53 protein-coding genes (2 of these 53 only partly in view) are annotated in these 57,043 nt (G+C 63.3%); 17 read left to right on the top strand and 36 right to left on the bottom strand.

All coding sequences use genetic code 11. From position 1 onward, the window contains the following. Both GV161_RS13870 and cueR read left to right on the top strand, forming a co-directional pair. Window positions 1-2,346, top strand: the 3' portion of a protein-coding gene (locus GV161_RS13870) for a heavy metal translocating P-type ATPase (RefSeq protein ID WP_152013991.1). The gene continues 195 nt to the left of window position 1, outside the view; only the last 2,346 of its 2,541 coding nucleotides appear in the window; the start codon falls outside the window, past its left edge; the stop codon is at window positions 2,344-2,346. A gap of 28 nt (window positions 2,347-2,374) precedes the next feature. Beyond that, on the top strand, window positions 2,375-2,791 hold the full coding sequence (gene cueR, locus GV161_RS13865) for a Cu(I)-responsive transcriptional regulator (protein ID WP_152013992.1): 417 nt from the start codon (window positions 2,375-2,377) through the stop codon (window positions 2,789-2,791). A 103-nt stretch (window positions 2,792-2,894) separates the two neighbouring features. Here the strand turns inward: cueR and GV161_RS13860 are convergent, their stop codons facing one another. From GV161_RS13860 to GV161_RS13805, 12 genes are all read right to left on the bottom strand, one after another. Next, on the bottom strand, window positions 2,895-3,272 hold the full coding sequence (locus GV161_RS13860) for a YkvA family protein (protein WP_152013993.1): 378 nt from the start codon (window positions 3,270-3,272) through the stop codon (window positions 2,895-2,897). Between the two features lie 45 nt (window positions 3,273-3,317). Further along, window positions 3,318-6,440 (bottom strand): CusA/CzcA family heavy metal efflux RND transporter, encoded by a 3,123-nt coding sequence (locus tag GV161_RS13855; protein WP_152013994.1) that lies wholly within the window; start codon window positions 6,438-6,440, stop codon window positions 3,318-3,320. Next, the gene (locus GV161_RS13850) at window positions 6,437-7,921 is read right to left on the bottom strand and encodes an efflux RND transporter periplasmic adaptor subunit (RefSeq protein WP_152013995.1); all 1,485 of its coding nucleotides are present in this window, start codon (window positions 7,919-7,921) and stop codon (window positions 6,437-6,439) included. The genes GV161_RS13855 and GV161_RS13850 overlap by 4 nt, the downstream gene beginning before the upstream one ends. Beyond that, complete coding sequence (locus GV161_RS13845) at window positions 7,918-8,316, bottom strand: FixH family protein (RefSeq protein ID WP_152013996.1); 399 nt, start codon at window positions 8,314-8,316, stop codon at window positions 7,918-7,920. Before GV161_RS13845 ends, GV161_RS13850 begins: the two co-directional genes overlap by 4 nt. 129 nt (window positions 8,317-8,445) lie before the next feature. Further along, complete coding sequence (locus GV161_RS13840; RefSeq protein ID WP_152013997.1) at window positions 8,446-8,796, bottom strand: hypothetical protein; 351 nt, start codon at window positions 8,794-8,796, stop codon at window positions 8,446-8,448. 273 nt (window positions 8,797-9,069) lie between these two features. Next, the gene (locus GV161_RS13835; RefSeq protein WP_152013998.1) at window positions 9,070-10,077 is read right to left on the bottom strand and encodes an NAD(P)/FAD-dependent oxidoreductase; all 1,008 of its coding nucleotides are present in this window, start codon (window positions 10,075-10,077) and stop codon (window positions 9,070-9,072) included. Window positions 10,078-10,166: 89 nt separating this feature from the next. Continuing rightward, the gene (locus tag GV161_RS13830) at window positions 10,167-11,471 is read right to left on the bottom strand and encodes a multidrug ABC transporter ATPase (protein WP_244624018.1); all 1,305 of its coding nucleotides are present in this window, start codon (window positions 11,469-11,471) and stop codon (window positions 10,167-10,169) included. Between the two features lie 77 nt (window positions 11,472-11,548). Continuing rightward, window positions 11,549-11,932, bottom strand: coding sequence for a hypothetical protein (locus GV161_RS13825; protein ID WP_244624019.1), 384 nt, complete (start codon window positions 11,930-11,932; stop codon window positions 11,549-11,551). An 848-nt stretch (window positions 11,933-12,780) separates the two neighbouring features. Next, window positions 12,781-13,059, bottom strand: a complete 279-nt coding sequence (locus GV161_RS13820) for a copper-binding protein (RefSeq protein WP_152013999.1) — start codon at window positions 13,057-13,059, stop codon at window positions 12,781-12,783. 29 nt (window positions 13,060-13,088) lie between these two features. Further along, a complete protein-coding gene (locus GV161_RS13815) occupies window positions 13,089-13,571 on the bottom strand; it encodes a cupredoxin family protein (protein WP_100962067.1) in 483 nt (160 codons plus the stop codon). Window positions 13,572-13,598: 27 nt separating this feature from the next. After that, window positions 13,599-15,041, bottom strand: a complete 1,443-nt coding sequence (locus GV161_RS13810; RefSeq protein ID WP_152014000.1) for a copper oxidase — start codon at window positions 15,039-15,041, stop codon at window positions 13,599-13,601. A 21-nt stretch (window positions 15,042-15,062) separates the two neighbouring features. Further along, the gene (locus tag GV161_RS13805) at window positions 15,063-16,547 is read right to left on the bottom strand and encodes a TolC family protein (protein WP_152014001.1); all 1,485 of its coding nucleotides are present in this window, start codon (window positions 16,545-16,547) and stop codon (window positions 15,063-15,065) included. 398 nt (window positions 16,548-16,945) lie between these two features. Between GV161_RS13805 and GV161_RS13800 the strand changes: the two genes are divergently transcribed. Genes GV161_RS13800 through GV161_RS13790 form a run of 3 tightly spaced genes read left to right on the top strand, consistent with a single transcriptional unit; the run spans window position 16,946 to window position 19,616 of the window. Then, window positions 16,946-17,707 carry a response regulator transcription factor gene (locus GV161_RS13800; protein WP_244624020.1) on the top strand — a complete coding sequence of 254 codons (762 nt, stop codon included), beginning with the start codon at window positions 16,946-16,948 and terminating at the stop codon, window positions 17,705-17,707. Continuing rightward, complete coding sequence (locus tag GV161_RS13795) at window positions 17,704-19,158, top strand: ATP-binding protein (RefSeq protein WP_152014003.1); 1,455 nt, start codon at window positions 17,704-17,706, stop codon at window positions 19,156-19,158. The genes GV161_RS13800 and GV161_RS13795 overlap by 4 nt, the downstream gene beginning before the upstream one ends. 26 nt (window positions 19,159-19,184) lie before the next feature. Further along, on the top strand, window positions 19,185-19,616 hold the full coding sequence (locus GV161_RS13790; RefSeq protein WP_152014004.1) for a DUF411 domain-containing protein: 432 nt from the start codon (window positions 19,185-19,187) through the stop codon (window positions 19,614-19,616). 187 nt (window positions 19,617-19,803) lie between these two features. On the opposite strand, the gene GV161_RS13785 is transcribed toward GV161_RS13790, so the two are convergent. The 20 genes from GV161_RS13785 to GV161_RS13690 form a co-directional block, all read right to left on the bottom strand. Beyond that, window positions 19,804-20,013 carry a hypothetical protein gene (locus GV161_RS13785; RefSeq protein ID WP_152014005.1) on the bottom strand — a complete coding sequence of 70 codons (210 nt, stop codon included), beginning with the start codon at window positions 20,011-20,013 and terminating at the stop codon, window positions 19,804-19,806. Window positions 20,014-20,081: 68 nt separating this feature from the next. Continuing rightward, a complete protein-coding gene (locus GV161_RS13780) occupies window positions 20,082-21,086 on the bottom strand; it encodes a cytochrome d ubiquinol oxidase subunit II (protein WP_152014006.1) in 1,005 nt (334 codons plus the stop codon). Window positions 21,087-21,097: 11 nt separating this feature from the next. After that, the gene (locus GV161_RS13775) at window positions 21,098-22,519 is read right to left on the bottom strand and encodes a cytochrome ubiquinol oxidase subunit I (protein WP_152014007.1); all 1,422 of its coding nucleotides are present in this window, start codon (window positions 22,517-22,519) and stop codon (window positions 21,098-21,100) included. A gap of 5 nt (window positions 22,520-22,524) precedes the next feature. Further along, a complete protein-coding gene (locus tag GV161_RS13770) occupies window positions 22,525-23,115 on the bottom strand; it encodes a GbsR/MarR family transcriptional regulator (RefSeq protein ID WP_152014008.1) in 591 nt (196 codons plus the stop codon). A gap of 185 nt (window positions 23,116-23,300) precedes the next feature. Further along, window positions 23,301-24,419 (bottom strand): LPD7 domain-containing protein, encoded by a 1,119-nt coding sequence (locus GV161_RS13765; protein WP_152014009.1) that lies wholly within the window; start codon window positions 24,417-24,419, stop codon window positions 23,301-23,303. Beyond that, window positions 24,409-26,346 carry a type IV secretory system conjugative DNA transfer family protein gene (locus GV161_RS13760; protein ID WP_152014010.1) on the bottom strand — a complete coding sequence of 646 codons (1,938 nt, stop codon included), beginning with the start codon at window positions 26,344-26,346 and terminating at the stop codon, window positions 24,409-24,411. The genes GV161_RS13765 and GV161_RS13760 overlap by 11 nt, the downstream gene beginning before the upstream one ends. After that, window positions 26,312-27,406, bottom strand: coding sequence for a P-type DNA transfer ATPase VirB11 (gene virB11 / locus GV161_RS13755; RefSeq protein WP_152014011.1), 1,095 nt, complete (start codon window positions 27,404-27,406; stop codon window positions 26,312-26,314). The genes GV161_RS13760 and virB11 overlap by 35 nt, the downstream gene beginning before the upstream one ends. Further along, window positions 27,403-28,566, bottom strand: a complete 1,164-nt coding sequence (virB10, locus tag GV161_RS13750; protein ID WP_152014012.1) for a type IV secretion system protein VirB10 — start codon at window positions 28,564-28,566, stop codon at window positions 27,403-27,405. Before virB10 ends, virB11 begins: the two co-directional genes overlap by 4 nt. A 10-nt stretch (window positions 28,567-28,576) precedes the next feature. Beyond that, window positions 28,577-29,434 carry a P-type conjugative transfer protein VirB9 gene (gene virB9, locus GV161_RS13745; RefSeq protein ID WP_244624034.1) on the bottom strand — a complete coding sequence of 286 codons (858 nt, stop codon included), beginning with the start codon at window positions 29,432-29,434 and terminating at the stop codon, window positions 28,577-28,579. After that, window positions 29,434-30,105, bottom strand: a complete 672-nt coding sequence (locus GV161_RS13740; RefSeq protein ID WP_152014013.1) for a virB8 family protein — start codon at window positions 30,103-30,105, stop codon at window positions 29,434-29,436. The genes virB9 and GV161_RS13740 overlap by 1 nt, the downstream gene beginning before the upstream one ends. Then, window positions 30,098-30,397: a type IV secretion pathway protein gene (locus GV161_RS30910; RefSeq protein WP_193219530.1), complete on the bottom strand. Its 300-nt coding sequence runs from the start codon at window positions 30,395-30,397 to the stop codon at window positions 30,098-30,100. Before GV161_RS30910 ends, GV161_RS13740 begins: the two co-directional genes overlap by 8 nt. Window positions 30,398-30,460: 63 nt before the next feature. Further along, window positions 30,461-31,423 (bottom strand): type IV secretion system protein, encoded by a 963-nt coding sequence (locus tag GV161_RS13730; RefSeq protein WP_152014014.1) that lies wholly within the window; start codon window positions 31,421-31,423, stop codon window positions 30,461-30,463. Window position 31,424: 1 nt separating this feature from the next. Further along, window positions 31,425-31,688: an EexN family lipoprotein gene (locus tag GV161_RS13725; RefSeq protein ID WP_152014015.1), complete on the bottom strand. Its 264-nt coding sequence runs from the start codon at window positions 31,686-31,688 to the stop codon at window positions 31,425-31,427. After that, window positions 31,685-32,377, bottom strand: a complete 693-nt coding sequence (gene virB5 / locus GV161_RS13720) for a P-type DNA transfer protein VirB5 (RefSeq protein WP_152014016.1) — start codon at window positions 32,375-32,377, stop codon at window positions 31,685-31,687. The genes GV161_RS13725 and virB5 overlap by 4 nt, the downstream gene beginning before the upstream one ends. Beyond that, window positions 32,374-34,743: a VirB4 family type IV secretion/conjugal transfer ATPase gene (locus GV161_RS13715; RefSeq protein WP_152014017.1), complete on the bottom strand. Its 2,370-nt coding sequence runs from the start codon at window positions 34,741-34,743 to the stop codon at window positions 32,374-32,376. Before GV161_RS13715 ends, virB5 begins: the two co-directional genes overlap by 4 nt. Further along, window positions 34,736-35,077 (bottom strand): type IV secretion system protein VirB3, encoded by a 342-nt coding sequence (locus GV161_RS13710; RefSeq protein WP_152014018.1) that lies wholly within the window; start codon window positions 35,075-35,077, stop codon window positions 34,736-34,738. The genes GV161_RS13715 and GV161_RS13710 overlap by 8 nt, the downstream gene beginning before the upstream one ends. 12 nt (window positions 35,078-35,089) lie before the next feature. Next, window positions 35,090-35,386: a TrbC/VirB2 family protein gene (locus tag GV161_RS13705; protein ID WP_152014019.1), complete on the bottom strand. Its 297-nt coding sequence runs from the start codon at window positions 35,384-35,386 to the stop codon at window positions 35,090-35,092. A 75-nt stretch (window positions 35,387-35,461) separates the two neighbouring features. After that, complete coding sequence (locus GV161_RS13700; protein ID WP_152014020.1) at window positions 35,462-36,025, bottom strand: type IV secretion protein; 564 nt, start codon at window positions 36,023-36,025, stop codon at window positions 35,462-35,464. Continuing rightward, on the bottom strand, window positions 36,025-36,471 hold the full coding sequence (locus tag GV161_RS13695) for a hypothetical protein (RefSeq protein ID WP_152014021.1): 447 nt from the start codon (window positions 36,469-36,471) through the stop codon (window positions 36,025-36,027). Before GV161_RS13695 ends, GV161_RS13700 begins: the two co-directional genes overlap by 1 nt. A gap of 11 nt (window positions 36,472-36,482) precedes the next feature. Then, the gene (locus tag GV161_RS13690; RefSeq protein ID WP_152014022.1) at window positions 36,483-37,118 is read right to left on the bottom strand and encodes an acyl-homoserine-lactone synthase; all 636 of its coding nucleotides are present in this window, start codon (window positions 37,116-37,118) and stop codon (window positions 36,483-36,485) included. Between the two features lie 92 nt (window positions 37,119-37,210). Here GV161_RS13690 and GV161_RS13685 point away from each other — a divergent pair, with 92 nt between their 5' ends. The 4 genes from GV161_RS13685 to repC all read left to right on the top strand — a co-directional run bounded on the left by GV161_RS13685 (window position 37,211) and on the right by repC (window position 42,008). Then, on the top strand, window positions 37,211-38,041 hold the full coding sequence (locus GV161_RS13685) for a LuxR family transcriptional regulator (protein WP_152014023.1): 831 nt from the start codon (window positions 37,211-37,213) through the stop codon (window positions 38,039-38,041). A gap of 324 nt (window positions 38,042-38,365) precedes the next feature. Further along, a complete protein-coding gene (gene repA / locus GV161_RS13680) occupies window positions 38,366-39,553 on the top strand; it encodes a plasmid partitioning protein RepA (RefSeq protein ID WP_152014024.1) in 1,188 nt (395 codons plus the stop codon). Between the two features lie 72 nt (window positions 39,554-39,625). Continuing rightward, complete coding sequence (repB, locus tag GV161_RS13675; protein ID WP_152014025.1) at window positions 39,626-40,615, top strand: plasmid partitioning protein RepB; 990 nt, start codon at window positions 39,626-39,628, stop codon at window positions 40,613-40,615. A 163-nt stretch (window positions 40,616-40,778) separates the two neighbouring features. Continuing rightward, window positions 40,779-42,008 (top strand): plasmid replication protein RepC, encoded by a 1,230-nt coding sequence (gene repC / locus GV161_RS13670; RefSeq protein WP_152014026.1) that lies wholly within the window; start codon window positions 40,779-40,781, stop codon window positions 42,006-42,008. Between the two features lie 91 nt (window positions 42,009-42,099). Here repC and GV161_RS13665 read toward each other — a convergent pair whose 3' ends face one another. Further along, window positions 42,100-42,333 (bottom strand): hypothetical protein, encoded by a 234-nt coding sequence (locus tag GV161_RS13665; RefSeq protein WP_152014027.1) that lies wholly within the window; start codon window positions 42,331-42,333, stop codon window positions 42,100-42,102. A 307-nt stretch (window positions 42,334-42,640) separates the two neighbouring features. Here GV161_RS13665 and GV161_RS13660 point away from each other — a divergent pair, with 307 nt between their 5' ends. The 3 genes from GV161_RS13660 to GV161_RS13650 all read left to right on the top strand — a co-directional run bounded on the left by GV161_RS13660 (window position 42,641) and on the right by GV161_RS13650 (window position 43,939). Next, complete coding sequence (locus tag GV161_RS13660) at window positions 42,641-42,904, top strand: WGR domain-containing protein (protein ID WP_152014028.1); 264 nt, start codon at window positions 42,641-42,643, stop codon at window positions 42,902-42,904. A gap of 125 nt (window positions 42,905-43,029) precedes the next feature. Then, a complete protein-coding gene (locus GV161_RS13655; protein ID WP_152014029.1) occupies window positions 43,030-43,302 on the top strand; it encodes an HU family DNA-binding protein in 273 nt (90 codons plus the stop codon). A 169-nt stretch (window positions 43,303-43,471) separates the two neighbouring features. After that, window positions 43,472-43,939, top strand: coding sequence for a MucR family transcriptional regulator (locus tag GV161_RS13650; RefSeq protein ID WP_152014030.1), 468 nt, complete (start codon window positions 43,472-43,474; stop codon window positions 43,937-43,939). An 86-nt stretch (window positions 43,940-44,025) separates the two neighbouring features. Here the strand turns inward: GV161_RS13650 and GV161_RS13645 are convergent, their stop codons facing one another. Further along, the gene (locus GV161_RS13645) at window positions 44,026-45,192 is read right to left on the bottom strand and encodes a site-specific integrase (protein WP_244624021.1); all 1,167 of its coding nucleotides are present in this window, start codon (window positions 45,190-45,192) and stop codon (window positions 44,026-44,028) included. Window positions 45,193-45,361: 169 nt separating this feature from the next. Between GV161_RS13645 and GV161_RS13640 the strand changes: the two genes are divergently transcribed. From GV161_RS13640 to GV161_RS13625, 4 genes are all read left to right on the top strand, one after another. Next, window positions 45,362-46,543: an RHE_PE00001 family protein gene (locus tag GV161_RS13640; protein ID WP_193219531.1), complete on the top strand. Its 1,182-nt coding sequence runs from the start codon at window positions 45,362-45,364 to the stop codon at window positions 46,541-46,543. 22 nt (window positions 46,544-46,565) lie between these two features. Beyond that, window positions 46,566-47,441, top strand: a complete 876-nt coding sequence (locus tag GV161_RS13635) for a hypothetical protein (protein WP_152014032.1) — start codon at window positions 46,566-46,568, stop codon at window positions 47,439-47,441. Between the two features lie 164 nt (window positions 47,442-47,605). Further along, complete coding sequence (locus GV161_RS13630; protein ID WP_152014033.1) at window positions 47,606-50,218, top strand: PD-(D/E)XK nuclease family protein; 2,613 nt, start codon at window positions 47,606-47,608, stop codon at window positions 50,216-50,218. A 2-nt stretch (window positions 50,219-50,220) separates the two neighbouring features. Beyond that, window positions 50,221-53,502, top strand: a complete 3,282-nt coding sequence (locus tag GV161_RS13625) for a UvrD-helicase domain-containing protein (RefSeq protein ID WP_244624035.1) — start codon at window positions 50,221-50,223, stop codon at window positions 53,500-53,502. A 2-nt stretch (window positions 53,503-53,504) separates the two neighbouring features. Here GV161_RS13625 and GV161_RS13620 read toward each other — a convergent pair whose 3' ends face one another. Continuing rightward, window positions 53,505-54,923 carry a UvrD-helicase domain-containing protein gene (locus GV161_RS13620; protein ID WP_152014034.1) on the bottom strand — a complete coding sequence of 473 codons (1,419 nt, stop codon included), beginning with the start codon at window positions 54,921-54,923 and terminating at the stop codon, window positions 53,505-53,507. Then, window positions 54,910-56,628 (bottom strand): ATP-binding protein, encoded by a 1,719-nt coding sequence (locus GV161_RS13615; protein ID WP_152014035.1) that lies wholly within the window; start codon window positions 56,626-56,628, stop codon window positions 54,910-54,912. Before GV161_RS13615 ends, GV161_RS13620 begins: the two co-directional genes overlap by 14 nt. Window positions 56,629-56,789: 161 nt before the next feature. Here GV161_RS13615 and GV161_RS13610 point away from each other — a divergent pair, with 161 nt between their 5' ends. Beyond that, window positions 56,790-57,043, top strand: partial view of a type II toxin-antitoxin system PrlF family antitoxin gene (locus tag GV161_RS13610; RefSeq protein ID WP_152014036.1) — the 5' portion only. 82 nt of this gene lie beyond the right edge of the window; only the first 254 of its 336 coding nucleotides appear in the window; it begins with the start codon at window positions 56,790-56,792; its stop codon lies off the right edge, out of view.

Genomic DNA, 57,043 nt, shown 5'->3' with positions numbered 1-57,043 from the left:
ACCGCGGCTATCGATTTGGCCATCCGCAAGGCAGGCTACGAACCGAGGGAGACCATCGTCGTTCTGAGTATTTCGGGCATGACCTGCGCCTCTTGCGTCGGACGTGTCGAGCGCGCGCTTGCGGCGGTACCGGGCGCCCTCGAAGCCACGGTCAATCTGGCGACTGGGCGGGCCTCTGTGCGCGTGCTGGGCGGCTCGGAAATGACATCACAGCTCGTCAAGGCGGTTGCCGCCGCCGGCTACGACGCCGAACAGGCCGGAGACGCGGTTGACACCTCCGACCGCGAGCGTCGGGCGCGCGACGCAGAGCTGTCGGAACTGCGCCGTGACGTCACGATCGCGGCCATCGCGACCCTGCCGCTGCTCGTCTTCGAGATGGGCATGCACATGTCCGAGACGCTGCATCATTTTCTTGCCGGCTTGGTCGGCGAGTTCAACATCAAGGTGCTTTCGTTCCTGCTCGCTGGCTTCGTGATCGCGGTGCCTGGCCAGCGCTTCATTCGGAAGGGGTGGCCCGCGCTGATGCGCGGCGCGCCAGACATGAACTCGCTCGTCGCGCTCGGCACGACCGCAGCCTTCGTCTACTCCAGCGTCGCGACGTTCATGCCCGGTCTGCTGCCGGATGGAACCGATTACACCTATTTCGAGGCCGGCGCCGTGATCGTCACGCTGATCCTGATGGGGCGTTGGCTCGAAGCGCGCGCCAAGGGCTCGACGAGCGAGGCCATCCGCCGCCTACTGTCGCTCCAAGCCAAGTCGGCCCGCGTGCTGCGAGACGGCAACGAGATCGATGTCGCCATCGAGACCGTGGTCGCGGGAGACGTCGTGATCGTGCGTCCAGGCGAACGCATCCCCGTCGATGGCGATGTCGTATCGGGATCATCCTATGTCGACGAGGCCATGATCACCGGCGAGCCGATCCCGGCCCGCAAGCAACCCGGGTCTGCAGTCACGGGCGGGACAATAAACGGCGCGGGCGCCTTCCGCTTCACCGCCGAGAGAGTTGGGGCCGATACGCTGCTGGCGCAGATCGTACGCACGGTCGAGGCTGCGCAGGGCTCAAAACTGCCGATCCAGGCGCTCGTCGACAAGGTGACGATGTGGTTCGTCCCAGCCGTGATCGGACTCGCTCTTCTGACCTTCACGGCCTGGTTATCGTTCGGTCCAAGCCCCGCGCTGTCATATGCGCTTGTTAACGCCGTCGCCGTGCTGATCATCGCCTGCCCCTGCGCGATGGGGCTGGCGACGCCAACCTCGATCATGGTCGGCACCGGCAAGGGCGCCGAACTCGGCATCCTGTTCCGGCAGGGCGTGGCGCTGCAGAGCCTCAAGGATTCGACGGTCATCGCCCTCGATAAGACAGGCACGCTGACCAAGGGTCGGCCAGAATTGACCGACATCGCCGTCACGGAAGGGTTCAAGGAAGACGAGGTGCTGCGCCTCGTCGCCTCGGTGGAATCCCTCTCCGAGCATCCTGTGGCCGATGCGATCGTCGCCGGTGCGCGGCAGCGCGGGCTGGGGCTGGCCGAGCCGGCGGACTTCTCCAGCGAGCCCGGCTTCGGGGTCGCGGCATATGTCGAGGGGCACCGCATCGAGGTCGGCGCCGACCGGTTGATGCGGCGTCTGGGCCTCGATTTATCGGCGTTCGCCGCGCAAGCAGCGCAACTCGGCAATGCAGGCAAGACGCCTCTTTACGCCGCGATCAACGGAAGACTCGCGGCCATCATCGCGGTTGCAGACCCCGTTAAGGAGACGACGCCCGCTGCAATCGCCGCGCTGCACCAGCTGGGCCTGCGCATCGTTATGGTCACCGGCGACAACGCACGCACGGCGCAGGCCATCGCGCGCCGGCTCGGAATCGACGAGGTCATCGCCGAAGTTCTACCTACCGACAAGGCCGAAGTGGTCAAGTCGCTACAGGCCGGAGGCGGCCGCGTCGCCTTCGTGGGGGACGGGATCAACGACGCGCCGGCGCTGGCGCAGGCGGATGTCGGCATCGCGATTGGTACTGGGACAGACATCGCGATCGAGAGCGCCGACGTCGTCCTGATGTCCGGCGATCTGGAGGGAGTCGCGAAGGCCATCGCCCTGTCGCAGGCGACGATCGCCAACATCCGCCAGAACCTCGTCTGGGCCTTTGGATACAACGTCGTGCTCATCCCCGTCGCGGCCGGCGCGCTCTACCCAGCCTTCGGTATCCTGATGTCGCCCATGTTCGCCGGCCTAGCCATGGCCCTTTCGAGCGTCAGCGTCCTAACCAACGCCCTGCGGCTCAAGCGCTTCGGCGGGTCGAAGCGGGTGGAACCGAGCCCGACGAGGCCGACAGAGCTAGCCGCTGCGGAATGAACTCGCCACAGTCATAGGAGACATCGACATGAACATCGGACAGGCGGCGACGGCATCCGGCGTGACGGCGAAGATGATCCGCTACTACGAGAGCATCGGCCTCATCGAGCCGCCAATCCGGACGGAGGCCGGGTACCGGATCTACGCGACCGAAGAGATCCACGAGCTTCGCTTCATCAAGCGAGCTCGCACGCTCGGATTCTCTATCGAGGAGGCCCGCCAACTTCTGGCGCTCTGGCGCGACAAGAGCCGGGCGAGCGCCGACGTAAAGCGCTTCGCGATGAAGCACGTGCGCGATCTCGAAAATAAGATCGAAGAACTTCAAGCCATGTCGCTCACACTCCGGCATCTCGCTCGGACCTGCCACGGCGACGACCGCCCAGAATGCCCGATCCTAGCCGATATGGCGCTCCCCGGAGACGATCAGCCGCCCCATGAGCAATAGCGGGGAGGGTCCAAGCCTAACCCCAACCGCAAGGCCTTCCGGTCCCCGCTGCCGACGTAAGGCGAGCTCCGCAGGGGAAGAAGCGCATGCCACGAGAGGTAGCTCAAACGAGCCACCAAACGGCGAGGGCCGCGAAGGCCAGCCACATAGCCACGACGAACACGAACCCAGCGCGGCTGACCGGACGCTGATCACGCTGCGATGCCGTGGCTCGAAATTCAAACATCAAAGGGCCAGGAATCAGCCTGATTGCCAGCAGGATGCCGAGCGGGACAATCAGCAGATCGTCGAGGAAGCCTAGAACCGGTATGAAGTCTGGAATGAGATCGAGCGGCGACAGCGCGTAAGCCGCGATGCTGGCGGCCACGATCTTGGCGAGTATGGGGGTCCGCACGTCACGCGCGGCAATCCAAAGCGCGATGACGTCGCGCTTGAGTCTGCGCGCCCATATTTTCGCTTTCTCTAGCCATATCGTCGCCATGGGCATCCATCCGTGATCGCAAAATTGCGTCGGGAGCCAGTTCAGCTACTTCACTGCGTTGGACAACCCCCAACCCTTGACCAGCCCGTAGATCGCCGGGATCACCAGAAGCGTCAGCACAGTCGAGGAGACCATGCCGCCGATCATCGGGGTGGCGATGCGCTGCATCACCTCCGAGCCCGTGCCGGTGTTCCAGAGGATCGGCAGGAGGCCTGCCATGATTGCGATCACGGTCATGATCTTGGGCCGCACACGTTCAACAGCACCGAGCATGATCGCTTCTTGCAAGTCGGAGCGGGTGAACGCCCTCCCTTCCGCCGCACAGCGCGCCTGCACCTCCTTCAAGGCATGGTCGAGATAGATCAGCATGATCACTCCGGTCTCGGCCGCGACGCCGGCGAGCGCGATAAAGCCAACCGCGACAGCCACCGACATGTTGAAACCCTCCCACCAGAGCAGCCATACGCCGCCGACCAGCGCGAATGGCAGCGACAGCATGACGATGAAGGTCTCGGTCAGTCGGCGGAAATTCAGGTAAAGCAGCAAGAAGATGATCGCGAGCGTTACCGGCACGACCAGCTTGAGGCGAGCCTCGGCCCGTTCGAGATATTCGAACTGGCCACTCCAGGCGATGCGGTAGCCCGCCGGCAGCTGTACGCTTTGCGCGATCGCGTTCTGCGCCTCGCGGACATAGCCGCCGAGGTCGCGTCCCGTGGTGTCCACGAAGATATAGACTGCGAGTTCGCCATTCTCGGTCCGGATCGAGGTCGCGCCGCGCTTACGCTCGATTTTAGCGACCTCGCCGAGCGGCACCGAACCGCCCGACGGCATCGAGACCTGGACCTCGCGGGCGATTGCCTGCGGGTCGGAGCGCAGATCGCGCGGATAGCGGATCGTGACGCCGTAGCGCTCGCGGCCCTCGACTGTGGTCGTCACCGTTTCGCCGCCCAACGCCATCGTGACCGCGCCCTGGACGTCGCCGACGGAAAGCCCATAGCGCCCGAGCGCAATCCGGTCGGGCACGATGTCGAGGAAGTACCCGCCGATGACGCGCTCGGCATAGGCGCTGCTCGTGCCAGGCACGGTCTTCAGCGTGGTCTCTACCTGCCGCGAGATCGCTTCCATTTGCGTAAGATCAGTGCCGAAGATCTTGACGCCGATCGGGGTGCGTATGCCGGTCGCCAACATGTCGATGCGGGCGCGGATGGGCTGCGTCCAGGCGTTAGAGACGCCGGGGAACTGCAGCGCCTTGTCCATCTCGGCCTTGAGCGTGTCGGAGGTGACGCCGGCCCGCCATTGGTCCTGCGGCTTCAGGTTGATGATGGTCTCGAACATCTCGGTCGGGGCAGGATCTGTCGCGGTCTGGGCCCGGCCTGCCTTGCCATAGACGGACGCGACTTCCGGGAAGGAGCGGATGATCTGGTTCTGCGTCTGGAGCAGTTCGGCCGCCTTGGTGACGGAGATGCCAGGCAGTGTCGTGGGCATGTACATCAGCGTGCCCTCGTTCAGCGTCGGCATGAACTCCGAGCCGAGTTGCCGCGCCGGCCAGACGCTGACGCCGAGCAGGGTGAGCGCCAGCAGGATCGTCAGTGTCTTCGCCCGAAGCACACCCTTGATTAGCGGACGGTAAAGCGAGATCAGCGCCCGGTTGATGGGGTTCTTGCTTTCCGGGATAATCCGGCCGCGGACGAACACGACCATCAGCGCCGGCACCAGCGTCACGGAGAGGAAGGCTGCAGCCGCCATGGCGAAGGTCTTGGTGTAGGCGAGCGGGCCGAACAGCCGGCCCTCCTCGCCCTCCAGCGTGAAGATCGGCAGGAAGGAGACGGTGATCACGAGCAGGCTGAAGAACAGCGCCGGCCCGACCTCGCTCGCCGCCTCGATGATGATCTCGATGCGCGGCTTGCCCGGCGGGGCGCGCTCGAGATGCTTGTGAGCGTTCTCGATCATCACGATGGCGGCGTCGATCATGGCGCCGACCGCGATCGCGATGCCGCCCAGGCTCATGATGTTTGAGCCGAGCCCCAGTGCCTTCATCGCGGCGAAGGCGATCAGGATGCCCACGGGGAGCATCAGGATCGCCACCAGCGCGCTGCGCAGATGCAAAAGGAAGACGATGCAGACCAGCGCGACGATGACGCTCTCCTCGATCAGCGTCACCTTCAAGGTCTGGATCGCCCGCTCGATCAGCTGCGACCGGTCGTAGACCGGCACGATCTCGGCTCCGCCCGGCAAGGTCGCGGCAATCTCGGCGAGCCTCGCCTTGGCGCGCTCGATAACGCCGAGCGCATTAGCCCCGAAGCGCTGCAGCACGATGCCGCTGGCGACCTCGCCCTCGCCATTGAGTTCGGTGATGCCGCGCCGCTCGTCGGGCCCGAGCTCGACGCGGGCGACGTCGGCGAGCCGCAAGGGCGCGCCGCGCTCGGTCCGGAGCACGATGTTTTCGATATCGGCGACCGACTTCAGATAGCCGCGCCCGCGCACCACGAACTCGAATTCGGCGAGTTCGACGGTGCGTCCGCCGACATCCATGTTGCTGTTGCGCACGGCCTCGCGCAGGGTCGCCAGCGATACGCCTTGCGCACGGAGCCGCACTGGATCGACGACGATGGCGTACTGCTTGACGAAGCCGCCGACGCTGGCGACCTCGGCCACACCCTCGGCGCGCGAGGCGGCGAAACGCACCGACCAGTCCTGGACCGAGCGCAACTCGGCTAGCGTCATCTCCTTGGCCATGACGGCGTATTGGTAGACCCAGCCGACGCCGGTGGCGTCCGGCCCCAATGTCGGCGAGACGCCGGTGGGGAGCCGGCGCGCGGCTGAATTGAGGTATTCCAGCACGCGAGAACGAGCCCAGTATGGGTCGGTGCCGTCCTCGAAGATCACATAGACGAAGGAGACGCCGAAGAAGGAGAAGCCGCGCACGACGCGCGCCTTCGGCACCGTCAGCATCGAGGTCGTCAGCGGATAGGTGACCTGGTCCTCGATCACCTGCGGCGCCTGGCCGGGATACTCCGTGTAGACGATGACCTGCACGTCGGAGAGATCGGGGATAGCGTCGAGCGGCAGCGTTCGCACCGCGTAGACCCCGGCCGCGACGGCGAAAGCCGTCCCGACGAAGACGAGGACGAGATTGCGGGCCGACCAGGCAATCAGGCGGGCGATCATGGTTTTGCCTCCGCAGGCTTGCTCTCAGTAGACTTGGTTTCGGCCGGCGTCGCGAGGCCGCTCAGCGCCGCCTTGAGGTTGCTCTCGGCGTCGATCAGGAAATTCGCCGAGACGACGACGCGGTCGCCCTCTGAGACACCCTCGCTGATCGCGACCATGCCCTCGCCGCGCTGGCCAAGCTGGACCTCGCGCGGCTCGAAACGGCCCTCGCCACGATCGAGGATGACGACGCGGCGCGTGCCGGTGTCGATCACGGCGCTTTCGGGAACAGTCAGCGCGGGCGCGGCCTCGCCGGAGCCGATCTCGACATCGGCATACATGTTGGGCAGCAGCATGCCGGCACGGTTGTCGATCTCGATGCGGACCTTGGTGCTGCGCGTCGCCTCCGCCACCTGCGGATAGATCAGCCCGACCTTGCCCTCGAAGACCGTTCCCGGTCGGCCGCGAAGGCGGATCGTGGCCGGCGCGCCGATGCGGATCGCGGCGAGATCGCCCTCCGGAACATCGGCCAGGACCCAAATGGTCGAGATGTCGGCGAGCCGGAACAGGCTGTCGCCCGACGCCATCCTCATGCCATCGACGACGTTGCGTTCCAGCACGATGCCATCGCGTGGAGCCGCCCAGACGATCGTCAGCGGCACTTTTCGGGTGCGCTCGATCTCGGCGACGATCTCGGGCTGCACGCCGAGATTCTCAAGGCGCTGGCGCGCGCCTCCCTCCGGAGCTCCCCGCGCGACCGCGTTCAGCTCGGTGACGAACTGCGCGCTCGCCGCCGTGATCTCGGGCGAATAGATCCGGACCAGCCGGTCGCCCTTGGCGACGCGGTCGCCAGTCGTGATCGGCGCAACCTCCTGGATGAAAGCGTCCGAGCGCGTCGCGACCACGGAGACGCGGCGCTCGTCGAGCTGCACCGTACCGGGCACCCGGATCGGCCGGCTGATCGCTTGCCGCACGACGGGCTCCGAACGCACGCCGCTGCGCTGGACGCGGCCGGGCGAGAGCTTGATCACCTTGTCGTCGGCGTTCTCGCCGGCATAGACCGGCAAATAATCCATCCCCATCCAGTCCTTCTTGGGAACCGGCGAGGTGTCGGGCAGGCCCATCGGGTTGCGGTAGTAGAGCAGTTTTCGCTCCGCTTCGGCGCCGGTGGCTGGCGCGTCGGCGGCCTGCGCCGGTCTGGCCGCAGGCGGGTCGAAGGTGATGTCCTCGCTAGCGCGCACGGGCAGGAAGTCGCGACCGTCTTCGGTCTTGCGCGGTTCCGGCGCATAGACCGGCATTCCATCCGGATGACGATAATAGGCGATCGGACCCGTCGCTGCAGCCGGCTCCGCCTTGGGCGCGACCGACGATCTGGCCATGAGGACATGGTGGAGCCGATCGAGGCCGGGCAGGACGAGGCCGCGCGTGCCGGCGGCATAGCCTCCCGCGCCCGCCGCGATGACAGCGGCGAGAGCGAGAGTCGACAGCAGGACTCGCGTCATGGGGTGGCCTTCAGGACCAGACGGCTCTCGATCGTGCCGTCCTCGCCCTGCACCTTGGCTCCCAGCGAAAGCCGCCAGCCGCCCTCCATGATCAGGTTGGTCCTGAAGCTGTAGCTGCCAGGCTCGGGCGACGGTATAGGCTCAAGCTTCGAGGTCATCGTCGCCATGCCGTCCGGCTCCATGTCGATGCGGCTGGCGAAGATCACCGCGTCGGGCACCGGCTTGCCGGTGCGCTTGTCGATGAGCCGGACGGTGACGATGACGCCATTGCCCTGCTTCAACTCCTTTTGGATGAGCTGGAATTCGTAGTCCTTGATGTCGGCGAAGGCCGGAAACGTGGAGAGGACGAGCGGAAGCGCGGCGGCGAGCGCGCGCAAGGACTTGATGGAAAACATGACGGATATCCCGAATGGATAAGGCTGCCGCGCTTGAGCACGGCTCGTTGCGTGGCGCGGGGCCACAGCTCACCGACCGCCCGGACAGCGCCGTGCGGGCGGAGCAGGCGCTGGCGCGCCGGCGATGTCTCAGCTTCGGGGGGGTCTCGCGGGCGGCGCGAAGCTCTGCGACGTGCGCTTGGCGTCGTCGCCGAGAGGAGCGACGACAGCCATGACCGGGCCAGCAATTGCGACAGATTTGGTCGTTCCGCCCGCGAAACACTTGGCGAGGCAGAAGGTCAGCGCCGGGCAGTTTGTCGTGCAATCTTTTGGACCATCCTGATCCGACGGGCAGCACGGCATGCCCGCTTCCATTCTCTGCTCGACGCCAGCGGAGTCACGCGCCATGCCGGCGGTCGCCGGGCTGACATAGGCCGCAAGAACGCCGGCCGTCAGGAACAGGGCCAGGATCAGTGCATGCGTGACTAGCCGGAGCTTCATGAGTGCAGAATGCCATGTCAGTGTCGCCGGCAAAAGGCCGGCGGCATCAAGATTGCGTCAATCAGTCGTTATCGCAACTGAACGGCCAGTACAAACTTAACGGCTGCGGGTCGAATTTCTCGAGTACATCAGATCGCTGCCGCATGCCGCAAGGCCTCCTGCTGGCGGAGGGTCACGTTAATAGATTTCTTAACGTTGCCATCCTAAAGATGCTTACGTGGACCGAGGCGCCGTCGATCCGTCCGAATACCTCGAAGCCGGTGCCGACCAAAGCTATCGATGCAGAGGTTGGCGGTTGTTTAGATCGTTGCGAATAGCTGTGGCGGCCACGGCAGCCTGCCCCATGGCGTAGCTGATCTGGTCGAGCCCCTCGACCATGTCGCCTGCGGCATACAGGCCTGGCACATTGGTCCTTTGCTTGGCATCGACGGTTACGCATCCTCGACTGGAAACTATCGACCCCAGTCCAACCGCAAGATTGCATCGGACCTCGCTACCCAAGGCCGGGTAGACAGCGTCGAATTCCATATTTTTGTTGGGCAAGGCCACCGCGATCGTCCTCTCCCGGAGATCAAAGGCAACACAGGGCCCCGCAGGCAGCTTGATGCCAGCATTGTGGATGCGTCGTCGCTGAGATGCATCGAGATCGTGCAAGCCGTAAGGCGAAATCAGTGTTACATCCGCCGTGAAGCTGCGCAGGAACTCGGCCTCATTGAGCCCGTTCGCAGCGGTGCCGATGACGCCGACGCGGCGATCCGTCACCTCGAACCCATCGCAGATCGGACAATAGCGTAGCAAGCCGCGCGACAGTGCCTGGGCGTGCATATCATCTGGCATGGCGGGACGGCGGTTCACAACGCCGGTCGCCAGCAGAACCGTGCGGGCGCGCAGGATCAAGTCCCCGGCTACCGCCACGAACAGATCGCCGTCTCTCGTCAACGAGGTCACTTCGGCGGCTATATGACGGGAGCCATATCGCGTGGCCTGAGCCTTCATGCGCGCCAAAAGCTCCAATCCCCCTATGCCGTCCGGGAAACCGGCATGGTTGTGGCTGACGCGGATCCAACCCGCACGGCTTTCTCCGCCGTCCACGACCAAAACAGACAGATGAAACCTGGCCAGATAAATCGCAGCTGTCTGACCGGCCGGGCCGCCGCCGATCACAAGGCAGTCGAACGGACGCGACCCGTTGCCAATGAGCGGCTCGCGGTCAGCTTCAGAAGCAAACGTCACTGCGAATTTCGATCCAAGCCGATCCTGTCCCGACCCTGTCGATGCCATACCTTCGAACTCCCTCAACTTCGTCCGGATAGATCCTTGAGCGAAAATCAGAATAGAAAGACCAATTCCACGTCGGTTGGCGCCGGCCTTTACACGTAAATTTTAGTTTCGATATTTTCCAGGACGCGTGTGACCTCTTCAAATCGAGCTTCCGCGTCCGACCAGTTCTGCACGAAGTCGAACAATTCTCTCATCGCAGGCGCGATTTCCCTGTAGGCGGCTATTGCCGCGACCAGGGCTCCTAGCGAAAGCCGCTCTCGCACTACGAGATACCCACCAATTGCGAAGAAAAAAAATGGGGTCAGGTTCGACGTATAATTATAAAGACCTCGCAGTCGACCCTTCAAATCGCTAATCTCAATTCGTACACGCTCCAGCGCAGCAATCTGGCGGGTTTGTTGTTGAAGCGATGGACAAATGGAACTCTTTCTAGATGCAGATTTCGCATCCGCGTCACCGGAGGTGAGGAGCTGAGTCAGCTCTCGCGTCGCATAGACCCTTTTGCGTACTTTTGCGTTCAATGCATTCTGAAGGCGAGGCAGCAAAGTCAGTTGAACGGGCAACATGATTAAGGCCGACAACGCGAGCGCGGGGTTCTGAACGAACAAAAAAACGAGGCTGGTGAGAAGCGTCCCGCCGTAAATGAGTGGAACGACGAATAAGCTGGCCCCGAAGTAGCCAATGGGCTCGACCTCCTGGACGGCGACGGCCGCAAGCGAGGCTCTTGCTTCACCCGCCAGGCTCTTCCTCGATCTGCGTACAATCTTCAGGCGCAATCGCCGTACAAGCCGCTCGCTCGCGCGTCCTCTGATGCGGGTCGCCGCAAATTTTACGAGGCCGCTCGCTGTCAAAATTGCGAGGTAACTCATGCAGAGCGCTATCAATAATTCCAAGCGGGGCAGATGGAAGCCAAGGAACGTCATTCCATCGTGCGCCTCGGGGCTTGCGAGTGCGTGATTGATGATGTGCTTGGGGATATCGAGGAGGAACCAGGCTGCGGGCAGCGTCAGCAGGGACAAAAGAACCAGCATGACTTGGTAACGAGACGTCGCCCTCGCGACAAAGAGGGCCAATTTCCATGGGTCATGGGCGACAGGCATGGCCGCGCTGCTCGTGATGGATGAACGGGCTGTCTCCAAACTTGGCTGCGATCCAACGCGTACGTCATTCGACGGGGTGATCGGCCTGCCAATCACGGCTGCGACCCGGGCTCGGCGCCTTCGAGCTACGGATGCCCCGCGAAACAGCGCTCTTGCCAAAAGTCCTATCGTCCATGCCGGAGCTACGACGAAAACGATGATCATTGCAGCGCTTATTATCCAGTGGCCATGCGGATAATCGAGACCCATGATCCGATGACCAAGATCATGGATAAACTGGAACGTCGCGGTCACGTCTGCTGAACTCGATCTGTTAGCGGGGCCGCCTATGCCGGCACCGGTCGCATTATCTTCGGGATGCAATGAATTATTCAGCTTGATGGAGCTCGAAGCGTGCGGTAAAGGTCGTTCACTCCGTCGCTGAAGTCGGCGCCGGAGTTGCGCGTGCAAAAATTCCGCAAAAACTCGGCCTGCTTTAGCAGCGGATAGGCGTCCGGCGCCAGGTCGAGATCCTCATCCTTGCCCGCAGGCGCTCGCAGCAGCAAGCCACTCATGTATCCTTGCGCCCAGGCGAAAAAGTTCTTTTCGACTTCCGGGTTGCCGCTTGTCACCCTCAAAAAAAACCCGCAACTGGAGGCCCCGATGCCAACAATCTTGACCGATTGTGCTTCCGCTTGGTCGATGAACAGCATTCCTACAGATAAAACAGCCGCGAGTGCGAATATTCGCAACGATGCTGGATTGTTCCTGATCATGCAAAACCCTCTCGCTGGCGCTGTCAATTTGTCGGCTACGGCCTCATTACAGACCATCCGGTTGTGGACACATCATGTGCAGCGCAAGGGTGTGCAGACGACATGACGTGATGCCAAAGCAGGCCGCCCAATGGGGCATGTGATGACGTTGTCGCCACGCTTGCGTCCCTCTGGAAAAGTTGGAACATGCCGCGGCAAAATGTTAAGCAAGTCAGCTCTCCCGCGCGGAGAGTGGCGAAGCAGAAACTCAGCGTCAGCCAGTCGGCATGCCCTAGGCCACGACAACGGCGGCTGTCAGGAACAGGGTCAGCGCTCATTATCGGAATCGTCGCGACCGGCATACGGATTGTCGGCGACACAACGTCCTGTCAAACAGACGATACGGATCCGCTTATGGGAGCTGTCAAAGCAATTCGCTTCGTACACCTGCGTCTTGCCCACAGGCGCAAGCGAAGTGATCTTGGCATTGACGCAAGACGCCTCAATCAGAGCGCGCTGCAGATCGCCATCGTCGGCTCGGGCTGCGATCGATGTGACCGCTGCCATAGTAAGTGACAAATATGTTATTGTTCTCATGATTTGAACCGCGCTTTTGCGCCCAAAAGGATCGCGCTACCTCGTGCGCGACACACGCAAGACCATAATTACGAGCCCAATGAAGGCGACGGTCCCGGCACCCCAGTATATTGCTGCGCCAAGGCTACCGGCAGATTCTGCAACCCAGAAGCTAGCGCCGTGTATGGCCCAAGGCCGCAAGACCATTATCAACTCGTTGTCAGATGCGGCTAAGAAAGGTTCCCTGCCGCATGGCTCCAGGACGCTGCCCTGGAGCCATGCGCCATCGACGACTACTTCGTCTTCTGCAGCTTCGTGACGGTGATCTGACCGTTGACGCGGTCGGCGTCGAACTTGATCTTGTCGCCGGCTTTCAGTCCTTTCAGCATGGCAGGATCGCCGGCTTTGAAGACCATCGACATGGCGTCCATGTCGAGGTTCTTGATCGCCCCATGATCGATGGTCAGCTTGCCTGCAGCCTCGTCAACCTTCTTGACGGTGCCATTGACCTGCTGAGCGAGGGCCGGCAGTGCGAACGCCACAAAGGCGAGCGTGGAGATGATTTTCAGCATGGTGTGCTCCTTGTTGAGTAGGCTGGCGCCTATTTGACGATAACCTTGCCGGTCATTCCGGCTTCACGATGGCCGGGGATCAAGCAGGAGAAATCAAACTCGCCCGCCTTGGTGAACGCCCAGACGATCTCGCCGGTCTTTTTCGGCGCCAGGCGCTTGGCGTTCGGATCGTCATGCTCCATGTCGGGGTTCTTCTGCATCTCGATGGCGTGCTTGAGGTTCTCCTCCAGCGTCGCGAGGACGAGTTCGTGATCGAGCTCGCCATTGTTGCGAAGCTGGAACTTGACCTGCTCACCGCGTCGGATCTCGATCCTGTCGGGGATGAACTGCATCTTCCCGTCACGTTCGCCCATCGAGATCTGGACAAGGCGGGCCGGCTTCTTGGGGTCACCAGGCTTGCCATAGGCGACCTCGCCGTCGTGATGGCCGGCCGCTCCTGGTCCAGCAAGCGCAGCACCGGCCGACAATGCGAGCGCTAAGCCTGCGAGTTTCAATGACGCCAATTTTATCATCGGTTTCTCCGGAGTTCGATGGATCGTTTAGTGGTTGGAATGCGCCCCGCCCGCCTTGGCGCCGGGTAACGGCTTGCCATCGGGACCGAGGCGCGGCTTGCGCGGGTCTTTCACCTGCCATGTGGCTAGTTCAGGATTAGTCTTCGGCCCCTCGACGCGCGGCGCCTCGGCGAGCTTCTGTCCCTTGTACTCGTAAGCGACCGTGCCCTCCGGGTGCTTGTAATGTCCGGGGTCGGCGTAATCGGTTTTTGCCAGGCCCTCGCGCACCTTCACCACCGAGAACATGCCGCCCATCTCGACGGGACCGAACTGCGAATACCCCGTCATCATCGGCAGGGTATTTTTGGGCAGTTCCATCTCCATAGAGCCCATTTCGCCCATCCCGTTCGAGCCCATCGGCATGTAGCCGGGCGCAGCCTTGCGGATGCGGCTGACAAGATCCTTCTTGGTGACGCCGATATAGGTCTTCACCGAGTGGCCCATGGCGTTCATCGTATGGTGCGACTTGTGGCAGTGGATTGCCCAGTCGCCTGGCTCGTCGGCGACGAAGTCGAAGGCGCGCATCTGGCCGACGGCGCAATCGATCGAGACCTCGTCCCAGGCGGCGGCGGGATCGACCCAACCGCCGTCCGTGCAGGAGACCTTGAACTCGTAGCCATGCATGTGGACCGGATGATTGGTCATGGTCAGGTTGCCGAAGCGGATCCGGACCTTGTCGTTCTTGGCCACAACGAACGGGTCGATGCCCGGAAAGGCGCGGCTGTTCCAGCACCACAAGTTGAAGTCGAGCATGGTGTTGACCTTAGGCACGTAGGAGCCGGGCACGATATCGAAGGCGTTGAGTAGGAAGACGAAGTCGCGATCAACGCGGCGGAAGGCCGGATCCTTTGGATGGACGATGAACATTCCCATCATGCCCATCGCCATCTGCACCATCTCGTCGGAATGGGGATGGTACATGTAGGTGCCCGAGCGCCTGAGCAGGAACTCATAGACGAAGGTCTTGCCGGACGGGATGTGCGGCTGGTTCAGGCCGCCGACGCCGTCCATCCCATTGGGCAAGCGCTGCCCGTGCCAATGGATCGTCGTATTCTCGGGCAGCTTGTTGGTAACGAAGATGCGGACCTTGTCGCCTTCGACCGCTTCGATTGTTGGGCCCGGCGATTGGCCGTTGTAGCCCCAGAGATAGGCAATCATGCCCGGCGCGATCTCGCGCTCGACCGGCTCGGCGACGAGGTGAAACTCCTTCCAGTCGCCATTCATGCGCCCGGGCAGAGTCCAGCCGTTCAGCGTCGCCACCGGCTGGTAATCCGGGCCAGAGGTCGGCACGAGCGGGGCCTGCGTGGCGGCGCTTGCCATAGTCGGCGCCTCGGGCACCGAGGCGAAGGCGGTGCGGCCCGACACGGCGGCCGCGCCTGCGATCACAAGCCCTGAGGTTCCGATGAAACCCCTGCGTGAAAGATCCGTCATGGCGTCTTGCTCCTGATGGGTTCAATGGGCTGGCGCATCGCCGCCGCCGCCGCCGGCCGCTGCGACGACGGCGCCTCCGCCGCCCCCGCCCGAGCCGCCGCCGATGAGCGCGTGCTTGAAGTCGGTATGAGCGATCCAGACGTCGCGGCGCGCGTTGATCGCGGCGAGGTTGGAAAGAATGCGGCCGCGCGCATCGACGATGAGCTGGGTCACGTCGATCAGCATGCCGTTATACTGCAGTTGAGCCTCGTCCTGAATGATCTTGCGAAGCGGCAGCACGTTGTTGAGGTACTGTCGGGCGATGTCATGCGCGCCGCGATAGCTGACATAGGCCTCGCGGGCCTCTGAGCGGACATTGACCGCCTTCTCCGCCAGGCGATTCGCCGCCTGCATATAAGTCTGCTCTGCCAGAGCGACCTTGGACTGCCCGAAGTCATAGATCGGAATCTCGATCTCAAGCTCGACAGTCCGGGTGCGCGTGGCCTCACGCTCGACGTCGCCATCGGGCAGAACGGTCAGCTTCCGATCATAGGTGCGCCGGCCGAGAAGGTCGATGTCGTTGATGAAGCGGGTCGCCTGCGTCAGCCCCAGCGTCTTCGCGAGAAGGTCCAGATCGCCGCGCGCGATCTGGATATCAATTCGCTTGCGCAGCGCCTCAGCCTCTACAGCTTTGATGCTCGGCAGGCCCGGAAGTGGCGGCAGCGAACCCGGCAACCTGAATTTCAGGTCGTCGCCCCAAATGCCGAGCAGGCGCACCAGTCGCTCACGTTCTTGGCGCTGTTGCAGACGGGCCTGCGCAAGCTGGGCGCCGAGTTCGGCGTCGAAGGCGAACTCGCGGGCCTGGTCGAGTTTGTTGATGCCTCCTGATTCGCCCAGACGCTTGAACAGTTGTGTCGCAGCGTCTGTCGAGGCCTTGGCCTCCAGATAGAAGGCGGCCTGAGCGTTAGCGGCGACTGCGCGGAAATATTGCCGCCGCGTATCAGCCGCGAGCTTCAACACGGCCTCAGCCGCGCGCAGTTGGGCCGATTGAAAGCGATCCCGCGCCGCGTCCGCGCGCGCCGGCAAAGTCGCCAGCGCGAAAATGCTGCCGACGACCTGCCGTTCGATTTCGAGCGACAGTGTGCCCGTGCGCGACGAGAGCGCGAACCGTGGATTTGGCGGCAGGCTGGCGATTACCATCTGCGCCTCGGCGATGCCGAGTTCGTTAAAGGCGGCTTGCAGTCCGCGATTGTTCAGGAGCGCAATCTGGACCGCGCTGTCGGCCGTGAGCGGCTTCTTGAGAAGCTGATCGACCCGCGCTTTGGCGCTGCCGGCGACTCCATCGTCCGTGATCTTGACGACGTCCTTGTTCAGCTCCGTGTAAGCGATGGTCTGGACTGTGCCGACGCCGCCATCGGCAGAGAAGGAGGCGCAGCCGCCAAGAAGCAAGCCGACGCCGGCAAGCAGCGAAAAGCGGCGAATAGAACTCTGCAAGATCGGCTGAGAGGTATGGAAGGCGCGAGTCATTGCAGTCACTGCTGAGGCCCTACTCTACGATTCAATTCCCGCCAGTTCTTCGGCTCGGCCGGACGCATCGCGGTGACGCCGGCGGTGACGCTCTGATAGCGGACGGCCGGGACGCGAGCGCTCGGATCGGCCGGTCGAGCCAGATGGACCGGCACTGGAGCGACTGAGCAGGCCCCCAGAGCGAGCGCTAAGAAAGCGGTGAAAGCAAATTTTACGGCCATCGCGATTCGTTCGACCCCAAAGCCTCGATACAGTTTGGTAGCAACGGCGACGATGACTGTCCGTTACAAATTGTTGCAATGCCGATCGCGCCTAGCCGGCACAACGCAGCTATATTGTCGATCTGCTCGCCGGCCATACGGTTGGGCAGGCCCGCTGGCGCCGCTCGAAAGATGCTCGTGACAAATACCCCGACCGCCTCCGCAGCCGACGACCACGGCCATGTGCTTGTGGTCGATGACGACCCGCAGATACGCGTACTGGTTGCCCGCTTCCTGCAGCGCCACGGCTACAAAGTGACGGGCGCGCCCGACGGACGCGTCATGCTTGATGTCCTGAGACAGGCAGACATCGATCTCATTATTCTCGACCTGATGCTGCCTGGACGTTCGGGCTTCGATCTCTGCGGGGATGTTCGCGCCACCTCGCAGGTTCCGATCGTGATGCTGACGGCGCGCAGCGAGGAGAGCGACCGCGTCATCGGACTGGAGGCTGGCGCCGACGACTACGTCACCAAGCCATTCAGCCCTCGAGAGCTTTTGGCGCGAGTTCGCGCGGTGCTCAGACGTTCGCGCAACATGCGCAGAGCAGGAGACGGCCGCGCGAGCGAGTTCGTCGTCTTCGACGGCTGGAGGATGGATTTGCGGCGGCGCGAGCTGGTTTCGCCCTCCGGCACGCTCGTCGATCTATCGACTGGCGAGTTCGACCTGATGGTCGCCTTCATCGAACACGCCAACCGGGTTTTGTCGCGCGAAGCCTTGATGCAGTTCGCCAAGACCAGAAACAGCGATCCTTTCGACCGGGCGATCGATGTTCAGATCAGCCGCCTGCGCCGCAAGCTGGAGGCCGACGCCAATGGCGGTCAGCTGATCAAGACAATTCGCGGTGCCGGGTACATGTTCACCCCCGCTGTTCAGACGCGGGAGGGTCAGCCGGCATGACTCGCATGTTCCAGAAGGGTTTCCCTGACACCGTGGCCGGCCGCGCCATTCTCATCCTAGTCGCCGCGCTGCTGGCATTCCATCTTGTCGGCTACTGGGCCTATCGCGTCGGGGTTGAGAGCCTGGCGAGCGCGCAGCGTGATCGCGGGCTGGCAGAGCGCATCGTTTCGATCAAACGCGCCATCGCAGGCATCCCCCAGGAGCCGGAGCGCGACCGCGCGGCGCATGATCTGACGAGCGCTAGTCTTGAGGTCCATTGGAGCAAGGTCAGCCTGGTTCTCGGCACTGCGCCCACCACCGAGCGGACAGCGGCGATGGAAGCCAAGCTCAAGGAACTCGTCCCCGATCTGGCGTCAGAATCCTTCCGCCTCGGTTTTGCCGACGACGGCGCGCTCAATTCGGGCGACGCCGATGCCTACCGGCACATGATGCTAGTCTCGGTCAGACTCGATGACGGCTCCTGGGTCAACTTCTCCTCGACCACGCTCGGCGCAACTCAGCACGCAGACTGGAGTTTGCTTGCCGTCACAATCTGCTTCGGTGTGGCGATCATTGTCGTGGCGGTCTTGCTATTGCGCTGGGCAACGCGGCCGCTTCGCGATCTCGCCGTTGCGGCCGAGCGGTTCAGCCTGGATCAGATTCCGAAGCCGCTAGACGAAACCGGCCCGGCCGAAGTCCGGCGCGCGGCGCGCGCCTTCAACACCATGCGCGAACGCATCCAGCGCCTCGTTTCCGAGAGAATGCAGGCCTTAGCGGCCGTCTCGCACGATCTGCGCACGCCGATCACGCGGCTGCGGCTGCGCTCCGAACTGATGGAGGACGAGGCGACCCGCGACCTCGTCGACGCCGACCTTGCCGAAATGGAGGGCATGATCGATTCAACGCTGGAGTTCCTGCGCGGCGGCGCCTCGAGCGAGGCGATCAGGCCGATCGACATCGTCTCGGTGATCGAGACGATTGTCGATGACCACGCCGACCAGGGGCATGCGGTCAGCCTAAGTGGAACCAGTCATGGCCGCGTGCTCGGCCGGCTGCTCGCGCTCAAGCGCGCTTTTTGGAACGTCATCGGCAATGCGGTTAAATACGGCACCCGCGCCATGGTCGTCGTCACCGAGACGCCGGATGGTCTCGCGATCACGATCGAGGACGACGGGCCAGGGATCCTGGAGCGTGATTTCGAGCGCGTCTTCCAACCCTTCGTCCGCCTCGAGGAATCGCGGGGACGCGACACCGGCGGCTCCGGCCTCGGTTTGACCATTGCGCGCGCCGTTGTCCTCGCACATGGCGGCGAGATCGCGCTAGCTAACCGTCCAGAAGGCGGTCTTCGGGTGACTATCGCCCTGCCTCGCCTCGCCCAGCCAGAGCAGCAACTGGCGCAGGTCATCGCCGGCGATCCGGTTTTGCCGCATGGACCGACCGTGCATACGGCATCCCACTCTGCCTCGACATAAGAATTCTCGTTGATCTGGAGATTATGATGAAGCCTACGTCGGCCCTTCTTCTCGCCTTCCTGCTACCGGCTCTCCCGGCGAGCGCCCAGGAGATCAAGGTCCATCTCAGCCCAACCTGCGGCTGCTGCAAGGCGTGGGTCCGACATCTCGAGCAGGCCGGCTTCACGCCGCGCGTCGTCGAAAGCAGCGACATGGCTGCAATCAAGCGTGTTACGGGTGTCCCGGATAAAGTCCAGTCCTGCCACACCGCCGTTGTCGAAGGCTACTTCGTCGAGGGTCATGTACCGGCCTCAGACATTCGCAAGTTATTGAAAGGCAGGCCGGCGGCTCTTGGCCTAGCCGTTCCCGACATGCCTGTTGGATCGCCCGGAATGGAGGTTCCAGGCGTCACGCCAGACAAATTCGAGACTTTGCTCATCGGCGCTGACGGTCAGACCCGCGTGTATGGCAAGCATTGATCGACCGTTTGACTGAAACCGCTCGCGGCTCAGATTGACAATAATCTGAACCGAGGCGGTTCACCGTGTCGGTTGGTTCTTTCCGACCATTGGTCGCGATATCGAACCGACGCTCGCGCCGGCCGATGCTCGCAGGCATCGGCGGCGGGCACCCGGCGATCGGCACGCTAATCGCGCTTGTCCAACTCTAGGTCATCGCCCCCCGCGCCAGACCGCCGCCAAAACCGCGCGTGGTCGAGCGCAAGCCGGTCGAACGGGCGCGCCAGCGCGAGGGGACCGCCCCGCCGCCCGCGCCGCCGCAGGTCTCGGCTCCGAACCCGGCCTCGACAGGCGCAACTGCGAGGCCTTGAATCTCAACCGCATTGAGCATCGCGAGGACCAGCGTCAGCATCGCCATGGGCTCGCTGCCGGACGCATCGAATCCCAAGAGGCACGACAAGACCCTGTCGCGAGCCAAGGACGGCGTCAGTCGTAGCGCAGCTCCGTCGCCTTGCCGCGGAACACGTAGTAGCTAAACGCCGTATAGGCGGCGATCAATGGCAGCACGCAGGCCGCGCCGATCAGGATGATCAGCAGGCTCTCGGGTGCGCTCGCCGCCTCCCAGATCGTCAGCCGCTCGGGCACGACATAGGGGTAGAAGGAATAGGCCAGGCCCAGGAAGCCGAGCGCAAACAGCGCGGTCGCGCCCGCAAACGGCACGAAGTCGAGCGAGTGGTCGCTGCGCGGCATGCGCTTCAGGAACCCCCACAGCGCCAGGAACAGCGCGCCCGTCATCAGCGGGATCGGCGCCAGCCCGATGATGTTGGGGAAGGAGAACCAGCGCTCGAAGATGCGCGGGCTGACCAGCGGCGTCGCGATCGAGACCGCCGCCATGGCGAGCGCGGTCGCCACCAGCGTTGTGCGGGTCCAGACCACGGCGCGGGCCTGCAGCGCACCCGAGGTCTTGCCGAGCAGCCAGGTCGCCCCAACGAAGCAGTAGGCCGCCGTCAGGCCGAGCCCGGCGCCGATAGCGAAGAATTGCGTCAGCAGGCCGGGCGCGAAGCCCATGATGTAGAGGCCCAGCATGTATCCCTGCGTCAGCGCGGTCAGCAGCGAGCCGCAGATGAAGGCGCCGTCCCACCAGCGCTGGTGCGTCTGCTGCGCCTTGACCCGGAACTCGAAGGCCACGCCGCGCAGGGTGAGGCCGAGCAGCATCAGCGCCACAGGCAGGTAGAGCGCCTGCAGCACGAGCCCGTGCGCCTGCGGGAAGGCGACCAGCAGCAGGCCGATGCCAAGCACGAGCCAGGTCTCGTTGGCGTCCCAGAACGGACCGATGGTCGCGATCATCGCGTCGCGCTCGGGCCGCTCGACGCCTGCCATCAGCATGCCGACGCCGAGATCGTAGCCATCGAGGATGACATAGGCGAGGATCGAGACGCCCATCAGCGCCGCGAAGATCAGGGGCAGGGTGTGCCCGTCGAGCCAGCTCATCGCAGCCTCCGTCACGTCGTCTGCGCGGTGGCGCCGGCAGGCTGGGCGTAGCCTCCGCCCCTGTCGCCAACGCTCTTGCCGCTGCCGCTCTTGCTGACGCCGGCCCCGCTGGGCGAGGCGACCGCCTTGAGGCCCTTGCCGGCGAGGTGGAACAGCACCGAGACATAGGCCGCGATCAGCAGGGCATAGATCGCGAGATAGGCCATCAGCGTGCTGGCGATCATGCCGGCGGGCACCTGCGAGGCCGCCTGCGCCGTGGTCAGAACGCCGGTCACCAGCCAGGGCTGGCGACCGATCTCGGTAACGTACCAGCCGGCCAGCGTCGCGACCCAGCCCGAGAAGGTCATGCCGACCAGCACCCAGGCGAGGACGGTGCCGGGCTCGCGCCGGCGCCACAGCCGCCAGGCGCCGTACCAGGAGACCGCCAGCATCAGCATGCCGGTGCCGACCATGACGCGGAAGCCGAAGAACACCGGCGCCACCGGCGGATGCAGCTTCGTGCCGTCGGGCGCGACGAACTGGTTCAGGCCCGGGATCACGCCGGCGGCCTCGTGCTTCAGGATCAGGCTGGCGCCCGAGGGCACGCCGATCTCGAGATCGTTGCGGCGCTCCGTTTCGTTGGGCAGCGCGAAGAGCAGCAGCGGCACATGCCCGCGCGTCTCCCAGTTGCCCTCCATCGCGGCGACCTTGGCCGGCTGGTGCTCCAGTGTGTTGAGCCCGTGCAGGTCGCCGACCAGGATCTGCGCCGGGATCAGAAGGGCGCCGAGCGTCACGCCGGTGCGCAGCACCGCCATCACGTCGGGCCCGCGGTCCTGGCGCAGCCAGCGCCAGGCCGAGAGGCCCGCCAGAAGGAAGGCGCAGGTCAGGCCCGAGGCCAGCAGCATGTGGCCCAGCCGGTAGGGCATGGACGGGTTGAAGATGATCGCCGCCCAGTTGGTGGCGTGCACGACGCCCTCTCGCAGCTCGTAGCCGGCGGGCGTGTGCATCCAGGAGTTCAGCACAATGATCCAGAAGGCCGACATGGTCGTGCCGAAGGCGACGAGGAAGGTCGCCAGCGTGTGCACCCAGTTGGGGACCTTGCGGAAGCCGAACAGCATGATGCCGAGGAAGGTCGCCTCCAGGAAGAAGGCGGTCAGCACCTCATAGGCCAGTAGCGGCCCAGCGACGGCGCCGACCGTGTTCATGAAGCCCGGCCAGTTGGTGCCAAACTGGAAGCTCATGGTGATGCCGGAGACGACGCCGAGCGCGAAGGTCAGGGCGAAGACCTTCACGAAGAAGCGGTAGGCGTTCATCCACTTCTCGTCGCCGCTGCGGTTGAAGGCGAGCTTGAAGAACAGCAACACCCAGCCGAGTGCGATGGTGATGGTCGGGAACAGGATGTGGAAGGAAATGTTGGCGCCGAACTGGATGCGCGCCAGGACGATCGGGTCCATCGAAATCAGCCTCGGTTGGGTGTGCTGGAGAGGGGCTGGCGGGCCTTGCCGCCGGGCAGCGCGAAGATGCGGTCCTTGACCTCGAGGATCTTGGCGACCTTCGAGCCGAGACTGAGCAGCTGGATCAGCCGGTCGGTCTCGAGCTTCTCGATGTCGGCATACCAGGCCGTCAGGAGCTCGATCAGCTCGTGCATGTCCTTCAGGCGCGACTGGGCGTGCTGCTCCTGCGCGTTGGCGGGAGTCTGCATCAGCAGTTCGCGCAGCATCGACAGCGTCGGGTCGATCTCGCGTTTCTTGCGCTCGTTCACGAGCGTGCGGACGATCGAGTAGATGTCGTCGGGCGTCGTGAAGAAGTCACGCCGGTCGCCGGCCACGGGCCGCTGTCGCACCAGGTTCCAGCTCTGCAGTTCCTTCAGCCCCATCGAGACGTTGGAGCGGGAGATGCCGAGCCGGTCGACCAGATCATCGGCGCAGAGCGCCGTCTCGGCGATGAACAGCACGGCGTAGATCTGCCCGACGGTGCGGTTGACGCCCCAGCGGCTACCCATCTCGCCGAAATGCAGGACGAAGGCTTCGCAGAGCGGTGGCAGGTTCATGGCGTTGCTCAGTTTTCAGACATTCCTGAAAATAGAGAAATCGTGTCAGGTTGCGATGTGCGCTGTTGTCGCGGGACTCAGCGGGCAATGCTACTTCTATAAGGAGTTCTAAGGTGCCGATAATCGACAGCCGTATAAGCAGCAACCACCGCGCATGCTGACTTGCAAGCGACAGCGAGACGGTATCATCGATCCCAATGGGCCTCCGGAGTGTCCGGCCGATTTTTGCGCGGTGAACTGACGCTCGACACCTTCGACGGCCTCTCCGGTTTCGTGCGCGTTCTCACTTCGGCATGCTTGAACTCCCCGCCCCGCTCAAGTTGTTCAGCGATCCGAGCCTCTGCATGCGCCAAAACCGATTGTCGTAAAGCCGGATCGAGAACCGCTTTGGCAAGAGCCTGTTCGATCGCCGTCATTTGCGATCGCGCAGCTTTGACGACGTCATCAACTCCGTTCTGCTGACGATGGGCCGACCGGAATACATCGGCACGCCGCTCGCCAGCAGTGCGCGAGGGTCGATCGGATGTCGCCGCTCGAAATGGCAGCACGTCAATTGTGATTGCGGATCTGTCAATTGGAGGGTCGGCTCGATGACGTCCGGCCTTCAACCATGCATGCTGATCTCTGCTGCTCCGGAAGGAGCCCTCGGCCGCGTGCTTCGGATGGGTCGGCTCTACGCCGCGCTCAGGCGGCATAACCGTCACGTCGATGGGTCTCTTGGCTGAAACGCCCGCCACAAAGACTGTTTCGGACGCTTCAGGTCCGCGTTGTTGGGATTGTGATCGGCTCCGCGCTGGATCGACATCCGACTTCGTCCGGAACGACAGCGCGGCCCGGTCAATGGGATCGGGCTCATAACCACGAACCGCCAATCCGCGCACTGAAGATTCGAGCCAGGCCGTCCGTCGGAACTCGACCGACCCGCGAACCTGCACTTCCCCCCAGCCTCTATGCTGTGCGATCGACACCATGTCGCGGATGACGCCAACGTCCTCGAGCCGCGTCGCCAATCGTTCGGCTGAGACTTTGAACGCAAGATACTCACCTCTCGGATCGGCGTAGGCGTTCGCCTCGTCACGCGTACCCGCTTCGGCGACATAGTATTTGCGCCGTAGCCGCTCTGGCATTCCGCTTTCGGAGTGGCGCTGGCTGGCACCACCTAGGTCGATCTCGGCTTGAGCAGTCTCTCCTCGGCCTGGCGGGGTGCGAGATGGTCCATGCTTTTCGAAACTATCGGCATTTGCACCTTTGTTACGACCTCGCCCGATCGAAAACTCGCCGGGATCGCTCTTGTCATCGGCCACGACGCATCTCCTTCACTGGCTGACCCGCTCCCTTCGCGGGGATGATGGCGGCATCGATCACCTGCGAGCACCAGTCTTTCAATTCATCCTCCGAAAGCCCTTCGAGATCGACGGGCACGTTGCCGAAGTCGAACGTCGCATCGTCAGGGATCAGCGACGGGTCGGCTATTTCTTCATCCGTCATCGGCCGGGTCCGGAACGTCGCCTGCAACTCGGCGACGGCAGATTTCAGCTCGATGATCTCGCTCGCCAGCAGCATGTTCGAAGGACCGCGGTTGAGAGCGATCACCGGCGCTGGTTTCAGTCGCGCGGTGAAGGCGGCGTCCTCGTAATAGATGATCTTGTCGCAGATGATCGGCGGCGCGCTGGCAGCCAGGATGAACGCCTTCGACGACGGGATCAGCTTGAGCTCCTGAGGCAGCATCAATGCGCGGCGCTGGTCCGAGACTGACTCGCTTCGTTTTCCCGACGATAGACCCCACGGTCGCGAGCGACTTTTTGCCTGGACCGTGTCGTAGCCGATCCGCTCGGACAACTCGTTCGCAACGTCCTGCTCCTTTGGCGCGAACACGACCTCGATCGCGTGGTTGGTCATGATGGTCTTGGCGAGATCGGGGCCGTAGATCGCCCGGAGCTGTGATGGGCTCTGAATGATGGTGAGCAGGCGGATGCCGTAGCCGGCGACGAAGGCGACGGATTTCGCGAGCACGCCGACATGCCCAAGCGCCGGGAACTCGTCGAGTAGCAGCAGGACACGGCGATTGAGCTTTGGGTTCTGCTCGGGCAGCTCGCGGCTGTTCAGGTCGATGACCTGCTGGAAGAACAGGTTGAGCAGCGGCGCCATCCGGTCGAGATTGTCGGGCGTGACGCCGAGATAGATCGACATTGGCCGGGAGCGCAGCTCGCGCAGATCAAAATCATTCGCGGAGGTCGCAGCGTCGATGCGCGGATTGAGCCAAAGGCCAAGCCGCGCTGTCGTGGTTTTGCGCACCGAGTTCATGGTGTTCTCGGAGGCCGACAGAAAGTCGTTCAGCGCCCCGATGCAATGCGCCGAGAGGGGCGCCGTGCTCTTGGCACGCTGCTTCATCGCGGCGAGGAAATGAGCCTTAAGGTCGCTGGAGGCCGAAAGCTGCCGCAGGATTTCGCCGATGGTCAGCGGCAGGCCCGGCGTCTCGGCGACATAGCCGCCGATCGCGACAAACGCCGATCGCGCGGTCTCGAACCAGAACGGATCGACCCTGTTCTCGGCCGGGAACAGCATGACCGCGATACGCTGCAGGTCGTCGTAAAGATCGACCGGATCGCGGCGAACGTAGGCGAGCGGATTGTAGCGTGCGGTGCGGCCCTGCTCGTCGAGCGGATCGAACAGGAAGACCGCCTGCCCGCTGGCCTCGCGGAAACCGGCCGTGCGATCAAAGTTCTCCTTCTTGACGTCGAGCGCGACCACGGAATCGGGCCAGTTCAGTAGGTTCGGGATGACATAGCCAACGCCCTTGCCCGACCGCGTCGGGGCATAGACCATAACGTGCTCGGGGCCGCCGAAGCACAGGAACTTGCCGTCTTTCCGCCCGAGCATGATTCCCTGTTTCGCGCGTAAGCCCGCTTTGCGGATGTCGCGCTCGGTGGCGAACCGCGCTTCGCCATGCAGCGGACGTGGTTTGGTCCGCAGAATAAATCCCATCAACCCGAAGGTTGCTATCGTGCCGGCCAGCGTACCAAAGCTGATCCAGCGGTCGAGGCGCTCGTTCGTGCCGTAATGCGGCCAGGCGATCGCAAGCTCGTTCCAGTGGAAGCCACCGTCATGAGTGCGCAGGCCCAGCAGCAGGACGTTCGAGCCGACGAGCAGGAAGACGGCGATGCCAGCGACGGCAAGGCCAAGTCGCAGCGCTGCGCTACGCGCTGGCGAGCCGCTTTCGAACAGGGTCATAGTCGATCTCCGTGATGCGGAAGCGGCCGTGCTCGCGTTTCATCTGGATGACGACGTCGACGGTCTGGCGCAGCAGGTTGCGAATGTCGTCGCGGGCAAGGTCCCTCCCCTCGGCACTTTCCTTCACCAGCAGCGTCAACTGCTCGAAGGCCAGGCGTGCGGAATCGGCATGGACCGTGGTGATCGAGCCCGGATGCCCGGAGTTCACATTGCGCAGATAGAAAAAAGCCGTGCCATCGCGCAGCTCCTGCAAAAGGATGCGGTCGGGCCGCATGCGTAGGCAGGATTCGAGAAGTTCGCGCGGACCTACTTTGGCGAGGCCCTGCCCGTCTTTGGCATAGAGCAGACGGACATGATTGGGCTGCGGCACGACCAGTTCGGCCGTGTCCTCGATCGTGAGGAGGCGCTCGGCCGCCGGAATCTGAGCAATCAGACCCTTCGACAGCGTGGTTTTGCCGGAGCCAGTCGCGCCGGAGATGATGATGTTGCGGCGGCTGCGCACAGCGAGCGACAGGAATTCACGCCACTGGCCGGCGTCTCGCAGGCGAACCAACTCGTTTTCGTCATCCGAGAGATCATCGCTGGTCACACGAATGTCGGAGAACAGGTCGCGCTCCTCGAAATCCTCAAGCGTCATCGTGACCGTCGAGGGCTTCCGGATGGTCAGGCTGACGGTTCCTGCCGGTACCGCTGGCGGCACGACGATCTGGCAGCGCTCCTCGCCGGGCAGCGTCGTCGAGACGATCGGATGATCTGGACCGATGTCCTGTCGGGTGTAGGCGGCTGCCGCCGTCGCCAGATGCATCAGATGCGCGTGGCTCAGATCGTGAAGCTCATGCCGATGCCAGCCGCCCGGACCTTCCGTGAACACCTCGCCCGGACGGTTGACAACGATCTCGGTAAGGTCCGGTTGCGCCAGGAAGCGCGCGAGCGGCGTCAGATACCGCTCGAGCACGACGCGGCTGGCGCGCCGCTCGGAAGCGGTCGCGGCGCTTGGCGCGACCGGCGCGACGACGACGACGCATTCGGCCTCCGTGGGCTCAGGCGCGAGCACGGTCATGGCTTCGTGACCCGCGAGCCGGCGGCCACACCGGCATCGATACCGTGCACCGTGCGATCCAGAATCCGCGCGCGGCTTTCGATCCGCTTGAGATCGTAGACCGAGGAGAAATCCAGATCACGGGCGACAAAGATGTTGACCCGCTCGCCCTGGTTCTTGTTGAGCGTCGGCGGAATGTCTATCGAGCGCTCGACGGCGATGCCCGCAGCCGTGTTGGCCGCGCCCGACGTGTTGCGGATCTCGATATCGGCATCGTCGAGCTGCTGGCGGCCGATCGCAGCGGCGTCGCTGACGATCGAGAGCAGCAGAGCCGCACCGAACCTCTCCCAGAAATGCGTGTCGATCTTGCCGTCAAAACCTGCGCGGCCGAGCGCGTCGGTCGCTGGCGAGGCCAGCGCGACGATGACGCCGGTCGGGGTTTTTGCCCGCGTCCAGAGCACGAACATGCGCTTGGAGCCTTTTCGGACCTGGCCGCGATATTCCCCAACGATCTGCGTGCCTTTCTCCATCAGCACGACATGGCCTGAATCCGACAGGACATCGCGCAGCACGACACACGAGACGAAGCCCGGCACATCCGACGACATCGCCGTCTCGAGCACGCAAGGAATCGCAGTCCCTTGCGTCACCAGGAGATTGCGGTTTGGCAGGCGCGCGGCGCGCACGCCCTCAATGGTGGTCGCTTTCAGCTTGTCGGCCAACTCGTTGCGCGGCTCGGCAGAGCTTGCGAGAAGAGCCGAACCCGGGAGAGCGGCCCCCTGCCCTGCCCCGTCGCTGGACGATCCGCGACTTGGCCGATTGAAGGCGAGTACTGGCGCACGCCGAGCGCTCTCCATCAGCTTGTCTGTCTGCGGAGCAGCGGCAGGTGCGAGTTGAGGCGGCAGGACCGGCAGGGCCGCCTCCTGGACAGGAGCCGGCGCCGGCGGCTCGCGCGCCGGCTCGAAGGTTGTCGTCTGGCGGATGATTGGCTTGGCGCCGTCCTGCTCGACGGGTTTTTCCGATTTCCAGGTACTCCAGATCACAAGGACCGAAAACGCGATCAGCGCGGCCGCGCCGATGCCGCGCCTGGCCAAGGCCCGGCCGCTGCCTTCGACCGGTCCCGAAACCGGCGTGATGCCGCGTTCGCCCTCGACGCCTGATGACGAAGTCTGATCAGTCATGACACGCTCCTCAACGACGCCGAACAGGGGCTGGCTGCTTCTGGGTCCGCGCGATGCTGGGACTCGTTGTGCCGGTCCCCGGGTTCACGCCTACGGCGTCAAACGCCTCGTTGAAGATGCAGAGGACCTCGCTGCCGCGACGCAGCCGGAATTCGCGCGCGGTGGCATGCACCACGACGACCTCCCCGCGCACATCCTTCGGCACGAGGCTTTCCGCGCCGTCCGAGCCGACCATGTAGATTGCCGGCACCTCGCGATTGCCCGCGAAGCGGAAGCTCGTGACTTTTCCGTCGTCGAAGACGCCATCGGGTTCGAGATCGGCCGGCCCCTGCGCCGAGAACCGCCAGTTGCGCGCGCCATACTGCTGGTGGAGATCAAAGGTCTGGTCGATGACCGCGCCTTCGCGCTGCTGGCCTCGCGCCTCGTGCTCGGCGCGACGCCGATCGGCTTCGTCGACCGGATAGGAGTACTTCACGACAAAAAAGCTCTCCTTCAGCGAGGCTTCCGCGATCGAAAGCTCGAACTGGTAGGAGCGCTTGCGTCCGTCGCGACGCGTGGTGACGACCTGCAGATTGGTCGGCGGATGCTTTTCGCGGGGTTTGAGGAACAGGATCGAGCCGGCCGGCGCGACCTCCCAGGCGATCGAGTCGCCGATCGCGACATGGGCGATTTCCTCATCCTCGGCGAAGATCACTTGGGTCGAGGCCCGGATAACGCCGTGGACTTTGACGACATTGGCTGGGTCATAGGCGACGAAGCGCACGCGCTCGTCACGGGCTCCTGCGGTCGGGAGTTGCAGGGCAATCGAAGGCAGTCCGAGGCCGAGCGCCAGGAGCAGCCCGCATCCAATTGCGATGACGCGGTGGATCACGGCGCGACCTCCGGATCGGCGCGGTATTCCGAGACGAGGAAGCCGAGCGGGTTGATCAGGCGATCGGTCGAAGAGACCGGCGCGTTGACATAGGCAAAGGTCAGCGTCGCGATCCAATGGGTCACCTTGATCTCCTCACCCTTGCGGCTTTCCTTGAGGAAGCGGACGGAGGCGAGGTTGTCGGCCAGGAGCGAGATCGCCTTTATGCGGACTTCTGCGACGCCGAAGCGCCCATGCAGCACCTGCGGACTTTCCGGGTTCGAGCCGCGATAGACGGCGGCAAAGCGCGCCTGCTCGGCCTGCGAGGACAGGAGCGCCACCGTCTGGAAATTGCTGGCGGCCTCGGCCTGGCTGTAGCCTTCGCGCGAGCGGACGTAGCGACCGAGAAAATACTTGGTGACCGCCTCGTCGTAGCTGCGCGGCGATGTCCCGAGCGCCGAGACCGTCTCGACGATGCCTGTCGCGTTGTCGACGCGGATGACGAAGGGCTCGACGGTCTTCAGCGGCGCGAGGGCTGCAATTGCGCCGACGGCGGCCGTCGCGAGAACGCAGGCTGCGGTCGCAACGAACCAGGCCAGCCGCTTCGAGCGCTGCGCCGTCAGCAGCAAATCCTGCTCCCAGCGGCGCGCATTGTCGAAATAGTCCTTGAGATTGTCGGGCCTAACCATGGCGGGTCGCCTCCCCGCAAGGCAGGAACGATCGCGCGATATTGAAGGACGACCAGGTCGCGCTTGGCTGTTTGCCGCCGTTGGCGGAGGCGGTCGGCTTCGCTTGGCCAAGCCGTTTGACCGGCGGTGCATCAGGCTGCGGTGCGACGGGTGGGTTTGTCTCCCAGTCCCACAGCGACTTGTTAAGCGGGCGCTTGGCCGAGCCGTCACAGGACGGCGCGCCCTTGTTCCAGCCGGCACAGCCCGTTGCCGCCAGAGCCAACATCACGCTCAAAATCACGCGACAGTTCATCGAAGAAAATCCTTCTCGGCATCCTTGCGCGGATGCGGTTGTTCCTGGTGTGGATGGTTGGCTTCAGACGCGTCTGATCTCGCCGCCCTGTCGTCGCTCGCGAATCCTTGCCGCGGTGCGGCTGGCGGCGGCCCGGGTGCCAGCGTACGCACCGACGGCGGCCGAAACTGCGTTCGCGGTGATGGCGCTGGTGACGACACGGGCCGCGAGCGAAGCGCCACCACCGGCAAGGCCGCCAGCGATGGCGGGGAGCTGGAGGGCGATATAGGCGGCAAGACCAAGTACCGCGCTGATCGCGACGGCACCGACGATGATGGCGCCGCCGGACGCAGCATCAGCACCATATTTCTCGACGAAGCCTTGAACCGACGTGAGCATCAAGCCGACAAGGGCGACAACGAGCACATGCAGGATCAGGAAATTTGCAACCTGTCGTGTCCAAGCCTCAGCAAAGGGCCGCGTCGCGTCGAACAGCGCCAGAGCGATGAAGATCGGCCCGAGCGCGATGACGATCGCCAAGCCAACTTTCGCGTAGAGCAGGATTGCGAACTGCAGAAAGCCTGAAACGGCCGTGAAGACGAGAAGGATCGCGGCGATCAAAGCTGGTGCAATGTCCGTGAGGCCTGCTCGATCGTAGATCTTTTGGGCGACCTCGATCCCCTTGTTCAATAGCTTGTCGAAGGGCGCACCCGAGTTCGCATCAAGGGCCGAACCCGCAAGAGCGTTTCCAATCTCCTTGGGCAACGACGTGAAGAAGAGGTCGGTGACATATTGCTGGAAAGAACTCGCATTCGACGCGAGAAGCACGATCAGGACGAGCCTCATCGCTCGCCAGGCAAACTCCTGGATCGGCTCGGCGATCGCGCCGCGCATGACCGCAAAACCGTACAGTACGACGTAGAGGAGGACAGCGACCCGTAGCGGTCCATCGACGAAGGTCGCGAGGTTCGAGACAGACGTCGACACGAAAGTCGTGATTGGCTGCTCGAACTCCTTCAGGAACTCGTCGAAGACGTTAATCGCCATCTCAATTGCTCGCGCGCTTCAGGGCAGTGTCTCGACCCCAGATCATCACTTTGCGATTGGCTTCCTCCGCATTGCGGCAGGTGGCATCTGACCTCAGGTCGCCAGGATTGGCTCGGCAGCGCGCCAGCGCAGCTTCGTGATCGGGTGCGTTCGCGAGGAAGAAGGGCACGTCACGGATCGGCGCCGGCTTCGCGTGCTCGGCTTGCTCGTCGCCACAGCCGGAGAGAGCCATCGTCAAGAAGGCGGCGATCAGAGGCCGGCTCATCGGAGAGCAGCCTTCATTTCGTCGACCAACTGTCGGCGCCGTTCCTCCGCGCGCTGACCGTCCATCTCGCCGCGCGCCTGCTGGACCATGGCGAGGCCCTGCATGCGCAAGACCTCGTTCTGCAGGAGCGCCTGTTCGGCCTGAATGCGGGCGGAGAGGTCGAGCACGTCCTTGGCGTCCTTGGACGCGGTGATCTTCTGGCGAAGTTCCTCCAGCCCATCGATGCGCTTTGAGGCCGTGTCGTAGACGCTCTGCCCGATCGAGTGCTTGGCCCCGGTCTGGCGGGCAATGCGGTCGAGCTCGCTGCGATAGAAGGAGTTCGCGTCGCCGCCCTGGTAGGCGCGATTCTGATCGAGATAGCGATCGACGACGCTGGCGAGCGAACCACCGCCGCCGGAGACGAGCTTCTCGATCTCGCCGAACTCCTTCGGCAGGTGTTTCCGGAATTCGTCGCTGCCCAGGAGCGAGGCGACGTCGTTGACGTCGGTCAGCTTGTTGAAGGATTCGTAAAGCTGCTTCGCCTGCGTGAGCTGCGCCTGCATCGTCTTGATCTGCTCGGTCAGCTTGCCGATCTGCTCGACATGTTTGGCGATCGCGCCGGCGTCGAACACCGGTACACCCTGCTGGGCGAAGCCATGTGCGGGCAGTCCAGCCAATGCTGCTGCAATCAGGAGGCGAGACACTCTCATCGTTCGATCCTTCTCTCGGCATGGAAGCGGGGCAGGAATGCTGCGGGATCGTCGCCAACCTCCGCACGGAGGTGGTCGAGCAGTTCGACGGTTTCGGTGCGGCCCGACAGCACGGCGAGCGCCTCATCCATCCCGCCAAGGTCGAGTTCCGTGACGACGGACTGGCCGTTCTGCTTGATCAAGAAGCGCCGGCTCTCGACTGAGAGCTCCTCCTTGATCAACCGAAACTCGGTCTCGGTCAGGTGGAAACCATCGACATAGTCGGAGCGTGTGCCGCGCGGGTTCGGCATGAAGATTTGCGTCGGGCACTGCTCGACGATGGTGTGGGCGATCGGGGACGCGAGCGCATCGCGCGGCGACTGCGTCCCAAACACCATGACGCCGTTCTGCTTGCGGATGGTTTTGAGCTTGTCGTTGGCGAGGGCTCGGAAGGCGTCATCGCCCAGCGCCTTCCAGAATTCGTCGATGTCGATGATGATGCGGCGGCCGTCGATGAGTTGCTCAACGCGGTGGAACAGCACCATCATCAGCGGTGTGCGCACGACCGAGTGATCGAGCACATCCGTCATGTCGAAGCCGATGAAATTGGCATCGAGCGCGATCGCGTCTTCCTCGGCATCGAGGACCCAGCCGAGCGGCCCACCCTGGCACCAGCGATCAAGCCGGGCGCCGATGCCCTCGCGATCCTGCTGGCCGAGAAAAGCGCGCAGCGCCGACAGCGAGCGTTCCTCTTGGGGCAAGGCCCGCATTGCCTCGAGGCCGGAATCGATCCGCTCCTCATCGACGACGGAGAGTGGCTTGCCCTCGACGGTGACGAGTTTTCGGACAAGCTCGCCCAAGAACGAAAGATTGGTCGGCGTCAGCTCAAGCGCCTTCAGCGGCGCGCAGCCGGTGGGCACGCCGTTCTTCAGCGTGAGATAGGTGCCTCCCGAAGCGCGCACGAAGATTTCGGCGCCGCGGTCCTTGTCGAACATGACGCGTTGGCAACCGAACTTCTCCGCCTGTGCGAGCAGGAAGTTCTGCAGCACGGTTTTGCCGGATCCCGACGGGCCGCAAATGAAGGTATTGCCGAGATCGCCTGCGTGGAACGAAAAGTGATAGGGCGAGCCCGATGCCGTCTTCAGCATCGCGACGGACGGTCCCCAGTGATTGCCCTCGGACTTGCCGGCCGGATAGCTGTGAAACGGCGACAGGGCCGCGAGATTGCGCGAGGTGATCGCGCCCGAGCGAGCTCGGTGCTTGAACAGGCCCGGCATCTGCGCCCAGTAGGCGGCCTCCAGCCCGAGATCTTCGCGCGCGACGACAGCGCCAGCCTCGGCCAGTACGCGGCGAGCTTGGGCCATTGTCTCCAGAAGCGCTTTCGGGTTCTCGGCGCGCACCAGCATCGAGAGATGGTGATCGCCCATGACGAAGCGATTGGATTCCAGATCATCCAGGGCGTCGTTGAGATCGTCGATCTGGGAGGCGGCGACATCCTGGGTCGAGACGAGCTGGTTTTGCTTGCGAGTCAGCACGGTCTTGGCGTCGGCCTTCGACAGGAAGGCAAAGCTCTGCGAGAGCACGAACTCGAACGGTGCTGACAGCAGGCCGTTCAGCATGCCGGGCTTGGTCGAGGCCGGATATTCCTTCAGGCCGAACATGCCGGCGAACAGCGAACCGCCCGCCGCGCGAACCTCGATCGCCTCGCGGCCGAAGATGACGCGGTTGGTGTAGACCGCCGATCCGATGCGGCCTTGTGGCAGGGCTGTCGGCAAATCCTCGCTGGATGCCAGCAGGTGCAGGAGCCGCATCGGCTCAGAGAACAGAATGCCGTCTTGCTCGACGAGGCAAAGTTGTCTTGCATCGTAGCGGCCGAGCGCGGCCGTGAGGTCGCGAGCCGCCTCGTTCAGCCGCTTCAGGGCGGCGGCATCGACCTCCCCTCCCCCGCGGCGCGCCTGGCCCAGCCGGGAGACGAACCCAACCGCAGCTTCCGCACGATCCCGGCCGGGATGAGCGACAATGGTGAGATAGAGCTCGTTTCGGAACAGCTTCGTGCCCTTAATCGTCCCTCGATACCCTTGGTCGAGATCGCGGGCGAAGGCGGACGAGAACTCACCCTCCGGATATGAGCTGTCGCTGCGCCGGATCAGATGCGTCCAGAGCGCCAGGCGATCATCGGCGAGATTGCGCAGGGTCAGATTGAGTTTTGCGTGCAGATCATTGAGATCGCCGATGTCAGCGGTCTCGAAGGCAATGCCGTCGAGACGGATCGTCGTCATCAGCGCCCGCGTCGAAAGACTAATCACGGTCTCGGTGACGTGCCGGACATAGGGCAGATGAACGTCGGGCTCGATCTCGCGAGCCATCAGGCGGGCCGCGTCAGCCATGAGCGATCTCGCGAATGTTGAAGCGTCGCACGAGGCGCAAGGGCGTCGGCGACGATCCGCCCCAGGAGGCGCCGTTGCGCGCGCGGCCGCGTGTTTCGAGCCAGGCGACGAGCAGGCGAAACTGGTTGGGATCGTGTCGGCAGATCGCGCGGCAGATCAGGTGGATCGGCAAGGCGATCAGCCCGTAGACGATCGATCCGGCCATCAGGAACAGGATGCAGGATGCCATGACATTGATGGCCATCGCCTCCATGGTTACGCCCGCGATCATCGCAGGCCGCGTGCATGCGAGAAACAGCGTGTCCTCGGTCAGGCGCTCGGGTGCGCTCGTCATTGCGGCCGCGCCTCAGGTGCCGCCCGTCAGGGTCGAGACGATCTCGGACGCGCCAAACACGATGGCGACACCGAGCACGACATAAGCCGCCTTGCGCAAATCGAGATAGCCGAACATCCAGGCGATGCCGACGATGATGACTGCGAGCGTCGCCAGCAATCGCGCGACATTGCCCGTCAGCATCGTGACGATGTTCTGCAGCACGCCCTCGATATTGGCGGTCTGGGCCAGCGCGGGTTCCACCGCAACGAGAACAAGCACAGCCGCCATGGCTGCAGGCGCGGCAAATGGACGAAGCGGGACGGACATAGCAAAAAGTCTCCAAGGCAAACGGAATCGATGCCGCACGTCACGTGCGGTCGGGGGCAATGAAATTGGGCTGGTTTAGCGGCTGTAGATCAGCAGCGATGAGCCGCGCCGCGCGCCATAGACGCTCCAGGATGGCGGGTCCTTGGCGGATGCGATTTCCTCGTTGGGAGCTACGGGCTCCTTCCCCGGATCTGCGGCGGTGTCCGGTTTGGGCATCGCAGCAGTTGGCCGGTCGACCCGGACAGATTTGAACGAAGCCATCGCCTGTTCGCTTGCGAGGTCTTCGTTTAATCCGCGTGAGACGAGCCGCGTCTGACGCTCCACAAACACGCGCCCGACGCCGGCGATGTGGGCGCATGGGTCGAACGCCGTCGCCACCGTGAGGCCGGCGTCATCGAGGTCGCGCGCGTCAAGCTGCGCCAGGCCGATCCGGACAGGCTGTGCTGCGACCGATGCCTCGCTTGCAAGAGCGATCGCCTCAGGTTTCGAGCCGGCTAGAATTCTAATCGGCCGCTTGCCCGCGATCGTAACCAGCAAGGGCTCGAACTCGCTCGCCTGGCGCATGATCGCGGCGACCGGCTTCGCCAGCGCCGGCGACGTGCATCGCTCGATCAATGTCTTGATGTCTGCGGCCTCCATCAGAATCGCACCCGCGTGCTGATGCCGTCGGCTCCGGTGACATCGATGAAATTGGGTTGAGCGCGATGGCGGACCGCCTGGATGTCATGCGGCTGGCAGGCTTCGTCCGCGAGGTCGCAGTCGCGAACTGGCTTGCTCGAGACGCAAGCCGGCTGCGTCGCGCCATCGCGCCCAAGCTCGCGCAGGACGTATCCATCCTGGCATGGCTCGTAAGGGTCGTACCCGACCGGCGAGGTGCTCTGGCCTGCGGCCGAACAGGTCGGAAAGGCCCCTCCCCGCTTTAGATGCGACCAGAGCCGGGTCACCGGCGGAACGCAGGCCGCGTATTGGGTCGGCCCGCCCGGATTGGCGAGGCACAGCAGGACGGTGCAGCCCCAATGGTCGGCGCGGGCAGCGCCGGCCGAGAAGCCAATAAGTCCGGCGGCAAGAAGCGTGGTCCTGATCATGTGCGGTGCCGTCACGCGGCCAGCGGCAGCGGCATGTCGATCGGCAGAACCGGTGAACCGAGGCCGCCATGGTGCCGGATCGCAGCGAGCACGCCATCCGCTATCGGCAGCAATCCTGCCACGGCGACGGTGGATTCGATGCGCCGCGGCGCGCCGAGACGCTCAAGCGTCCACCCTGCCCGCCGGAGAATGCGCTCCATGCGCAGATCAGTCACAGTCGCTATCGACGCCAGTCCCCTCGCCTCGCCCCATTCGAGCATGGCGGCAAACAGCATGAACGTCGCCTGCCGCAGTCCGCCATCGGTCATGGCGTCGGTCAGCTCGGTGTCGACGCAGAAGCGTGAACTTTCGGCGATGAGGTCAGAGCGCGGCGCAGCAGCGCTGTCCAGAAGCTCCGGAAACGTGTCGGCCAGCATGTTGGGGCCTGTCGTCGGAAGCAGCCGCACACACCCCAGCACTGCGCCCCGATCAACTACGGTCAGGTAGGTCGCATTCAGCGTGTCATAGCGGTCCATCTCGAGATCGCCCGTGGTCGCCACCGACCAGTCGAGGCGGTCCTTGAACACTTTTCGCCGCACACGGTGCATGCCCATCAGCAGCGAAATGTTGTCGCCATATCCGGCACGGGTCAGTTCGACGACCTCCATGGCCACCTCCGAATCGTTGATCTGGCACCAATCAATCAGACACGGGCTCCGATCGAACCTGTCAGATCTGACAGGGTGGATTCGCTCCAAAGTTGTGGCCCCTCTATCGCCACATCTTCGCGGCAAAGGCCGTTCGCATCGATCGCAAGAGGATCATCAGGCGCGTGAAGCAAGGCGTCGTTGCCAAGGGTACCCAGATGAAATCAGTGGAATTGGCCTATCAGGAACTCGTCGACGGTCTGCATTCGTCAGCGGCGGAATCGGAGTTCGGGCGTGTCGGCCAGCGCGTCGCCGAGAGCATGGGGTTCCGGTACTTTGCCTATCTCGGCTTCGGCGAAACCGATCCGGTTTTGATCTCGTCTTATCCCAAGCGCTGGAGCGAGCATTATTTCACGGAAGGCTATCAGGACGTCGATCCCGTCGTCGCCTTCGCTCGAAGCGGGCGCTCCACACTGCGGTGGACCCGCGAAGCTGCGCGTCAGTTTCCGCTGCGCGCCCAGAAGCGGCTCTTCGACGACGCCGACGAGTTTGGCATCCGCCATGGCGTCTCTGTCGCGATCGCCGGCGGCTTCAATCGGTTCGCCGCCTTCACCTTCGCAGTCGACGAGCTGAGTTCAGCCCATGGAAGGATGGTCACCGAAGCGAACGACATCGTCCAACTGATCGGGCTGACATTCCATGCTCACGCCGATGCGAAATTGGGGCTGCGGTCTCCGCCCAATGACGCGGCGCCCCTGACCCAGCGCGAGCGGGAATGCCTGACATGGGCTGCTCGCGGAAAATCGATGGAGGCGACCGCCATGATCATGGGGATCACGCCGCGGGCGGTGAAGTTTCATCTCGATAATGCGCGGGCGAGCCTCGGCGCTGATACGCTGCCGCAAGCCGTCGCGATTGCTCTTCGCGGAAAGACGATATCATGAGACGCGCTATGCCGCTGGGCTGCGGATCTGGTGGCTATCAGCGACTGAGTCGGAAATGTTTTCGGAAAAGCTCACGTCTGCGGCTTGGGGATCAACGGCTTTTGATAGCGGGCTGCCGGAGCACAAAGGCGCATCAGCCTGCTCCTAGTATGCTGATTCTGCTAAAGGAACTCAAAAGATAGTTTGCGTTCGCGCTGCCGCGCAGGCTGGTGCGTTAAGATTCTGTTAACCTCATTTTTGTTGTGCGAGCGAGAGAATCGGACATACTGGCGCCAAATCGGCAAAAGATGCCGAATTGGCGCTATTTGGTCTGGCATCCGAAATATGAACGCTCTCGCTCCGTTCGAGTTTGACGATAAAATTCTCCAGCAGGGCGCAGAGATATCGCGCAAGCTGAATCAACTTCGTCTGGAGAAATTTCCGCCCAACGCCCAGAAGACGCTGAGGCGTTTCCCCATGGCGGAGGTCGCCCACTATCTCGGCGTCAGTCCCAACAATCTCAAGCGCCTTCACCTCGAAGGCAAGGGGCCGGAGCCTTCAACTGGGGCTGGGGGGCGTCGCTTCTATACCGCTGAACAAATGCTCGAGCTGCGGCATTATCTCGACAAGAACGGCCGGTCTGAAGTCAAAAAATACGTCCCTCACCGTAAGCCGGGTGAGAAGTTGCAGGTCATTGCTGTCGTCAACTTCAAGGGCGGCTCAGGCAAGACCACTACGGCGGCGCATCTGGCGCAGCACCTCGCCCTGACTGGGCATAGGGTCCTCGCCGTCGATCTGGATCCGCAGGCTTCATTGTCGGCGTTGTATGGATTTCAGCCGGAGCTCGACAAGAACCCGTCGCTTTATGACGCGATCCGCTACGACGATCAGCGCAAGTCCATTCGGGACGTTATCGTGCCGACGAATTTTCCGTCACTGGATGTTATTCCTGCAAACCTTGAGCTACAGGAATACGAATACGACACGCCCTTGGCGATGCAGAATTCTGCGGAGGGCAAGCGCTTCTTCACGCGCTTCGGCAATGCGCTCAAGGAGGTCGATTCTTCCTATGATGTCGTCGTCGTCGATTGCCCGCCCCAGCTCGGCTACCTGACGCTGACAGCGCTAATCGCCGCGACATCTGTGCTCATCACCGTTCATCCGCAGATGCTGGACCTCATGTCCATGAGCCAATTCCTGCTGATGCTCGGGAATATCGCCAAGACCATCAAGGACGCCGGTGCCGAGGTTCGCATGGACTGGCTGCGCTATCTCATTACCCGCTTCGAGCCGACGGATGTGCCGCAGGTTGAGATGCTCGGCCTCATGCAGAGCATGCTCGCAGCGGAAATGCTGAAGGCCCAGATGGTGAAGTCTACCGCGATCTCGGATGCGGGTTTGACGAAGCAGACGCTCTATGAAGTGGAGCGCGCGAACTTCACGCGTGAGACATATGACCGCGCGATCGAGTGCATGGATGCGGTCAATTTCGAAGTGCAAGGGCTCATTCATCAGGCATGGGGGCGGCTGTAATGTTGACCGCCGTAAAAACGGTTGAAAACGGCTTCTATTTCAACGGCATGCGCCCGATGAGGAGGCGGCGGAGTGGCTCGTAAAAATCCTTTCGCAAATTTGCTGGCCAAGGATTCTTCTTCCGAGGAGCAGCCCGTGCTCGACTATGCGGTCAAGGGTGCGTCGAAATCCTTCCTGAATTCTCTCAACGAAATCACGGCACGCGCCGACAGGCTCATGGAAGGCGAGCCCATAGTCGAACTCGATCCCGATAGCGTCGATCCCTCCTTCATCAAAGATCGTCTCGAAGAGAACGAGCAGGAGTTCAATGAGCTCCTAGAAGCTATCCGCGCGCGCGGACAAGACAGCCCGATTCTGGTGCGCCCTCACCCGGCCTCGGGCGAGCGCTATATGGTGGTCTTCGGCCATCGTCGCCTGAAAGTAGCCAAGCTGCTGGGCCGCAAGGTCCGGGCCGTCATCAAGGAGATGAAGGACCGGGAACATGTCGTTGCCCAGGGCCAGGAGAATTCGGCCCGCGCGAATCTCTCCTTCATCGAGAAGGCGTTGTATGCCTCCGAATTGGCGAAGCTGCGTTATGACGATGACAACGCCATCGTCATGACCGCTCTTGCTCTGGACCGGTCGACCCTTTCGAAGATGCTCGCCGTCGCGGGCCTTCCAGAGAAGGTGCTGCGGGCAATCGGACCAGCGAAGGGCATCGGCCGCGATCGCTGGTATGAGTTGAAGCTCCTGCTCGAACGCCCATCGCATTACGACGCGGCTATCGCCGTGATCGAAGGCGAAGGCTTTGCTGAACTGCCCACCGAAGAGCGCTTCGCTGCGGTCGAACGCCGCCTGAAGACGAAACAGAGCCGCAGTCGCAGCGAGCCCGACAGGCAAAGTTGGGTACCGCACGACGGAGCCGTCGCGGCGGAGATGCTGGCGGAGGGGCGGAAATTCACTTTGGCCATCAAGGCCAAAGGACCGGATGCCAAAGCGTTCGGCCGTTATTTGTCCGATAATCTGGATCGTCTGTACGATGATTTCAGGCGTCGGGCGGGTGCAACCACAAACGGAGATTAGCCCGCAAAAGAAAAAGGCCCCCGAAACGATGTTCCGGAAGCCCTTCTCTGTGTCCTAAGCAAACACAGAATCGCACTTCCACGAATCACCGTCAAGAGTCTCTTGTGAGATTCAGCGCCGTTTCGGCGAGCCGATTTCCTTTGCCCTAAACGAGGCAAGGATCATGGAACCACGACTCTCGACGACGCCTTTTGGGCGGCGATCGCTCACGCTTGCCCATGTAGCAAGCCAGGCGAGCGCGAAAACGCGACCGCCGGAGAAAGCGGTCCACAAATGGAATATCTTCCGTGCGATTTGCACGGCAAAAAACGCGCTCGGGGTGCCCGAGCGCGCGCTGGCCGTTCTAGACGCTCTGCTGTCGTTCCATCCGGAAACCGTCCTCACGGGCGAGGGGTTGATCGTCTTCCCCTCTAACCACCAGCTAGGGCTGCGGGCGCACGGTATGCCAATGGCGACGCTCAGGCGTCATCTGGCGGCTCTGGTCGACGCAGGGCTGATCGTCAGGCGCGACAGCCCCAATGGCAAGCGCTACGCCCGCAAGGGCAGGGGAGGTGAGATCGAGTTCGCGTTCGGCTTCGACCTAGCCCCGCTCGTGGTGCGGGCGGAAGAATTCGAAGCGCTGGCGGACGAGGTCGAGGCGGAAGCACGGGCTTTGCGCCTGGTCAAAGAGCGCATCACGATCTGCCGGCGCGACATCGCCAAGATGATCGCGACCGGCCTCGAAGAGAGCGTCCCCACACAGCAAGCCGGGCGCGGCCCGGCCGACTGGGCTGAGATCCACGGCCTTTATCGAGGCATCATGGCGCGGATTCCGCGCAGTCCAACGCGTCTGGCACTGGAGCCGATTGCTGAGGAACTCTCGCTGCTTGCCGACGAGATCCTCAACCTGCTGGAAACTCATATTAAAACCCAAAATATGAGCGGCAATGAGTCTCAGAATGAGCGTCACATACAGAATTCAAAACCAGACTCCCTTGCTGATCTTGAACCACGCTTTCCAAAAAGCGGGGGCGGCGGATTGGAGATCACACCGGAACCGAAGCGGATGCCCGAGGGGACGTTCCCACTGGGGATGGTTTTGGACGCCTGTCCCGACCTGATCGACTATTCCAAGGGCGGGATCGCGAACTGGCGCGACTTCCTGGCGTCGGTGGCGGTGGTCAGACCGATGTTGGGTATCAGCCCGAGCGCCTGGGAGGAGGCGATGGGCATTATGGGCGAAGTTCAGGCTTCGATCGTCGTGGCGGCTATCCTGCAGCGCGGTGAGGCGATCAGCAGCGCTGGCGGCTATCTGCGGGGGCTGACGCGAAGGGCCGAGGCCGGCGAATTCTCGCTCGGCCCGATGCTGATGGCGCTGATCGGCAGCCGCAAGCGCGACAAGAAGCGAGCGTGACGGCATGGATCAGGCTGTACAGGCTTGCGTGCTGGCGGGCCTGCGTCGTTTGGAGAGCGGTTCGCTCGGCGAGGAGGTCGATAGTATCGTTTCAATCGTGCTTTGGGCGTTTTTGAGAAACAGGCTTGGGCGGTGTTGATGCTGCAGCCTCGCGCGCTTGCGTCTCCTTCTGCAGGCGCAGGTCTCGCAACCGGGCCGTGTTGGCGTCTCGGGTCTGGGCGATTGTGTCGCTTTCGGACAAGATGCGATCGCGCACCATCGATCGCGTCTGCGTCCTCAGAAACGCGTTATCGGCATCGATACGCTGCTTCGACTTTTCGTTCATGCGGGAGCCTTCGAGCTATTGCAGCGAGCGCGCGCGTCGGGATGAGGCGACAGCGCGACGACGATAGACCGTTTCACAGCCTGCCGTCCCGCTGGTTTGGTTAGAATGGCGTGGACCTGGATGCGAGAGGTAGCTCGGGCATCTCACACGAGCACCTTCGGGGATATCGCCGACACCGCTTGCCCTCTAGGAGAGTCACAGGCTAGGTGCCGATCTGGGTGACGTATCACCGGTCTGAATCAATGCGGGCTGATCGATTCAAGCTTTGCGTTGGACCCATCCTGTCGCGGCGCGCGAGATGTCGTGCATGGATGTCGTGCGCGAGACCACCCCGGGCAAACTGCAGGTGCTGGTGCTGGAGCGCCGGGACGAGGGCTGCAATCTGGCCCGCTCCTATGTGCTGGCAATCGAACCGACGCTGTTTGGTGACACCGCCTTGATCCGCGAATGGGGACGCATCGGGGCCGACGGCCGGCGCCGTCTCGATCTTCACGCCGATCATGCTGCCGCCGCTGAATCCCTCGACGTCTGGCTGAGGCGTAAGGTGGCGCGCGGCTACCGGGTTCGCTGACCGCGGCCTGTGCGGACGGGGAGGGGAACCGTCAATTGCGATCCGACCCAGCCGCCCGGATGCTTGCTCTCGCGCCAGTTTCAGGTATTCGGAGCACGCTTTCTCCTCAATCAGCGAGATTTCCAATGACCAAGAACGAACTCATCGCAGCGGTCGCCGAAGGCACCGGCCATACCAAGGCTGATATCGGCGCCGTCATGGCGTCCCTCGCCGAGGTCGCCGCGAAGGCCTTGAAAGATGGCGGCGACGTCACACTTGGCGGTATCGGCAAGCTTACGGTCGCCAAGCGCGATGCGCGCCAGGCCCGCAATCCCTCGACCGGCGCAATGATCGACGTACCCGCGAAGACGGTCGTCAAGTTCAAGGTCGCCAAGGATCTGGCCGAAACGGTCGCCTGATCTGGATTTCGTTTGGTTTGGTGAAGGTGTAGATCCGGAGATCATCATCGCTCCGCTTCTGCACTACCATTACTTATCACAGGTCGAAATGAGGTAGACCCTGCCAGTGTCAGAGATAATTTGGCGGCCTAGGAAAAACTGATAATACTCCGTCAGCCTGGAGAGCAGAATGTCCGAAATCACAGACAATGCCGAGCTTCTTGAGCTGACGACCTCGATTGTTTCGGCTTATGTTTCGAACAATAACGTTCAGCCGGCCGACCTCGTCGGCTTGATCGCGAGCACCTATTCGGCGCTTGCGGGGCTTGGCTCGGAGGCGGTCCCTGCTCCTCCTGCCGCTCTGATCCCAGCCGTCCCGATCCGAAAGTCAGTGACGCCGGATGCGATCACCTGCCTGGAAGACGGCAAGAAGTTCAAATCCCTGAAGCGTCACCTCAACACCTTCTATGGCCTGACGCCTGAACAGTATCGCGTAAAGTGGGGCCTGCCTGCGGACTACCCGATGGTTGCTCCCGCCTATGCCGAAGCGCGCTCCGCGCTCGCCAAGTCGATGGGTCTGGGTCGCAAGGCGGCGGCCGTCTCCGCGCCGAAGCCGGCACCTCGCCCAAAAACGACCCGCGCCAAAGCATCGGCGTGATCCTCTCCGCCGGCCCGGCGGGCACGAGAGAGGGCTCTGGCACTCATCTGTCAGCTGGTCGCCGCCGCTTGCGAAAGATTGGCGCCTCAGATGGCCAGCCTTGCAGCCTTTCCGAGCGCCTGATCCGCATCGTTATAGTACCGCGATGCCTGCTGAACCGACCGGTGCTGCGATTGGCGCATCGCCGCGGGCAGGGCGACGCCGTTGCGGGCTGCCTCGGTCAGATAGCCTGATCTCAGGCCGTGAGCCGAAAACTCGACCGGATCGAGCCCTGCCATCGCGCAGCGGCGCTTCAGGATGAGATTGACGGCCTGTGGCGTCAGCGCGCGGTCATCTATGGCCTCCCAGCGGTCGATTGCCCGAAACACTGCCCCCTTCTTGATGTCAGCCCGCTCGATCCACTCGCGCAGGGCCGCGACCGGTGCGCCGATCAGCAGCACGCGCGCATCTTCGTCGGACTGTGTCGTCTTGGTTCGACCGAGCGCGATCGCCATACAGGGCAGGCGAGGCGAGTTTGGATCATCGGGATCGAGCGGCGCATCGGCCTCAATGGTGAGCTGCTCGAGCCGCAGTCGCGCGACTTCGCTGCGCCGGCGTCCGCCCGAGGCGAAGGCGACGAGCAGGATGGCAAGATCGCGCGTATCGGCGAGGCGGTCGGTCTGGCAGGTCGCGATTAGCCGGTCCAGAATGTCGCGCGTCACAGCGCGCTTGCTCTTGCGGCGGCGGGGCCGAGCACTGGCCCGGACCGCCAGACGCACGCTGGTGCGGATCGCCGGCGTCCCGAGCGGGCTCTCAAGCCCCTTCCAGCGATGCAGCGTCGCCCAGTGAGCCAGGCGCCGTTTGACGGTCGAGCTCGCATGGGGTCCGTCAGAACGTAGATGGTCACCGGCGCGGAGAGCTTCATCCACGTCGGCCGGCATGCCATGCGAAGAATCCTCGGCGCGCCGCGCCGGATCCCAGAGGTGATGGGCGACGAACTTCAGTGCCAGAGCTTCCGGCGCTGGCCAGGGCAGGGGTGAGCCTGTCCCTGCGATCGACCAGGCCTCGAGATAGGCCAGATCCGAAGCGAGCGCGCGCAACGAGTTCTCACCCATGCCTTCTTTGGCCAGGTGTCGAAGCGTCGCGACGTCGTCGTCGGTTAGGAGGGTGGCGAGCTTGTCGCGGCGCTCCATCGGCAGAATGCCGGCAAGGGCGTCGAGCTGCAGGGCCCGTCGCGTTTCGGTCTCGGCCGAGAGCAGGGATATCGATGTCACGGGCGCTCCTGGTGCAGCTCGCGAAAGCCGATTTCGTCGACCGGAAGCCCGGCTAGCGTCGCTGGCGGCGTTCTGGAGCGCCAGAATCGCCGATTTTTGCGCGCCTGTCCATCACTATCGATAATAGGTTCTTATCGATAGTCAGACCTGGGCGGAAATCGATGCCTCTATGACGGAAGCTAACCGCGTGATAGCTTCCGTATCGACGATTCCTATTAAGGTTATCAATACGTTGCGATTCGGATACCAGATCCCCAATCCGCTGCACTGGAGCGACATCGCCGGCCCTCTGGCTGCTGCGGAGGATGCGCTCGCGCGTCTCGACGAGCGGCTCGCGAAGAGCCCCATCCGCGACGGCTGGATTGCGCGGACTCACTTTTCCGATGCCTGCGCCACTCTGTGGCTCGAAGGCGAGCTCGTCCATATCGATGACCTGGTTCTCCACGACGCGCGCATGGACGTCCGGGCGCCGACCCATGAGCTCACGCGCGCCCATGCCGTCCTGCGCATGCGGCGTCGGATCGCCGGCGCCGACCCGGATTGGGCACTGTCGCCGGCTGGTCTCGCGGTCCTGCGCGGCGGCCGCGCGGCGAACGATCCCGCGCGGGGGAGGGGAGGGGAGGCTCTTCCCGACGAGGATAACGGCGAGGAAGACGAGCCGGTCAAAAACCAAATCGCGGCCGACGATCCCCTTAATGAGCTGTTCGCGGCGGTCGACGCCGCGATCGCTAGTGCGGATCGCACGCTCGCCGGCGACACGGCCCGCCCACCTGAACGCGATCCGCTGGTCTATGATCTCGATTGGGATGAGGACGCACGTCTCGCTGAATGGCGAGCGGTCCTCGACTGCACCCGAACAGTCCCGCCGACGCTGGCGGCTGCAATCGCCGCACAAGCCTGGTCCGATATCGCACCGCTCCAGCATACGCCCTGGCTCGGACATCTGCTCGCGGCGGCGCTGCTGCGCGAGCGCAGCAAAGCCCGTGCCCATCTGCCGTGCCTGTCGGAGGGGCTGAAGACGATCCCGCGCGAGCGCCGGCAGCCGCGCGACGCAGCCGGCCGGCTGCGAGTCGAGCTCGAGGCGATTGCGGCGACGGCGGAAGCGGGGTTGAAGAGCCACGATCGCTGGCTCGCGGTCCGCAACATTCTTGCGCGCAAGCTCGACGGCCGCCGCTCCACTTCCCGGCTGCCGGCGCTGCTCGACCTTGTGTTGAGTCGGCCCGTCGTCTCGGCCGGTATGATCGCCGACGAATTGAAGGTCACGCCTCGGGCCGCCCAGGGCCTCGTGGCCGAGCTTGGCTTGCGCGAGGCGACCGGGCGGGGGAGCTACCGTGCCTGGGGAATTCTATAGAGAATATGTTCAAGGGGGAGGCATGCAAGTCTATTGCAAGGGAACAGCCCGCATCCAGCACCATGCGACGGGCGAAATCCACGAGATCGAGAGCGAAGCGCTGGACTGGGATGCTGTCGGCGGCGACGAGCGCCAGATGGGATCAGAAATCCACTATGAAGCAACCATCGAACACGCCGAACTAGGCGAGATATCCTGGGGTCTTTGGGAATATCCGATTGGTATCGAGAACCACCGCGTGACAAATGCCGGGCGCAATAAGGTGATCGAAGATTTCGACTACGGGCTCGAGCATGGTAAGCCGGAGCCGGATGAGTGGGTCGATTACTCTGTCCCAGATGATCCGTTTACGATTTTCATGAGCTCCTATCACCATACCGGCGACCTGCTCGCGGACCACGGGAGTCATAGCGGCCGTCACTTGGTCAATCGCATGATCTTCTCGCATCAGATCACTGCGATGGAAGCCTATCTCGCCGACAGATTGATAAACGAAATCGCGGCTGACGCAGGCGCCTTTCAGCGCCTGCTCAGCAAGGATGAAGACCTTGCGAAGGAGAAGTTCACGCTCGCCGAAATTTCGAAGGACCTCGCTTTGGTCGAAAGAAATGTTCGCGAGCACCTTCGCTCGATCCAGTATCACAATCTTGCCAAGGTGGACGTTCTCTACAATATCGCGCTCGGTATTCGTATCTTGAGTTTGGCTAATGACAGAGCGCGCCTCTTCAAGGCGGTCATGCTGCGTCACGACTGTGTTCACCGGAACGGCTTCGACAAGGACGGAAACGAACTAGTCGTCTTCACCAAGACGTTCGTTCAGGACACAGCCGATCTGATCAAAGGTTTTGTAGAGGGTATAGAGAGAGCCGTGCGAGCGCGATCGACCACCACACTCTAGCTCCTCATAGAGCGGACAGGTCGCCATAGAAGGAGAGCTTACGGTTACCTATTGCCACTACGGGATGCCGTCGTGTCGGCGAGTCCGATACTGTAGCTATTCGAACAGAGCACGGGGCAGGGAAGAGCAATAAGCGGCGAAGTGCGCGGCAAAGGGGGCGCTGGATGCAGATACATACCGAGGTTGTCGATGGGCCCTTGGCGTTGCGAATGCGGCGCCTCAACGCCGCGCGCGAACGGGCTACCGGTCGGCAGATTGTGACGCTCCCCCTTCTCGCCGCACGGCTCGCGGGCGGTTTTATCACGCCGGCAACGCAAGAAATCCTGTATCCGGCCATAAGGCAGGCGCTCGACGCCGGCGGATACGAGGACATCGACAAGGTCTCCCAGCTCCCTGGGATGCCGGTGGCAGTGCTGTCTGCGCTTCGAGAATGGTGGGACATGGAGGTCCCGGCCTCGTTGCCCGACAATGCTCGCCTCAGAGACTTCACGTTGCTCGAGCGCCGCGTGCGAAGTGCGCTGCCGCCCGGAATGCTAGCACCTCCCGATCTGGTTAAAGCAGCCCTGGAGCGACTTCCGTTTGCCGCGAAGTTAGTCGGCGCCCTCACTGTTCAAGACGTTCCCGATATCAAAGCTGTTTGGCGCCCGCTCATTCAGGCGCTCTGCGATGTCGTGCCCGTGCGATGGATTGCATCACAACACAGCGGGCGCACCTGGTTCGCCGGGGTGATTGAGACACGCTCCTCCGGTGCAGCTTCGCTTCTCTCCGCCGATCTCTGCGCCGATCCGCGAAGTGAAGTGAGGGAGGCCTTGCGTTGGGCACGTGCGCTTGTGACGGCCGGAAAAGCCTCTCCCGATGAGATCGCCATCTCGGCCGCTTCGCCAGCGGCATGGGACGACGCGTTTTTGGTTCTCGCGCGTGAGGCCGGGCTTCCCGTGCACTTCACACACGGAATTCCGGCGCTGGCGACCCGGGAAGGGCAAGCCTGTGCTTCCCTCGCGGACATCCTGTTGCGTGGACTGTCGCAAGAGCGCGTGAGGTTCCTGTTTGCCCGTCTCCCGCGTAGCCCCGCCAAGGAGAGCCTGCCCGGCGACTGGGCCAAAGGCTTGCGGCGAAGCGCTGCGCTGACAACCCCACGGCTTTGGCGGCACGCTCTCGAGCAAGCGCGAGGCGAACGGGCAAACGGCGATCTCGCGGAACGGGTATTATTACCGATTGTGGATGACTTGGCCGGCGGCATTGCGGCGGCCGAGGTGGTCGGACGCCGTCTCTTGAAGGGGCCGGCGCTCACCTTATGGCTCGATGCTTTGCGTATGGCGCCCGCACAAGCCATCGAGCTTTCCTTGCAGGCACTGCGCGTGGCCGACGGACGCGACCCAGGAAACGCGATCGTATGGGGACCTGCCCGACACGTCGCCGCGGCTCCCCGCGCGCACGTTCGCCTTATCGGATTAGATGCGAACGCATGGCCAAGACGATCAAGCGAAAACCCGCTGATACCGCAACACCTGCTCGGACACGTCCGACTGCCGTCTGCAGCAGCCGCCGAAAGTGACCAGGCGATGCATGACATCATCGTCGGCCAATCGAGGAGTCATACACTTTCACGCGCCTACAGGAGTGCGACGGGCTCCCTGCAGGCTGCCAGTACAATGTGGCCGAAGGACCGCGAGCGCGTCGTGGGGCGTAGCGCGATACCCGCACACGCGTTCAGCGAGAGCGATCGTCTCTATGCCCGACCGACCGACGCCGGGAAGGATCCGCAGGTGCGCGCAAGTCGTGCCTGCTGGCGGGCATGGTGGGACAGCGAGCAGCACACAGCGCACGACGGTCGGGTCCGGCCCGACCACCCGCTTATCGTTGATGCGCTCGCGGAAGTTCAATCCACGACGTCTCTCCACCGGCTTCTCTGCGATCCCCTGGGGTTCGTCTGGGAATACGCGCTTCACTGGCGAGAGCCTAACCTGGACCCTCAGCCGCTCGCGCTCGACCATCGTGCATTCGGCGAACTCGTTCACTCCCTCATCGGAGGGGTGCTGCGCGACGGCGTCCCTCGAAACGCCGACGAGATCGGGATCGCTCTGGATCGAGAGGCGGCGCGCCTTGCGGACACCTGGCCGATCACCAGGGCCGTTCCGCCCGGTCTGCTCTGGGGTCATACAATAGCGATAGCTCGCGAGCGCGCGCTGCGAGGCCTCGCAGAAGCTCTGGGCGAACAGCGCGGCCTGACCTGGACGGAGCTTGCTTTCGGCGAGCCAGGCGACGTGCCTCACCCGTGGACCACACTCGCACCCGTCCCGATCGGGCAGACCGGCGTTTGCTTCCGGGGGAGGATTGATCGACTCGACGAAGATGCGGCGCGCGGCGCGGCGATAATCACCGACTATAAGGTCGGAACAGCGCCTGAGCGAAAAAAGCCGGTCGTGTTCGATCGCGGTGCTGAACTTCAGCGCGTCTTCTACGCCCTTGCGGTGCGCTCCCTGCTTCCAGAGTTTCGCAGCGTGAGCTCACAGCTAACATACCTCAAACACGATCCTGCGCGCACGCTAAGTCTGACAAACGAGGAGCTCAGGAAGGCCATTGACCAGGCCGTCGCGTTCACGGCGGCGGGCGCTCACCTGCAACGCAGTGGCGAGATCGCGCCCGGACTGACACCACTGTTCTTCGACCCGCTCTCCATTGCCCTCCCGGCGGACTTGGACTCGTACCGTCGTGTGAAGCGTCGTTCGTTTGCGCAGGCGAACGGCGCTCTCGACAAGCTTTGGAGCAGCCCTTGAGTGTGCCCGACTTCGACGCCCGCAGGCGGGCGCTCACCGATTTCGAATCTAACATGCTGGTCGAGGCAGCGGCTGGCACCGGCAAGACGTCGCTGATGGCCGCCCGCGTCGCGATGATGATCGCGAGCGGAATTGATCCTGCAAAGATCGCGGCGATCACCTTCACCGAGCCCGCGGCGAGCGAGCTTGAGGCGCGTATACGCTGGACCATCGACGAGCTCCGCAATGGCCGGCTGCCCCCCGCACTCTCGGGGATCCTCTCGCTTCCCTTAGGCGAAGCGATGCGTGCGCAGCTCGATTCGGCCGCCCCGCGCATCGGAGAGATCACGGCAACGACTATCCACGGCTTTTGTCAAAGCATCCTTCGTTCGCACGGGATCGACGCCGCCCTAGACCCAGGTTCCCGCGTGGTCGACGAGACAATCGCCGATGCCGTCTTTGATGAGGTGCTTGCGGCTTGGCTGAAGGAAATGCTGGCGCGCGGCGACGAACAGGCCGGCCCGGTTGCAGTTCTTGCAAAGGACGATCCACTGGGCGTGGTTGAACGGATCCGCGAGCTTGCCGACCTCCGGCGAAAGCATCGCAACGCCACCGTGCCAGCCCCGGATTTCTCAACTCGGCCGGACCGCATTTTCGCGGACGCCGTCACGGCATTTTCTCGCTGGCACGCCGCGGGACCCGGAGAGACCTGGACAGCCGATCTCATCAGAGATCTCGAGCGCCTTGCTGCGTTCTTCGAGGGCGATCACACGCATGCCGGATTTTCTGCGCTGTGGCGCCTGACCCAGCCGCCGCGCATCAGCATGATGCGGCAAAAAAGCATCGACCTGCTGGCCTACGACAGGATGCGCGTCTGGAGGCAGGCGCTCGGCGAAGCAGACGGGCGGCGACGCGGACAGGAAGCAGCCGAACACTTCGAAACGGTTCGATCGGCTTACCAGACACTGATTGGCGCCATTGCGCAAAGCCTCGTGCATGAACTGGCTGCGCATCTGAGCGGGGTGATCGACGCCTACGATCGACGCAAGCGCGAGGCGGCGGTCCTCGACTTCGATGACCTGCTGCGACAGGCACGAGCGCTGATCTGCGAGAATGCTGATATTCGCGCCTGGCTCGCCGACCGCTACGCGTACCTACTGGTCGATGAATTCCAGGACACTGACCCTGTGCAGGCGGAAATCGTTTTTTGTATAGCCGCGCACTCGCAGTCCGAGACTTGGAGCAGCGCCGTCTTGCGGCCGGGGGCGCTGTTCCTGGTTGGCGACCCAAAACAGGCGATTTATCGCTTTCGTGGCGCTGACGTAGAGTCCTACGCGCTCGCCAAGTCCGTCATTGCGAAGGCAAAAAATGGCTGCCTGCTTGCGGTCACCGCGAATTTCAGGTCGCGCCAAGAAATTATCGCCCACGTGAACCGCGTTTTCCAGGACGTTCTCGAGAAAGCAGGCCAGCCGGGCTTCGTACCGCTCGCGCCGACCCTCGAACTGCCGCCATTGCCTTTCGCGGCGGCCGCGAAGCTGACAATCAACGTTCAACGTGACGCGAACGCCGAGGAACAGCGAGAAGCAGAAGCGCACGCCGTCGCCGAGCTGTGCACGCGCCTGATCGGCGCCCTGAAGATCAGCCGACCGGACGGGACGGAGCGGTACTTGCGCGCAGGCGACATCGCATTGCTTGCGCCGACGCATACGGATCTTTGGCGCTACGAGCGCGCCCTTGAAGGGCGGCGCATCGCGGTGGCCTCGCAAGCAGGCCATGCGCTATTCCGGCGGCAGGAGCTTCAGGACGTCCTGGTTCTCATTCGCGCAATTGCCGATCCACTGGATACGCTGGCCTTCGGTGCGTTCATGCGAGGCCCGGTCGTCGGTCTGCGTGACGAGGACCTTCTTGATATCACGGCGGCGCTCTCTCCCGATCAGGACGGCCGTCGGCGTTTCCAACTGCGGACACAGCCAGACGAGGTGACCCATCCCGTCGCGAAGGATACGCTGGTAAAGCTTCAGGCTCTTCATCGCCTCGCCGCCGAACTCACGCCGATGCAGCTCGTCGCCTTCGCGATCGAGCGCCTTAACCTAAGAGTGATCATGGCAGCCCGGCACGGTCAGCGAAACGCGCGCGCGCTCGCGAACCTTGACGCTATCGTTGAACTCGCCAGGCCCTACAACGTCGCTGGTCTCCGCGCCTTCGCGCTCGATCTCCAACGCGGATGGCAGCGTAAGCGCCGGCATCCGGAAGGAAGGGTCGATGCGTCCGAGGACTCGGTAGAGATCGTCACTATGCACAGCGCCAAGGGTCTCGAATGGCCCGTCGTCATCACGGTGAACTCATCGACCCGCTTCAAGCCCCAGGACCAGTTTGTCTATCGGCAATCCGACGACACGATCCACTGGATCGTCGGAGGCATCGAACCGCCCGCACTTGCGGCAGCCCGCGAAGAGGAGGAGTTTCGCGAGGCACGGCAGCGCGAGCGGCTTTGGTATGTCGCGACGACGCGCGCCCGCGATTTGCTGGTGATCCCCGAGCTGCCGGGCGCACCCTCACGCTCATGGTCAAGGGTGATGAATCTCGGGCAAAAGGAACTTCCCGAGATCCGGGCTGACATGCTGTCTGAGCCCGTCCCGAGCGTTGTGCAGTCCGTCGCTAATGATCAGACCGAGACCGTATTCGTGGCTGAAGGGGTGAGGTTGGCAGATGCTTCACCGCCGATCATATGGGACCGCCCAAGCGAACGCGACGCGGATCGCAGCGCTGAGATCGTGGACGCGTTCGTTGTCGACGACGCGTCTCATGCGCTACCGGAAATAGCTGGGGCGGGCGCGCTGCGCGGCACGATCCTGCACAAGCTTATGGAAGAACTCCTCACCGGCGAGCTCGGGTCGTTCCGAGACCAGGTAGCAGCGCGCGCGGCCGAGCTGCTCGTCCAACTGAAATCGAACGTCCGCAACGAAAGGGACGCAGGAGGACCCGAGGCGCTCGAATTGGCGGAGACGGCCCTGCGAACTTTGGCTCTCCCCGAACTCGCGCCCTTTCTCGGGCAACTCGTTCCTGAGATTCCGCTTTGGGCGGCAAATCCGCCGCACTACCTCGCCGGGCGCGCAGACGCGGCCGCGATCGAGGGGGAACGGATTGCGCTCGTCATCGACTGGAAGTCGGACGTGAATCCGACCGCGGCGGCGCATGGCGCGCACGCAGCGCAGCTGCGCGACTACCTTCGCGTCACGAATGCGCAACGGGGCGCCATCGTTTACATGACCGCAGGCCAAGTATCCTGGATCGAACCCATGTAGCGTCACCAGGGCGGATTCAGTATCGGTTTCGGAGTGCAGACAAGCACCCGGCGTGAGCCGCGTGTCATCGCGACGTAGAGATTGCGCGCGTTGAGTGCACCGGCATTGAGGACAACCGAGATGTCGGCTTCGAGACCTTTCAGCAACAGGGTGCTTCCGACGGAACGCCTGGCAAGAGGCCGGCCAATGAGCCTGGACTGTTCCCGTATCGTGACAGTCGCGTCTCGGAACGACGGCCCGCCGGCCGAGCCCGCAAGTTGGAGAGCCCGTTGCGCGGCCGCTAGCACCGCGGGGCGGTAGCATCGGACGCCGCCCGCGCGATTGATGGCGGCGAGGAGATGGGCGACCTCCGCGAGCGACCGCGACGTTTCGAATCTCGCACCCGCCTGCTCGATGTCGGAAAGGGCACGGCCGAGTCTTCCGGCGTTCGCCGCCGCCACCGACCGCACGAGGTCGTCTGCGGAAAAGGCGCTCATCAAGTTCTCCGCGAAATCGGCGACGACGGAGAGCGCGTCAGGTCTGGCGAGATCCAGCGCGCTGCCGAAATCAGTGAGATCGCGCAGGTCAACGGCCTCCACAGTCACCGCTCCCTCGACCTGCCTGGCAAAGCGGCGCTGTCCGCGCGGGTCGGTACTGTCGCCGATAATCAAGACCTTCGTCTCGCCAGGTGCGTGAACAGCGGCCGCCGCTTGCCGCAGCGAATCGTCCCGTAGGCCATCGAGCTGAACCCACTCAACGCCGCTCGCCGCGGTCCGAAGGTCGATCGGCTTGCCCGTCGCTAGATCGGGCCGAATAGCCAGCAGCCAATTTCCCAAGTCATGCGCCCCCGCGTTGATCCACCGCCAAGGGGTCACGAGTTCTGCCACAATCGGAAAAAACGGCACCACGTCCGCCTGCCAGTCGGCCAACGGATCGCCACCGAATCCAAATATCGACTGAAAGGGATCTCCAACGATGGCAGTGGGTAGGCTCTGTGCCAGCCAGGTAACAAGGGAGTGCTGGCGGATCGAACAGTCTTGGTATTCGTCGACGAACAGGTGTGCGAAGCTCGCAGCGAGGATGTCATTCAGATGTCCAGCAGCGACGAGCCGCGTTGCGGTATCGCGGATCGCTTCGTAATTCGGCCGCGAGCCGTTGACGATACGAGGATCGTGTCCCGCGCGTTGCGGAAACGTCGAAATCAGCCTGATCGCAAAGCCGTCGAGTGTTGTGGCGCGGTAGGCGCTCGGCTTCACGCCAGCCCTCTCGAGACGGCCGCGGAGCGCCGCTACCCCTGCGTTGGTGTGCGTCAGCACCAAGATCGGCTTTGACCCGGCGTGCCGCGCGAGAGCATCGGTGATGAGCTGGGTCTTGCCGCAGCCCGCAGGCGCTATCACCAGCCCGCGGTTTATCGAGCGCAGGTCGATTTCAGCGGCTGCCATCTTCGACCCAGTCCAGAACGCCGTCCATGACGCTGGTGAGGCTGGCGTCGGCCTTGCTGTAGCAGGGGCCAACGATCGTCCGACCCGCCGTCTCCATCGTGCTGATGGTCTTCAGCCATCCAAAACGCGCTGCTGCATTCCCCAAAACAGCCCGACTATCGGGAGAGAGGCCGTCTATCAGTGCTTCCGTCTCCAAATCGCCGAGCGCCTTCGCGCCCCTGGAGATCGTCTTGATATGCGCTTCGATCAACGCGCGATCCTTCGTCTCGATAGCGAGCTCGAGTAGCTCGCTCACAGGACCGTCCGGCAGCGCGGCGAACAGCTCCTGTTCGAGCGCACGTCCGCCGCCCCATGCGAAGATGGTGCCGTCGCCAGCGATAAAAGCTGCCTCGGCCGCTGCTGGAGCAGGTTTGTCGCTGTCTCTCAGGATCGCGGTCCGGTATCCGAGGGACTGCAATGCGATCGCGCGGCTGAAGGTTTCATCGCCGTTGCCGTTGACCAAAGTCGCGCCGCAGGCCGACAGCGACGTCTCACCGCTCGCGGTGAAGTATTGGTCCAGACCACGCATCAGACCGACTTCGCTTCCGCCCTCGCACACCACAATCGACGATGCGAGCAGGGCGTGGGCGTGGGCGCGGATCGTGCCCTGCACATTCCCAGCATCGCTCGCGCGGGTGACGGTATGTCGCCCGCCGTTCTCGCGTACGATGTAAAGCTGGTGTGCGGACAGTTCGGCGACGGTAATCGGCGAGTGGCTCGTCGCAAAGACCTGCAACGGCGCATTCTCCTCCTTCGCGCCCAGAGCGCCGAGCAGGCGTATGATGCGGTGTGGTTCGAGGCCGTATTCGAGCTCGTCGATCAAAAACGTGGTGACGTTCTCCGCCGCCTTCCGTTGCAAGGCGGCGATGAGCAGGCGCGACGAACCAAGACCGAGCGCGCGTAGCGGCACCCCTTCCTCGTCATGGAGTGAAATGGTCCCGCCCGTAAAGGTGACCGAGCCGGCATCGATCAACGCCTGTACGGCGGCGCCGACGGGCACGCCCATGTCCCCCGCAGCCGCCTTGACGATCTTGAGCGGCTCCTCAAGCTCCTTGAGCTCCTTTTGGTCGAAGGTGTCGCGCATCTCACGTGCCGCCCGCGTCAGCTCCTTTGATGCGTCGGTCTTGCCATCGGTGAGCTTTGTCAGCACCGATCCGCGTCGCCACGTCAGATGCGCGTCGCTGGTAGCGCCAAGCCTAGCGGGTGCGATGCGCGTGCGATCGGCCCAGTTGAGGTTGCGGGTCCGACCAGCAGCCTGCGCGCGAGGTGAGACGAGCGTCCATTCCGGCTCGAGGTCGTCCTGGACGGTGAGTTGCAGCGTCAGGGCGGTTTCGAGGCCAGCGCCGGGCTCTGGTTCCACCGCCCCGGTAGCCACATCGAAGCCCACGAGGAAGTCACCGTATGCGTCGAGGTTCTTTAGGGGGTCATCCAGAGCGCCGAGAGTCAGGGCAATGCGGATGGGATGGCTGAAATCGAGAGCGTGAAAGTCTGCGTCAGTGAAAGAGAGCGACCGCCGAGCGCCGAGACAAAGATCGATGGCATCAAGGATGGTGGACTTACCGCTGTCGCCCGGCCCGATCAGGCAATTTATCCCCGCTCCCGGCAGCCAACGAAGGCTTTTGACCGCTCGAAAGTTTTCGATCTCAAGCACGCGGACCAGCGCCATACCGCTTCCCCCAGGTCGTTCGCCGCCCGGGAGCGCCCACGGAATCGGTGGATCCAGCCGCCCCGGTCCAAACTCCCGTGTCACTGCGGACGACTCGGCTGAGCTTGACTTACAATGCAAATGCATTACATGGGATGGCGTGACGACGCAAGGAGCTGGCTATGGCCAAGACCGCCGAAATCCTCGAAATCCCCGCGACCATCACGGAGCGCGGACAGACGACAGTGCCCGCAGCCATCCGCAAGATGCTCGCGCTTGGCAAGCGCGACCAGGTGGTGTTTCGCGGGCTGGCGAACGGCACCGTCGTGATCGCGAAGAAGTCGGCGGATGACGGCGATCCGGTGATCGGCACGTTCCTCGCATTCCTGGCGCGTGACATGGCAAACGAGCCATCGCGAATTCGGCCGGTGCCGAA

It is taken from the genome of Bosea sp. 29B (genome assembly GCF_902506165.1).
Taxonomy (GTDB): Bacteria; Pseudomonadota; Alphaproteobacteria; order Rhizobiales; family Beijerinckiaceae; genus Allobosea.
Note: the sequence above shows the minus strand (reverse complement) of the source record. Positions and strands in the feature narration are given on the sequence as shown.

Excerpts from the sequence above, each read along its gene's own strand:
- GV161_RS13810 (WP_152014000.1), bottom strand. The coding sequence starts at position 15,041 with ATGACGGATCTTTCACGCAGGGGTTTCATCGGAACCTCAGGGCTTGTG.
- GV161_RS13665 (WP_152014027.1), bottom strand. The coding sequence starts at position 42,333 with ATGAACGAAAAGTCGAAGCAGCGTATCGATGCCGATAACGCGTTTCTG.
- GV161_RS13825 (WP_244624019.1), bottom strand. The coding sequence starts at position 11,932 with ATGATCAGGAACAATCCAGCATCGTTGCGAATATTCGCACTCGCGGCT.
- GV161_RS13740 (WP_152014013.1), bottom strand. The coding sequence starts at position 30,105 with ATGGTTAGGCCCGACAATCTCAAGGACTATTTCGACAATGCGCGCCGC.
- GV161_RS13640 (WP_193219531.1), top strand. The coding sequence starts at position 45,362 with ATGACGGAAGCTAACCGCGTGATAGCTTCCGTATCGACGATTCCTATT.
- GV161_RS13820 (WP_152013999.1), bottom strand. The coding sequence starts at position 13,059 with ATGCTGAAAATCATCTCCACGCTCGCCTTTGTGGCGTTCGCACTGCCG.
- repC (WP_152014026.1), top strand. The coding sequence starts at position 40,779 with ATGGAACCACGACTCTCGACGACGCCTTTTGGGCGGCGATCGCTCACG.
- GV161_RS13730 (WP_152014014.1), bottom strand. The coding sequence starts at position 31,423 with ATGGCGATTAACGTCTTCGACGAGTTCCTGAAGGAGTTCGAGCAGCCA.
- GV161_RS13620 (WP_152014034.1), bottom strand. The coding sequence starts at position 54,923 with ATGGCAGCCGCTGAAATCGACCTGCGCTCGATAAACCGCGGGCTGGTG.
- cueR (WP_152013992.1), top strand. The coding sequence starts at position 2,375 with ATGAACATCGGACAGGCGGCGACGGCATCCGGCGTGACGGCGAAGATG.
- repA (WP_152014024.1), top strand. The coding sequence starts at position 38,366 with ATGAACGCTCTCGCTCCGTTCGAGTTTGACGATAAAATTCTCCAGCAG.
- GV161_RS13855 (WP_152013994.1), bottom strand. The coding sequence starts at position 6,440 with ATGATCGCCCGCCTGATTGCCTGGTCGGCCCGCAATCTCGTCCTCGTC.
- GV161_RS13805 (WP_152014001.1), bottom strand. The coding sequence starts at position 16,547 with ATGACTCGCGCCTTCCATACCTCTCAGCCGATCTTGCAGAGTTCTATT.
- GV161_RS13650 (WP_152014030.1), top strand. The coding sequence starts at position 43,472 with ATGTCCGAAATCACAGACAATGCCGAGCTTCTTGAGCTGACGACCTCG.
- GV161_RS13695 (WP_152014021.1), bottom strand. The coding sequence starts at position 36,471 with ATGATCAGGACCACGCTTCTTGCCGCCGGACTTATTGGCTTCTCGGCC.
- GV161_RS13710 (WP_152014018.1), bottom strand. The coding sequence starts at position 35,077 with ATGACGAGCGCACCCGAGCGCCTGACCGAGGACACGCTGTTTCTCGCA.
- virB5 (WP_152014016.1), bottom strand. The coding sequence starts at position 32,377 with ATGAGAGTGTCTCGCCTCCTGATTGCAGCAGCATTGGCTGGACTGCCC.
- GV161_RS30910 (WP_193219530.1), bottom strand. The coding sequence starts at position 30,397 with ATGAACTGTCGCGTGATTTTGAGCGTGATGTTGGCTCTGGCGGCAACG.
- GV161_RS13715 (WP_152014017.1), bottom strand. The coding sequence starts at position 34,743 with ATGGCTGACGCGGCCCGCCTGATGGCTCGCGAGATCGAGCCCGACGTT.
- GV161_RS13760 (WP_152014010.1), bottom strand. The coding sequence starts at position 26,346 with ATGACCCTGTTCGAAAGCGGCTCGCCAGCGCGTAGCGCAGCGCTGCGA.
- GV161_RS13850 (WP_152013995.1), bottom strand. The coding sequence starts at position 7,921 with ATGACGCGAGTCCTGCTGTCGACTCTCGCTCTCGCCGCTGTCATCGCG.
- GV161_RS13795 (WP_152014003.1), top strand. The coding sequence starts at position 17,704 with ATGACTCGCATGTTCCAGAAGGGTTTCCCTGACACCGTGGCCGGCCGC.
- GV161_RS13655 (WP_152014029.1), top strand. The coding sequence starts at position 43,030 with ATGACCAAGAACGAACTCATCGCAGCGGTCGCCGAAGGCACCGGCCAT.
- GV161_RS13780 (WP_152014006.1), bottom strand. The coding sequence starts at position 21,086 with ATGAGCTGGCTCGACGGGCACACCCTGCCCCTGATCTTCGCGGCGCTG.
- GV161_RS13700 (WP_152014020.1), bottom strand. The coding sequence starts at position 36,025 with ATGGAGGCCGCAGACATCAAGACATTGATCGAGCGATGCACGTCGCCG.
- GV161_RS13630 (WP_152014033.1), top strand. The coding sequence starts at position 47,606 with ATGCAGATACATACCGAGGTTGTCGATGGGCCCTTGGCGTTGCGAATG.
- GV161_RS13770 (WP_152014008.1), bottom strand. The coding sequence starts at position 23,115 with ATGAACCTGCCACCGCTCTGCGAAGCCTTCGTCCTGCATTTCGGCGAG.
- GV161_RS13690 (WP_152014022.1), bottom strand. The coding sequence starts at position 37,118 with ATGGAGGTCGTCGAACTGACCCGTGCCGGATATGGCGACAACATTTCG.
- GV161_RS13835 (WP_152013998.1), bottom strand. The coding sequence starts at position 10,077 with ATGGCATCGACAGGGTCGGGACAGGATCGGCTTGGATCGAAATTCGCA.
- GV161_RS13635 (WP_152014032.1), top strand. The coding sequence starts at position 46,566 with ATGCAAGTCTATTGCAAGGGAACAGCCCGCATCCAGCACCATGCGACG.
- GV161_RS13790 (WP_152014004.1), top strand. The coding sequence starts at position 19,185 with ATGAAGCCTACGTCGGCCCTTCTTCTCGCCTTCCTGCTACCGGCTCTC.
- virB10 (WP_152014012.1), bottom strand. The coding sequence starts at position 28,566 with ATGACTGATCAGACTTCGTCATCAGGCGTCGAGGGCGAACGCGGCATC.
- GV161_RS13860 (WP_152013993.1), bottom strand. The coding sequence starts at position 3,272 with ATGGCGACGATATGGCTAGAGAAAGCGAAAATATGGGCGCGCAGACTC.
- virB11 (WP_152014011.1), bottom strand. The coding sequence starts at position 27,406 with ATGACCGTGCTCGCGCCTGAGCCCACGGAGGCCGAATGCGTCGTCGTC.
- GV161_RS13815 (WP_100962067.1), bottom strand. The coding sequence starts at position 13,571 with ATGATAAAATTGGCGTCATTGAAACTCGCAGGCTTAGCGCTCGCATTG.
- GV161_RS13775 (WP_152014007.1), bottom strand. The coding sequence starts at position 22,519 with ATGGACCCGATCGTCCTGGCGCGCATCCAGTTCGGCGCCAACATTTCC.
- GV161_RS13615 (WP_152014035.1), bottom strand. The coding sequence starts at position 56,628 with ATGGCGCTGGTCCGCGTGCTTGAGATCGAAAACTTTCGAGCGGTCAAA.
- GV161_RS13660 (WP_152014028.1), top strand. The coding sequence starts at position 42,641 with ATGGATGTCGTGCGCGAGACCACCCCGGGCAAACTGCAGGTGCTGGTG.
- GV161_RS13845 (WP_152013996.1), bottom strand. The coding sequence starts at position 8,316 with ATGTTTTCCATCAAGTCCTTGCGCGCGCTCGCCGCCGCGCTTCCGCTC.
- GV161_RS13725 (WP_152014015.1), bottom strand. The coding sequence starts at position 31,688 with ATGAGCCGGCCTCTGATCGCCGCCTTCTTGACGATGGCTCTCTCCGGC.
- GV161_RS13840 (WP_152013997.1), bottom strand. The coding sequence starts at position 8,796 with ATGAAGCTCCGGCTAGTCACGCATGCACTGATCCTGGCCCTGTTCCTG.
- GV161_RS13785 (WP_152014005.1), bottom strand. The coding sequence starts at position 20,013 with ATGGCGATGCTGACGCTGGTCCTCGCGATGCTCAATGCGGTTGAGATT.
- GV161_RS13705 (WP_152014019.1), bottom strand. The coding sequence starts at position 35,386 with ATGTCCGTCCCGCTTCGTCCATTTGCCGCGCCTGCAGCCATGGCGGCT.